Origin of the sequence: Bradyrhizobium sp. SBR1B, from assembly GCF_014198205.1 — a bacterium.
In the GTDB taxonomy this organism is placed as follows: Bacteria; Pseudomonadota; Alphaproteobacteria; order Rhizobiales; family Xanthobacteraceae; genus Bradyrhizobium.
On sequence record NZ_JACIHC010000006.1, the window covers coordinates 230,687 to 288,357 of the forward strand.

42 protein-coding genes (1 of these 42 cut by a window edge) are annotated in these 57,671 nt (G+C 65.4%); 20 read left to right on the forward strand and 22 right to left on the reverse strand.

Annotated features, from left to right (window positions below; genetic code table 11):
* Nucleotides 1-21: 21 nt before the first annotated feature.
* The 3 genes from GGD61_RS18320 to GGD61_RS18330 all read left to right on the forward strand — a co-directional run bounded on the left by GGD61_RS18320 (nucleotide 22) and on the right by GGD61_RS18330 (nucleotide 5,129).
* On the forward strand, nucleotides 22-993 hold the full coding sequence (locus GGD61_RS18320) for a zinc-binding dehydrogenase (RefSeq protein ID WP_092256456.1): 972 nt from the start codon (nucleotides 22-24) through the stop codon (nucleotides 991-993).
* 205 nt (nucleotides 994-1,198) lie between these two features.
* Entirely contained in the window at nucleotides 1,199-2,572 is a 1,374-nt protein-coding gene (locus tag GGD61_RS18325; RefSeq protein WP_092256459.1) for a cation-efflux pump, read from the forward strand.
* Nucleotides 2,573-2,798: 226 nt separating this feature from the next.
* The gene (locus tag GGD61_RS18330; protein WP_092256462.1) at nucleotides 2,799-5,129 is read left to right on the forward strand and encodes a PAS domain-containing sensor histidine kinase; all 2,331 of its coding nucleotides are present in this window, start codon (nucleotides 2,799-2,801) and stop codon (nucleotides 5,127-5,129) included.
* 3 nt (nucleotides 5,130-5,132) lie between these two features.
* On the opposite strand, the gene GGD61_RS18335 is transcribed toward GGD61_RS18330, so the two are convergent.
* Nucleotides 5,133-6,026: a LysR family transcriptional regulator gene (locus GGD61_RS18335; RefSeq protein WP_018315839.1), complete on the reverse strand. Its 894-nt coding sequence runs from the start codon at nucleotides 6,024-6,026 to the stop codon at nucleotides 5,133-5,135.
* A gap of 225 nt (nucleotides 6,027-6,251) precedes the next feature.
* On the opposite strand from GGD61_RS18335, the gene GGD61_RS18340 reads away from it, so the two are divergent.
* From GGD61_RS18340 to GGD61_RS18360, 5 genes are read left to right on the forward strand one after another with little or no spacing between them, the layout of a single operon-like run.
* Complete coding sequence (locus GGD61_RS18340) at nucleotides 6,252-6,728, forward strand: formate dehydrogenase subunit gamma (protein WP_183230978.1); 477 nt, start codon at nucleotides 6,252-6,254, stop codon at nucleotides 6,726-6,728.
* On the forward strand, nucleotides 6,725-8,281 hold the full coding sequence (locus tag GGD61_RS18345; RefSeq protein WP_092256465.1) for an NADH-quinone oxidoreductase subunit NuoF: 1,557 nt from the start codon (nucleotides 6,725-6,727) through the stop codon (nucleotides 8,279-8,281). Before GGD61_RS18340 ends, GGD61_RS18345 begins: the two co-directional genes overlap by 4 nt.
* Nucleotides 8,282-8,291: 10 nt before the next feature.
* Nucleotides 8,292-11,177, forward strand: coding sequence for a formate dehydrogenase subunit alpha (fdhF, locus tag GGD61_RS18350; protein ID WP_092256468.1), 2,886 nt, complete (start codon nucleotides 8,292-8,294; stop codon nucleotides 11,175-11,177).
* Between the two features lie 4 nt (nucleotides 11,178-11,181).
* Complete coding sequence (gene fdhD / locus GGD61_RS18355; RefSeq protein ID WP_018315835.1) at nucleotides 11,182-12,009, forward strand: formate dehydrogenase accessory sulfurtransferase FdhD; 828 nt, start codon at nucleotides 11,182-11,184, stop codon at nucleotides 12,007-12,009.
* Entirely contained in the window at nucleotides 11,999-12,229 is a 231-nt protein-coding gene (locus tag GGD61_RS18360; protein ID WP_018315834.1) for a formate dehydrogenase subunit delta, read from the forward strand. Before fdhD ends, GGD61_RS18360 begins: the two co-directional genes overlap by 11 nt.
* On the opposite strand, the gene GGD61_RS18365 is transcribed toward GGD61_RS18360, so the two are convergent.
* The 14 genes from GGD61_RS18365 to GGD61_RS18430 form a co-directional block, all read right to left on the reverse strand.
* Nucleotides 12,189-15,173 (reverse strand): bifunctional [glutamine synthetase] adenylyltransferase/[glutamine synthetase]-adenylyl-L-tyrosine phosphorylase, encoded by a 2,985-nt coding sequence (locus tag GGD61_RS18365; protein ID WP_183230979.1) that lies wholly within the window; start codon nucleotides 15,171-15,173, stop codon nucleotides 12,189-12,191. The two genes, GGD61_RS18360 and GGD61_RS18365, sit on opposite strands and share 41 nt — an antisense overlap.
* Nucleotides 15,170-16,630, reverse strand: coding sequence for an ATP-binding protein (locus GGD61_RS18370; protein WP_092256474.1), 1,461 nt, complete (start codon nucleotides 16,628-16,630; stop codon nucleotides 15,170-15,172). The genes GGD61_RS18365 and GGD61_RS18370 overlap by 4 nt, the downstream gene beginning before the upstream one ends.
* The gene (locus tag GGD61_RS18375; RefSeq protein WP_038947105.1) at nucleotides 16,614-17,294 is read right to left on the reverse strand and encodes a response regulator transcription factor; all 681 of its coding nucleotides are present in this window, start codon (nucleotides 17,292-17,294) and stop codon (nucleotides 16,614-16,616) included. The genes GGD61_RS18370 and GGD61_RS18375 overlap by 17 nt, the downstream gene beginning before the upstream one ends.
* Before the next feature lie 274 nt (nucleotides 17,295-17,568).
* Nucleotides 17,569-19,146, reverse strand: coding sequence for a Do family serine endopeptidase (locus GGD61_RS18380; RefSeq protein ID WP_092256476.1), 1,578 nt, complete (start codon nucleotides 19,144-19,146; stop codon nucleotides 17,569-17,571).
* A gap of 221 nt (nucleotides 19,147-19,367) precedes the next feature.
* Nucleotides 19,368-20,711 (reverse strand): methyl-accepting chemotaxis protein, encoded by a 1,344-nt coding sequence (locus tag GGD61_RS18385; RefSeq protein WP_183230980.1) that lies wholly within the window; start codon nucleotides 20,709-20,711, stop codon nucleotides 19,368-19,370.
* A 105-nt stretch (nucleotides 20,712-20,816) separates the two neighbouring features.
* Complete coding sequence (locus tag GGD61_RS18390) at nucleotides 20,817-21,299, reverse strand: cytochrome c-type biogenesis protein (RefSeq protein WP_092256481.1); 483 nt, start codon at nucleotides 21,297-21,299, stop codon at nucleotides 20,817-20,819.
* Between the two features lie 4 nt (nucleotides 21,300-21,303).
* Nucleotides 21,304-23,286, reverse strand: a complete 1,983-nt coding sequence (locus GGD61_RS18395) for a heme lyase CcmF/NrfE family subunit (protein ID WP_018315827.1) — start codon at nucleotides 23,284-23,286, stop codon at nucleotides 21,304-21,306.
* Nucleotides 23,283-23,810 (reverse strand): cytochrome c maturation protein CcmE, encoded by a 528-nt coding sequence (gene ccmE / locus GGD61_RS18400; RefSeq protein ID WP_028143008.1) that lies wholly within the window; start codon nucleotides 23,808-23,810, stop codon nucleotides 23,283-23,285. The genes GGD61_RS18395 and ccmE overlap by 4 nt, the downstream gene beginning before the upstream one ends.
* Before the next feature lie 37 nt (nucleotides 23,811-23,847).
* A complete protein-coding gene (gene ccmI / locus GGD61_RS18405; RefSeq protein ID WP_092256895.1) occupies nucleotides 23,848-24,957 on the reverse strand; it encodes a c-type cytochrome biogenesis protein CcmI in 1,110 nt (369 codons plus the stop codon).
* A 131-nt stretch (nucleotides 24,958-25,088) separates the two neighbouring features.
* Entirely contained in the window at nucleotides 25,089-25,358 is a 270-nt protein-coding gene (locus GGD61_RS18410) for a hypothetical protein (RefSeq protein WP_028143006.1), read from the reverse strand.
* Nucleotides 25,359-25,458: 100 nt separating this feature from the next.
* Nucleotides 25,459-26,859 (reverse strand): hypothetical protein, encoded by a 1,401-nt coding sequence (locus GGD61_RS18415; RefSeq protein ID WP_092256484.1) that lies wholly within the window; start codon nucleotides 26,857-26,859, stop codon nucleotides 25,459-25,461.
* A gap of 160 nt (nucleotides 26,860-27,019) precedes the next feature.
* Nucleotides 27,020-28,396: a sensor histidine kinase gene (locus tag GGD61_RS18420; protein ID WP_018315822.1), complete on the reverse strand. Its 1,377-nt coding sequence runs from the start codon at nucleotides 28,394-28,396 to the stop codon at nucleotides 27,020-27,022.
* Between the two features lie 94 nt (nucleotides 28,397-28,490).
* Complete coding sequence (locus GGD61_RS18425) at nucleotides 28,491-29,156, reverse strand: response regulator transcription factor (RefSeq protein ID WP_018315821.1); 666 nt, start codon at nucleotides 29,154-29,156, stop codon at nucleotides 28,491-28,493.
* 230 nt (nucleotides 29,157-29,386) lie between these two features.
* Nucleotides 29,387-29,542, reverse strand: coding sequence for a hypothetical protein (locus tag GGD61_RS18430; RefSeq protein WP_018315820.1), 156 nt, complete (start codon nucleotides 29,540-29,542; stop codon nucleotides 29,387-29,389).
* Between the two features lie 236 nt (nucleotides 29,543-29,778).
* Here GGD61_RS18430 and GGD61_RS18435 point away from each other — a divergent pair, with 236 nt between their 5' ends.
* The 6 genes from GGD61_RS18435 to GGD61_RS18460 all read left to right on the forward strand — a co-directional run bounded on the left by GGD61_RS18435 (nucleotide 29,779) and on the right by GGD61_RS18460 (nucleotide 38,898).
* Nucleotides 29,779-30,774, forward strand: a complete 996-nt coding sequence (locus GGD61_RS18435; protein ID WP_092256486.1) for a Ku protein — start codon at nucleotides 29,779-29,781, stop codon at nucleotides 30,772-30,774.
* Nucleotides 30,775-30,831: 57 nt separating this feature from the next.
* Complete coding sequence (locus tag GGD61_RS18440; RefSeq protein ID WP_018315818.1) at nucleotides 30,832-31,068, forward strand: hypothetical protein; 237 nt, start codon at nucleotides 30,832-30,834, stop codon at nucleotides 31,066-31,068.
* A 289-nt stretch (nucleotides 31,069-31,357) separates the two neighbouring features.
* Nucleotides 31,358-31,522 (forward strand): Flp family type IVb pilin, encoded by a 165-nt coding sequence (locus GGD61_RS18445; protein WP_018315817.1) that lies wholly within the window; start codon nucleotides 31,358-31,360, stop codon nucleotides 31,520-31,522.
* A gap of 215 nt (nucleotides 31,523-31,737) precedes the next feature.
* On the forward strand, nucleotides 31,738-33,297 hold the full coding sequence (locus tag GGD61_RS18450) for a thymidine phosphorylase family protein (protein WP_092256489.1): 1,560 nt from the start codon (nucleotides 31,738-31,740) through the stop codon (nucleotides 33,295-33,297).
* On the forward strand, nucleotides 33,294-34,889 hold the full coding sequence (locus GGD61_RS18455; RefSeq protein WP_092256492.1) for an MBL fold metallo-hydrolase: 1,596 nt from the start codon (nucleotides 33,294-33,296) through the stop codon (nucleotides 34,887-34,889). The genes GGD61_RS18450 and GGD61_RS18455 overlap by 4 nt, the downstream gene beginning before the upstream one ends.
* 1,255 nt (nucleotides 34,890-36,144) lie before the next feature.
* Nucleotides 36,145-38,898 carry a calcium-binding protein gene (locus GGD61_RS18460; RefSeq protein WP_092256496.1) on the forward strand — a complete coding sequence of 918 codons (2,754 nt, stop codon included), beginning with the start codon at nucleotides 36,145-36,147 and terminating at the stop codon, nucleotides 38,896-38,898.
* A 620-nt stretch (nucleotides 38,899-39,518) separates the two neighbouring features.
* On the opposite strand, the gene GGD61_RS18465 is transcribed toward GGD61_RS18460, so the two are convergent.
* On the reverse strand, nucleotides 39,519-40,190 hold the full coding sequence (locus tag GGD61_RS18465) for a type 1 glutamine amidotransferase domain-containing protein (RefSeq protein ID WP_092256502.1): 672 nt from the start codon (nucleotides 40,188-40,190) through the stop codon (nucleotides 39,519-39,521).
* 481 nt (nucleotides 40,191-40,671) lie between these two features.
* Between GGD61_RS18465 and GGD61_RS18470 the strand changes: the two genes are divergently transcribed.
* The 3 genes from GGD61_RS18470 to GGD61_RS18480 all read left to right on the forward strand — a co-directional run bounded on the left by GGD61_RS18470 (nucleotide 40,672) and on the right by GGD61_RS18480 (nucleotide 47,723).
* Nucleotides 40,672-42,348 (forward strand): thiamine pyrophosphate-requiring protein, encoded by a 1,677-nt coding sequence (locus tag GGD61_RS18470; protein WP_283806121.1) that lies wholly within the window; start codon nucleotides 40,672-40,674, stop codon nucleotides 42,346-42,348.
* Between the two features lie 86 nt (nucleotides 42,349-42,434).
* Nucleotides 42,435-45,995, forward strand: a complete 3,561-nt coding sequence (locus tag GGD61_RS18475; protein ID WP_092256508.1) for a GAF domain-containing protein — start codon at nucleotides 42,435-42,437, stop codon at nucleotides 45,993-45,995.
* A gap of 27 nt (nucleotides 45,996-46,022) precedes the next feature.
* Nucleotides 46,023-47,723, forward strand: coding sequence for an alpha/beta-hydrolase family protein (locus GGD61_RS18480; RefSeq protein ID WP_177237103.1), 1,701 nt, complete (start codon nucleotides 46,023-46,025; stop codon nucleotides 47,721-47,723).
* Nucleotides 47,724-47,828: 105 nt separating this feature from the next.
* Here GGD61_RS18480 and GGD61_RS18485 read toward each other — a convergent pair whose 3' ends face one another.
* Both GGD61_RS18485 and GGD61_RS18490 read right to left on the reverse strand, forming a co-directional pair.
* On the reverse strand, nucleotides 47,829-49,412 hold the full coding sequence (locus tag GGD61_RS18485; RefSeq protein WP_092256511.1) for an MDR family MFS transporter: 1,584 nt from the start codon (nucleotides 49,410-49,412) through the stop codon (nucleotides 47,829-47,831).
* A 163-nt stretch (nucleotides 49,413-49,575) separates the two neighbouring features.
* Entirely contained in the window at nucleotides 49,576-50,091 is a 516-nt protein-coding gene (locus tag GGD61_RS18490) for a YcgN family cysteine cluster protein (protein WP_018315810.1), read from the reverse strand.
* 294 nt (nucleotides 50,092-50,385) lie between these two features.
* Between GGD61_RS18490 and GGD61_RS18495 the strand changes: the two genes are divergently transcribed.
* From GGD61_RS18495 to GGD61_RS18505, 3 genes are read left to right on the forward strand one after another with little or no spacing between them, the layout of a single operon-like run.
* Nucleotides 50,386-52,674, forward strand: a complete 2,289-nt coding sequence (locus GGD61_RS18495; RefSeq protein WP_018315809.1) for a transglycosylase domain-containing protein — start codon at nucleotides 50,386-50,388, stop codon at nucleotides 52,672-52,674.
* 9 nt (nucleotides 52,675-52,683) lie between these two features.
* Nucleotides 52,684-53,262, forward strand: a complete 579-nt coding sequence (locus GGD61_RS18500) for a DUF1214 domain-containing protein (RefSeq protein WP_018315808.1) — start codon at nucleotides 52,684-52,686, stop codon at nucleotides 53,260-53,262.
* Nucleotides 53,259-53,843 carry a DUF1254 domain-containing protein gene (locus GGD61_RS18505; protein WP_018315807.1) on the forward strand — a complete coding sequence of 195 codons (585 nt, stop codon included), beginning with the start codon at nucleotides 53,259-53,261 and terminating at the stop codon, nucleotides 53,841-53,843. Before GGD61_RS18500 ends, GGD61_RS18505 begins: the two co-directional genes overlap by 4 nt.
* 217 nt (nucleotides 53,844-54,060) lie before the next feature.
* Here the strand turns inward: GGD61_RS18505 and GGD61_RS18510 are convergent, their stop codons facing one another.
* The 4 genes from GGD61_RS18510 to GGD61_RS18525 form a co-directional block, all read right to left on the reverse strand.
* Nucleotides 54,061-55,041, reverse strand: coding sequence for an ABC transporter substrate-binding protein (locus tag GGD61_RS18510; RefSeq protein ID WP_183230981.1), 981 nt, complete (start codon nucleotides 55,039-55,041; stop codon nucleotides 54,061-54,063).
* A gap of 245 nt (nucleotides 55,042-55,286) precedes the next feature.
* Nucleotides 55,287-56,243, reverse strand: a complete 957-nt coding sequence (locus GGD61_RS18515; protein ID WP_018315804.1) for an ABC transporter substrate-binding protein — start codon at nucleotides 56,241-56,243, stop codon at nucleotides 55,287-55,289.
* Nucleotides 56,244-56,494: 251 nt separating this feature from the next.
* Complete coding sequence (locus GGD61_RS18520) at nucleotides 56,495-57,454, reverse strand: alpha/beta fold hydrolase (RefSeq protein WP_183230982.1); 960 nt, start codon at nucleotides 57,452-57,454, stop codon at nucleotides 56,495-56,497.
* Nucleotides 57,455-57,613: 159 nt separating this feature from the next.
* Nucleotides 57,614-57,671, reverse strand: partial view of a phasin family protein gene (locus GGD61_RS18525; RefSeq protein ID WP_092256526.1) — the 3' portion only. Its footprint extends 455 nt past the window's final position; only the last 58 of its 513 coding nucleotides appear in the window; its start codon lies off the right edge, out of view; it ends in the stop codon at nucleotides 57,614-57,616.

A 57,671-nucleotide genomic window follows, 5' to 3' on the forward strand; every position in this document is an offset into this window, starting at 1 on the left:
CGCAAGAAGCGAGAGCAATCCATGAAGGCTTACGTCTACGGCCCTGAGGGCGCTAGGATTTCCGACGTCGCTCAACCAAAGCCGAAAGGCACGCAGGTGCTGGTGCGCGTCCGCGCCTGCGGGCTCAACCGCGCCGACACCGGCATGCGCAAGGGGCACGCCCACGGCGCGGCCGGCGGCGCCGGCACCGTGCTCGGCATGGAATGGGCCGGCGAGGTCGCCGAGCTCGGGCCGGATGCCAAGGGCGTCAAGATCGGCGACCGCATCATGGGCTCGGGCGGCGCGGCATTTGCCGAGTACACACTCGCCGATCACGGCCGGCTGTTCCGCGCGCCCTCGAACATGAACTTCGAGGAAGCCGCCACCCTGCCCGTCGCGCTCGCGACCATGCACAACGCCGTCGTCACCGTCGGTGGCGTGCAGGCGGGCCAGAGCGTGCTGATCCAGGGCGCCAGCTCCGGTGTCGGCCTGATGGCGATGCAGATTGCAAAACTCAAGGGCGCAAAGCTCGTGATCGGCTCGTCGACCGACGCCACGCGCCGCGGCCGGCTGAAGGAGTACGGCGCCGACCTCGCCGTCGACAGCTCCGATCCGAAATGGGTCGACGAGGTGCTGAAGGCGACGAACGGTGAAGGCGTCGACCTCATCGTCGACCAGGTCTCGGGCAAGGTCGCGAGCCAGAACCTTGCGGCGACCAAAGTGAAGGGCCGCATCGTCAATGTCGGCCGGCTCGGCGGCACCCATGCCGATTTCAACTTCGACCTGCACGCCGCGCGCCGCATCGACTATGTCGGCGTCACCTTCCGCACCCGCACCATCGAGGAGGTCCGCGAGATCTTCGAGGAGGTCAGGAAGGACATCTGGGGCGCGGTGGAGTCGCGAAAACTGCAGCTGCCGATCGACCGGGTGTTCGCATTCGACGACATCGACCAGGCGTTCGAGCACATGGAGGCGAACAAGCATTTGGGGAAGATCGTGGTGACGGTGCCGTAGAGCGCCGACAGCGGTCCCGTAGGGTGGGCAAAGCGAAGCGTGCCCACGATCTGTATCCATCACGGACGAATGGTGGGCACGGCGCCAACGCGCCTTTGCCCACCCTACGAGGCCGGAGCAAGACCGGATCGCTCCTGCAAATCACTAGCGACAACAGCTGTGGATCGCCGCTTGATGTTCACCCCCGGGCTGCTAAATCCCCGCCATGACCTCCCAGCACAACAAAACCTCGGTCGCCGCGATCTCGATCTTCGCCAGCGGCGGCATGGCGGCGGCCAAGTTCGCGGTCGGCATCGCGATCGGCTCCCTCGCGCTGATCTCCGAGGCGCTGCACTCCTCGATCGACCTGGTCGCGACCATCATCACCTGGGCGGTGGTGCGGGTGTCGGACAAGCCGGCCGATGAGGAGCACCATTACGGCCACGGCAAGCTGGAGAGCGTCTCTGCGCTCGGCGTTACTGCCCTGCTCTACGTGCTCGCCGGCGGCATCCTGGTCGAGGCCTACAGCCGGCTGCGCGAGGGAACACCGCCGCCGACCATTTCGGCCGTGCCCTTCGTCGTGCTGGTGATCGACATCGTCGTCAATCTCTGGCGCGCCCGCGCCCTGCATCGCGCCGCGCGCGAGACCAGGAGCCAGGCGCTCGCCGCCGACGCGCTGCATTTCGCCTCCGACGTGATGGGCTCCTTCGCCGTGATCATCGGCCTGATCCTCGCCGCCCTCGGCTTCTGGTGGGGCGATGCCGCGGCGGCCGCCGCGGTCGCCGTGATGATCGCAGCTCTCGGCCTGCGCATGGCCGGCTCGACCGTGCAGACGCTGGTCGACCGCGCCCCGGAGGGCGCGCAGGAGAAGGCTACGGCCGCGATCCGAAGCGTCCCGGGCGTGATCGACGTGGAGCGGCTGCGGGTGCGCATGGTCGGGGCGACCACGTTCATCGACACCATCGTCAAGGTGCCGCGGACCTATCCGATCGACCGCGTCGAGGACATCAAGCACAACGCGCAAGCCGCCGTCGCCAAGGCGTTCGGCGACACCGACCTCTCCTTCACCGCCGTTCCCGTCGCACGCGACAACGAGACCGTGCGCGACCGCATCATGGTCATCGCGCGCAATTCGGGCCTCGCCGTCCACCACGTCACGGTGCACGATCTCGGCGCCAAGCTGATCGTCAGCATCGACCTCGAGGTCGACGCCGGGATGCAGTTAGAGGCCGCCCACGAAGTCGCCAACACGCTGGAGCGCAACATCCAGGAGGAGTTCGGCGAGGACGTCGAGGTCGACGTCCACATCGAGCCGCTGGAACCGGAACTGCCGTTCGGGGTCGATGCCGCGCCGGAACGCGTCCAGGCCATCGCCGCCGCGCTGACCGAATATGCCGCCGGCGGCGAGATCCACGACATCCATAATGTGCGCGTCCGCAACACCGACGCCGGCGAGATCGTCAATTTCCACTGCCGCGCCGCGCCGTCGATGAGCGTGATCAAGGTGCACGAGCACGTCGACGCCATCGAGCGCGCGCTGCGGCGCGCGTTCCCGAGCGTGAAGCGCGTGATCAGCCACGCCGAACCGCCGCGTGCGTGACGGAGAGCGTGCGAGGAGTCACACGTTCTCGTTTCGGACTCCTCGCGCCCGTGCGTTTGCGGACGCGCGATGCGCAAACTGCGCGTGGGATAAGAATAATTTCGCGTTAACGATTCATTGACTCTCGACACCCCGCGAAAACTGGATTCAAATCGCTGTGATTCGGAAGCGATGTGGGGCTGCCTCCGAACTTCAGTTGCAAGCAGGTTTTTAGGGGGCCGAAGGCATGTCGCGTGCAGACGCCGCGAACGCGTGCGTCCAATCCGATTCGATCAAGGGATTGGCGCAATCGATCGCGAAACCTGCCTATCATCGGCTCTTGATTGCAGAGCCGGCGCTTCGTCGCGCCGTGCCGACGCTCATCATCGCGTTCCTGATCACGATCTGCCTCGGCGCGTTCGTGCAGGTCGTCGATCAGACGCGTCAGAAGCGGCTGGTGATCCGGCACGACATCTCGGCGCTGGCCGACCTGCTCGCCGAACGCATCGACCGCCTGACCTCCGCCCGTCAGGAGCGGCTCAAGAACATCGAGAGCCTGCCGGCGCTGTTGCCGGATATGATCCCGTCCTGGGGCACGGCCTCGGGCCGCCACGTCATCGTCACCTCGGCCGGCGTCGATCGCCGTCTCCTCGCCCGCGTTCCGGTCGACAGTGACCCTTCCGGCAACGACCGCCTGCTCGATGCCATCACGACCGCACAATTGCTCGCAGCGCCGACGCGCGACGGCAACGTCTCCGACATGACGCTGCCGAGCGGCAATGCCGCGATGGCGACCTCGCGGCAGATCAAGTCGCTGCCCGGCTTCGTCACCGTGATCCAGGAGCGCAACGAGCCGATCTGGGGCTCGGACGCCGCGCTCTCGGTGACGCTGTCGGCGACCACCGGATTCGTCGTCCTGATCCTGGGCTTCGCCTTCCACTGGCAGTCCACCCGCGCCCGCGAAGGCGACCTCATCAACGACGCCGTGCGCGGCCGGATCGACACCGCGCTCAACCGCGGCCGTTGCGGCCTGTGGGACTGGGACCTGTCGCGCGGCCGGATCTTCTGGTCGCAGTCGATGTTCTCGATGCTGGGCCTCGATGGCCGCAACGAGCTCCTCACCTTCGGCGAGGTCAACGCGCTGGTGAAGTCCGACGACATCGACCTGTTCGCGATCGCCGACCAGCTCATCTCCGAGAAGATCGACCACATCGACCAGACCTTCCGGATGCAGCATGTCGACGGCCACTGGATCTGGCTCCGCGTTCGCTGCGAGAAGACGCGCGGGGCGACCGATTCCAGCGTGCACCTGATCGGGATCGCCGTCGACATCACCGAACAGAAGAGCCTCGCCGAGAGGACCGTGGAAGCCGACCTCCGTCTGCGCGACGCGATCGAGACCATCCCGGAAGCCTTCGTGCTGTGGGACGCGAGCGACCGCCTCGTGCTCTGCAACTCGCACTTCCAGCGCCTGCACAAGCTGCCCGACACCGCCGTGATCCCCGGCACCTCCTACGAGACCGTGCTCGAGGTCGGCCGCATGCCGGAGGTGCGCACCCGCCACAACGAGACCGCTGCCCAAGGCCCCGGCGCGCGCACCTTCGAGGCGCAGCTCGACGATGGCAGCTGGCTGCACATCAGCGAGCGCCGCACCAAGGACGGCGGCTACGTCTCGGTCGGCACCGACATCACCCGCATCAAGGAGCACGAGCAGAAGCTGGTCGACAACGATCTGCGCCTGCGCGCCACCGTCATCGACCTGAAGCGCTCGCAGGCGGCCCTGGAGCGCCAGGCGGTCGAGCTTGCCGACCTCGCCGAGAAGTACCAACGCGAGAAGACCCGCGCCGAGGAAGCCAACCAGACCAAGTCGAAATTCCTCGCCAATATGAGCCACGAGCTGCGCACGCCGCTCAACGCCATCATCGGCTTCTCCGAGATCATGGGCTCGGGCATGTTCGGCGAGCTCGGCAGCGAAAAGTACCAGGAATACTGCCAGGACATTCTGACCAGCGGCCACTATCTGCTCGAGGTCATCAACGACATCCTCGACATGTCCAAGATCGAGGCGGGTCGCATGAAGCTCGACATGGAAGAGCTCGACCTGTCGCGGACGCTGGCGGAATCCTTACGGGTCGTCACCGGCCGGGCTCAGGACAAGCACATTACGCTCGATGCCGACATCGCAAAATCCATCTCCGTCGTTGCCGACCGCCGCGCCACCAAGCAGATCATCGTCAACCTGCTCTCCAACGCCGTGAAATTCACGCCGGACGGCGGACGCGTCGTGGTGCGCAGCCGGCAACTCGACGACCGGATCGTGCTGATGATCGCCGACACCGGCATCGGCATCGCGCCGCATTCGCTGGCGCGGCTTGGCCGCCCGTTCGAGCAGGTGGAGAGCCAGCTCACCAAGACCTATCACGGCTCGGGCCTCGGCCTTGCGATCGCCCGCTCGCTGGCGCAGCTCCACGGCGGCTCGATGCGGCTGCGCTCCAAGATCGAGGTCGGCACCGTCGTCCGCGTGACCCTGCCGCGCGACGCGATCAAGGCGGCGTCTGGGATTTCGGCGGCGGCGTGATCCCTACAGCTGCAGCGACGGCGCGACTTCCCGCGCGACATTGACCAGCGCTGCGATCAGCGGCGTCATCGGATCGCGCTGCGGGATCACCATGCCGATGCTGTAATTGACGTCGGGATCGGTGATCGGGATCGAGCGCACCGTGTCGGACAGGCCGAGCGTCTCGGCGAGCTTGGCCGGCATCACGCTCGCCCAGCGCCCCGTCTTCACATGCGTGAACAGCACCAGCAGCGAATTCGAGGTCAGCGTCGGCGTCGCCTCCGCGCCGACCGAACGCAGCGCGCGGTCGATGATGCGGCGGTTCTGCATGTCGGGCGTCAGCAAGCATAGCGGCACCTGCCCGACCTCCTTCCAGGTTACCGTCTCGCGATCGCCAAACATTCCGTCCGGCGACGTCAGCAAACGATAGCTCTCGTTGTAGAGCGGAATGGTCCGCACCTTGCCGATCGGCTCGTTCTCGATATAGGTCAGCCCCGCATCGACCTCGAGATTTTCGAGCAATCCCAGCACCTCCGATGAGGTCGTTGAGCGGATGCTGAAACGCACCTCGGGATGCCTTGCGCGAAATGGCGTCGTCAGCGCGGCGACCATGCCGAGCACGGTCGGGATCGCCGCGATGCGGATCTCGCCGGAGAGCTGATGCTTCAGCCCGTTGATCTCGTCACGCATCGCGCGGGCATCACCCACGATCCGCCGCGCCCAGTCGAGCGCCCGCTCGCCTTCCGGGGTGAACCCCTGGAAACGGGAGCCGCGCTGCACCAGCATCACGCCGAGAATCTCCTCGAGCTGCTTGAGCCCGGTCGACATCGTCGGTTGCGTCACGCCGCAGACCTCCGCCGCGCGTCCGAAATGCCGCTCCTTCGCCAGCGCCAGCAATAGTTCAAGTTTGTCGATCAACCGGCCGTCCCCTCGAATTCCATCGTGGCATGCAAGCTAGCACGCCGGGCCTGCGCCAACACGCAAAAACCGGCAGCCGATCCAACTTCCATTACCAATTCGTATCGGTCGATTGCGGTTGCAAATCGATCCGAATTCGCAATCGCAGCACGGGACAGCTTTATTGATCTTCGAATGATTCCAACTAGTTTGCGCCCAAGGAAACGCTCTGGTTGAGAACGAAGAATGACAGCGGTTTTTGAGCCTTGGAACGAGACGCGCGGCGCCGAAATCATCGCCGAGCACGCCAACCAGGAGGGCGCGACGCTCGTCATCTTGCACGCGCTGCAGGAGGCGTTCGGCTACGTGCCGGAGGCCGCCATTCCCATGGTCGCGCAGGCGCTCAACCTGTCGCGCGCCGAAGTCCACGGCGTATTCACGTTCTATCATGATTTCCGCCACAAGCCGGGCGGCCGCCACGTGCTGAAGCTCTGCCGCGCGGAGGCTTGCCAGGCCGCGGGCGGCGATGCCTTGGCGGCGCGCGCCGAAGCAAAACTCGGCGTGTCGCTCGGCAACACGACGGCCGACGATCGTGTCACGCTGGAGCCGATCTACTGCCTCGGCCTGTGCGCCACCGCCCCGTCCGCAATGCTCGACGGCCGCCTCATCGGCAGGCTCGATCAGAAGCGCCTTGATGCGTTGATTGTGGAGGCACAGCGATGAGCTTGCGTCTGTTCGTCTCACGCGACGCCGGCGCGATCGCCGTTGGTGCTGATCAGGTTGCGCTGGCGCTTGAGCAGGCAGCAGCCGGGCGCGGAATTGCAGTCGAGATCGTCAGGACCGGCTCGCGCGGCATGTACTGGCTGGAGCCGCTGGTCGAGGTGGCGACGCCACAGGGCCGGATCGCTTTCGGCCCGGTTACTGAAGCCGATGTGCCCTCCCTGCTCGACGCGCTCGCGAGCAACACGCCACATCTGCTGCGGTTGGGGGCGACCGACGAGATTCCTTGGTTGAAGCGCCAGACCCGCCTCACCTTCGCCCGTTGCGGCGTGATCGACCCGCGTTCGCTCGACGACTACCGCGCCCATGGCGGCTACAAGGGGCTGGAGCGCGCGCTGTCACTCGGCTCGGATGCGATCCTCAACGAAGTCACGGCCTCGGGCCTGCGCGGCCGCGGTGGCGCCGGCTTCCCGACCGGCATCAAATGGAAGACGGTCACGCAGGCCAAGGCCGACCGTAAGTTCATCGTCTGCAACGCCGACGAAGGCGACAGCGGCACTTTCGCCGACCGCATGATCATGGAAGGCGATCCCTTCCTGGTGATCGAGGGCATGACCATCGCCGGCATCACCGTCGGCGCGACCAAGGGCTACATCTACATCCGCAGCGAATATCCGCATGCGGTCGAAGCGATGAACGCTGCGATCCGGGCTGCCAAGCGCGGCGGTTATCTCGGCGACAAGATCGGCGGATCCACCCACAGCTTCGACCTCGAAGTCCGGGTCGGCGCCGGTGCTTACGTCTGCGGCGAGGAAACTTCGCTGCTGGAGAGCCTCGAAGGCCGCCGCGGCATCGTGCGGGCCAAGCCGCCGCTGCCGGCGCATCACGGCCTGTTCGGCAAGCCGACCGTCATCAACAACGTGCTGTCGTTCGCGGCCGTCCCCTTCATCCTCGCCGAGGGTGCCAATGCCTATGCGGATTTCGGCATGGGCCGCTCGCGCGGCACGATGCCGATCCAGCTCGCCGGCAACATCCGCTATGGCGGGCTGTATGAAACCGCTTTCGGCGTGACGCTCGGCGAGCTCGTCGACGACATCGGTGGCGGCACGTTCACGGGCCGGCCGGTCCGCGCCGTGCAGGTCGGCGGTCCGTTAGGGGCCTATTTCCCCCGTGCCCTGTTCGACACGCCGTTCGACTACGAGGCCTTCGCAGCGCGCGATGGCCTGATCGGCCATGGCGGCATCGTCGTGTTCGACGACAGCGTCGACATGCGCAGGCAGGCGCGCTTTGCCATGGAATTCTGCGCCGTCGAATCCTGCGGCAAGTGCACGCCGTGCCGGATCGGCTCGACCCGCGGCGTCGAGACCATCGAGAAGATCATCAACGGCGAGCGCGTCCATGAAAACATCGCGCTGGTCGAGGACCTCTGCAACACCATGAAATTCGGCTCGCTCTGCGCACTCGGCGGCTTCACGCCCTACCCCGTGCTCAGCGCATTGAAGCACTTCCGGGAGGATTTCATTCCGGCGCCGACCACGCTTCAGGCCGCGGAATAGGAGAACGACAATGTCTCTGATCGAAGAAATCGACTTCGGCACGCCGGCTTCCAAATCGGAAACGATGGTAACGCTGACCATCGACGGCAATGAGGTCACGGTGCCCGAGGGCACTTCGATCATGCGGGCCGCGATGGACGCGGGCCACCAGATCCCAAAACTCTGCGCCACCGACATGGTCGACGCGTTCGGCTCCTGCCGTCTCTGCCTCGTCGAGATCGAGGGCCGCGCCGGCACGCCGGCATCCTGCACCACGCCGGTGATGCCCGGCCTCGTCGTCCATACCCAGAGCGAGCGGCTGAAGAAGCTTCGCAAGGGCGTGATGGAGCTCTACATCTCCGACCATCCGCTCGATTGCCTCACCTGCGGTGCCAATGGCGATTGCGAGTTGCAGGACATGGCCGGCGCCGTGGGCCTACGCGACGTGCGCTACGGCTATGAGGGCGAAAACCACGTCTTCGCCAAGACACCTGGCAAAAGCCACGGCTGCGACAACGACCATTGGATGCCGAAGGACGAGTCCAATCCCTATTTCACCTATGATCCCTCCAAGTGCATCGTCTGCTCGCGCTGCGTCCGCGCTTGCGAGGAGGTGCAAGGCACCTTCGCGCTGACCATCTCCGGCCGTGGCTTCGACAGCCGCGTCTCGCCGGGCATGAGCGAAAGCTTCCTCGGCTCGGAATGCGTCTCCTGCGGCGCCTGCGTGCAGGCCTGCCCGACCGCAACGCTGACCGAAAAGTCGGTGATCGAAATCGGCCAGCCCGAGCACTCCGTCGTCACCACCTGCGCCTATTGCGGCGTCGGCTGCACCTTCAAGGCCGAGATGCGCGGCGAGGAAGTCGTGCGCATGGTGCCGTACAAGGACGGCAAGGCCAATCGCGGCCATTCCTGCGTCAAGGGCCGCTTCGCCTGGGGCTACACCAACCACGGCGAACGCATCCTCAATCCGATGATCCGTGAACGGATCGAGGATCCCTGGCGCGAAGTGTCCTGGGGCGAGGCGTTCTCGTTCGCGGCCGCCAAGATGCGCGGCATCCAGAAGACATACGGCCGCGATGCCATCGGCGGCATTACCTCATCCCGCTGCACCAATGAAGAGACCTATCTGGTGCAGAAGCTGATCCGCGCCGGCTTCGGCAACAACAATGTCGACACCTGCGCCCGCGTCTGCCACTCGCCGACCGGCTATGGCCTTGCCACCACCTTCGGCACTTCCGCAGGCACGCAGGATTTCGACTCGGTCGAGGACACCGACGTCGTCCTTGTGATCGGTGCCAATCCGGCCTCCGCTCATCCGGTGTTCGCGTCCCGCCTGAAGAAGCGGCTGCGCCAGGGTGCCAAGCTGATCGTGATCGATCCGCGCCGCACCGAGATGGTGGAATCGCCGCATGTGAAGGCGCTGCACCTGCCCCTGATGCCCGGCACCAACGTCGCAGTCATGACCGCGCTGGCGCATGTCATCGTCACCGAGGGCCTCGTCAACGAAGCCTTCGTGCGCGAGCGTTGCGACTGGAGCGAGTTCGAGGAATGGGCGGCCTTTGTCGCGCAGCCCAAGAACAGCCCGGAAGCCACCGCCATCCTCACCGGCGTCAATCCGAAGGATCTGCGCGAAGCCGCCCGCACCTACGCCACCGGCGGCAACGGCGCGATCTATTACGGCCTCGGCGTCACCGAGCACAGCCAGGGCTCGACCACGGTGATCGCGATCGCGAACCTTGCGATGGTCACGGGCAATATCGGCCGTCCCGGCGTCGGCGTGAACCCGCTACGCGGCCAGAACAACGTGCAGGGCTCCTGCGACATGGGCTCGTTCCCGCACGAGCTGCCCGGCTATCGCCACATCTCCGGCGACGCAGTGCGCGATCAGTTCGAGGCGCTGTGGAACGTCAAGCTCAACCCCGAGCCCGGCCTGCGCATTCCCAACATGTTCGATGCCGCGGTCGAGGGCACCTTCATGGGGATCTACGTGCAGGGCGAGGACATTCTGCAGTCCGATCCCAACACCAAGCACGTGGTGGCTGCACTGTCCGCGATGGAATGCGTCATCGTCCACGACCTCTTCCTCAACGAGACCGCGAACTACGCCCATGTCTTCCTGCCCGGCTCGAGCTTCCTCGAGAAGGACGGCACCTTCACCAATGCTGAGCGCCGCATCCAGCGCGTGCGCAAGGTGATGACCCCGAAGAACGGCATGGCCGACTGGGAGGTCACCATCGGCCTTGCCAAGGCGATGGGTTTCGAGATGAACTACAGCCATCCTTCCGAGATCATGGACGAGATCGCGGCGCTGACGCCGACCTTCTCCGGCGTCTCCTACGCCAAGCTCGACGAGCTCGGCTCGGTGCAGTGGCCCTGCAACGAGAAGGCGCCGGAGGGCACGCCGGTGATGCATATCGACGGCTTCGTCCGCGGCAAGGGCAAGTTCGTCGTCACCGAATATGTCGCGACCGACGAGCGCACCGGCCCGCGTTATCCGCTGCTGCTCACGACCGGCCGCATCCTCAGCCAGTACAATGTCGGCGCGCAGACGAGGCGCACCGAGAACGTGGTTTGGCATGCCGAGGACCGGTTGGAGATTCATCCGCACGATGCCGAACAGCGCGGCGTGCGCGACGGCGACTGGGTGCGGCTGAAGAGCCGCGCCGGCGAGACCACGCTGCGTGCGGAGATCACCGATCGCGTGGCGCCCGGCGTCGTCTACACCACCTTCCACCATCCGGACACGCAGGCCAACGTCATCACGACCGACTATTCGGACTGGGCGACCAACTGCCCCGAATACAAGGTGACGGCGGTCGAGGTCTCGCCCTCGAACGGCCCGTCCGACTGGCAGAAGGCCTATGACGCCCAGGCGCGCCAATCCCGCCGCATCGCGCCGGCCGAGGCCGCGGAGTAACCGCATGCATGTAGCTGTCCAGGCGATCGATCGCGGAATCTGGCGCAACGGCGTCGCGTCCGAAGGAACGCGGTTCATTCCGGAGGAGACGCCGCTGGCTCTGACCTATAATGGCGGCACTTACGCCGTCATGATGGGAACGCCGCAGAACCTGGAAGATTTTGCGGTCGGCTTCAGCCTGAGCGAAGGCATCGTTAAATCGGTCGACGACATCCGCTCGCTCGAAATTGTTCGCCTCGACGACGGCATTGAGCTGCGGATGTGGCTGGCGTCGGATGACGCGGCACTCATCAGCGAGCGCCGCCGCCACGTCGCCGGTCCCACCGGCTGCGGCATCTGCGGTATCGAGTCCATTGCCGAAGCCGTGCGACCCGCTGCGGTCGTGCCGCAGGGGCAGAGCTTCACGCCGGAAGAAATCATGACGGCGATGCAGGCGATCGCGCCGCTGCAATCGATCAATCTGCAGACCCGCGCGGTTCATGCCGCCGCGTTCTGGTCCCCTGCCGGCCACATCGTCGCGCTGCGTGAGGATGTCGGCCGCCACAACGCGCTGGACAAGCTCGCAGGCGCCCTCGCGCGCAGCCGCACCGACGCAGGCGCCGGCATGGTGCTGCTGACGAGCCGTGTTTCGGTCGAGATGGTGCAGAAGACTGCGGCGATCGGCGCGCCGGTGATGATCGCGGTGTCCGCGCCCACCGCGCTCGCGGTGCGTACCGCGGAAGCCGCAGGCATCACGCTGATCGCCATTGCCCGCCAGGATGGGTTCGAGGTGTTTTCGCATGGTGACCGGATCGTCGGTCGCCATGCCACGGAGGTTGCCGATGTCGCCTGACCGCCTGATCTACATGGCCAACCAGATCGGCAAGTTCTTCGAGAGCCAGGGCCACGGCAAGGCCGTGCCGGGAATTGCCGAGCACATCAAGAAGTTCTGGGATCCCAGGATGAAGCGCGCGATCTTCGCCCATCTCGATGCCGGCGGCGCGGGGCTCGAGCCTGACGTCCGCGAGGCGCTCAGCTCGTTGAAGGCAACGTCCCTTCCAGCAGCGCCCTGAACACGCGCCTCACCTCGCTCTGCGTCTCCTTCACGCGCGCCTCCAGCGACGAGAAATCCGGCGCGTCGCCGGCCCGCGCCATCACGCGTTGCAGATAGGTGCCCGCGGTTTCCGGCTTGAAGCGGTCGCTGACGCACAGCCGCAGGATCTGCGTGAGGTCGTGATAGAGCCGTGCGGCCGCACGCAATATCTCGGTCTCCGATTGCGGGAGGACGCCGAGCCTGCATGCATTGTCGAGCACCTGCAACGTGCTGACGTCGAGGATCTCCGGCTTATCGTGCGCGTGCACGAGCTGGAGATATTGCGCGATGAAATCGATGTCGACCATGCCGCCAGCGGCATGTTTGAGATCCCAGCAATCGGCCTCGCCCTTCTCCTGGGCGATCGCGCGTCGCATGTCGGCGACGTCGTTGGCGGTGATTGCGGAATCGCGGCGGCGGGTCAGGACGCCGCCGATGACGCGTTCGATCCGCATCCGGAATTCGGGCGAAGCCGACACCACGCGCGCGCGCGTCAGCGCCATGTGCTCCCAGGTCCAGGCCTCGTTGGCCTGGTAATCCGCGAATGAGACGAGGCTCGAGGCCACGGGGCCGGCGCGCCCTGAAGGACGCAGCCGCATGTCGATCTCGTAGAGCACGCCATAATTGGTGCGCGTCGTGAATGCGCTGATCAGGCGCTGGGTCAGCCGCGCAAAATAATGCGCGCCCTGCAGCGATTTCGGCCCATCGGAGTCCGGATTGTCGCTGTCGAAATCGTAGAGCAGGATCAGGTCGAGATCGGACGAGGCCGTCATCTCGCGGCTGCCGAGCCGGCCCATCGCGATGATCGCGGTCTCCTGCCCCTTGATCCGGCCATGCTGGGCCGCGAAGCGGTCGGCAACGAGGCCATGCACGGTGTGGACGATTCCTTCGGCGACGTCGGCAAAGGCCGTGCTCGCCTGCTGCGCCGAGACGGTGCCGGAGAGAATGCGCGTGCCGATCAGGAACAGGCTCTCCTGCCCGAACAGGCGCAGCCGATCGAGGAACTCTTCGTATGAGCCGGCGTCCTGCACGGTCGCAGCCAACCGTCCCGACAATTCCTGCCTGTCCGGCATGGCGCCGAAGAAGCGCGGATCGATCAGGCCATCCATCAGCTGCGGCTGCCGCGCCAGCATCTCGCCGAGCCGCGGCGCCGCACCGAGCACCAGCGCGACCAGCGCGACGAGCTCGCGGTTCTGGCCGAGCAGGGTGATCAGCCGGCCGCCGCGCTGGAGCGCCCCAAGGAATTGATCGAACGCCACGACGGCGCGATCCGGCTCCTCGGCATGGGCAAGGCCGTCGATCAGAGCCGGCACGAACTCGACGAAGGCGCTGCGCGTCGCCTCATTGCGGAACACACGATAGTCGCCGGTGATCCAGTCGCGTACCGTCTGCGCGACCGCGGCAGGCTTCTTGAATCCGAGCGTCGCGAGGTGCTGGAGCAGGCGCGGATCCTCGGGACCCACACGGTAGTCGAGCGTCGGCAGCTTTGCCGTGCCGGTCGGATCGTCGCCTTCGAACAGTTTTTCGTAGTGCCCCTGCACGATCTTGAGCTGTCGCAGCAGCTCGCCCGCGAAGGCCTCGCGATCCGCATAACCGAAGAAGCGCGCAAAGCGCTCGACCGCGTCCTTGTCCTCAGGCAATGCGTGGGTCTGCTCGTCGGCGATCATCTGGAGACGATGCTCGACCCGGCGCAGGAATTCGTACGCAATGGTCAGCTCGTCACGCGCCGCAACGGTGATCCAATTGCTGGAGGCGAGAATGTCGAGCGCCTTGAGTGTCGGCCGCACCCGCAATTCCGGATGGCGGCCGCCGGCGATCAATTGCTGGGTCTGCGCGAAGAACTCGATCTCGCGGATGCCACCGCGGCCGACCTTGACGTTGTGCCCTTCCACCGCGACCTCGCTCTGGCCGCGATAGGTCTGCATCTGCCGCTTCATGTCGTGGACGTCGGCGAGGGCGGCGAAATCGAGATGCTTGCGCCAGACGAAGGGCGCGATCTCGGCGAGCAATGCCTCGCCCGCCCTGGCATCACCGGCGCAGGCACGCGCCTTGATCATCGCGGCGCGCTCCCAGGTGCGCCCTTCCCGCTCGTAATAATTCAGCGCGGCGTCACGGGAGATCGCGACCTGGGTCGAGGATGGATCGGGACGCAGGCGCAGGTCGACGCGGAACACATAGCCGTCATAGGTGCGCTGCTGCAGGATGCGCGCCATCCCCTGCGTGACCCGGACAAAGAACGGCTGCGGCTCGATGTCCGCTGCCAGCGTTGTCTCGTCGGGATCGAAGAACACGATGAGATCTATATCGCTGGAATAGTTCAGCTCGCCTGCCCCCATCTTGCCCATCGCGAGCACGATCAGGCCGCAGCCCTCCTCGGGCGCCTCGGGATTGGGCGGCGAGATCTTGCCACGTGCGGCTTCCTGCCGCAGCAGGTATTGGAGCGCCGCCTGCACCGAGGACACCGCGACATCGGTCAGCGCCGCCGTCACTCGCATCACCGGCCAGACCCCGCCGATGTCGCACAAGGCGGTCAGGAGCGCGGCCTCAGCCTTCATGCGGCGGAGCAGTCGCATCACCTCGGCCTCGTCAGGGGCCGCGAGCACCGCCCCCCTCGCCTCCGCGATGAGCGCCGTCAGATGCGCATCCGGATCGCATTCGAGCAACCGGATCAGGCGCAAGGCATCGGCGCGCACCAGATCGAACAGATAGGGCGAGAATTCCGCGATGCCGGCCAGGATGTTCCGGGCGAAGGGATGTGTCAGCAGCGTTTCGAGACGCGCCGATTGGGTCGGCTCGAGCTCGGACAGCCAGCTTTCAAGACGTCGTTCGTCGGTTGTGGAAGCGGCAATATGGGGAGCCTCCGCGAAGCGCGCGGCCAGCCTCTCACCATGCTTGTCCGCGTTTCCCGGCGCGGAGTGGTTCATGCCACCTTCTGTGGCACATCCGGTATTGGCGGAGCAACCCTGTCGCCGGCCCCGGCGCGCGCGGGCAGCGCCAGCGTTGCAACGAGACCGGGTTGGGCGTCGCCCAGCCTCAACTCGCCGCCGTGCAATGTCGCAACCGCAGAAGCGAGGCTGAGACCGAGGCCGGAGCCCGGCAGCGTGCGGCTCGCTTCCAGGCGAACGAATCGTTCGACGGCATGTGCGCGGTCGGCTTCGGGGATGCCGGGACCGCGATCGGTGACGCTGAGCAGCACCTTGTCGCCGTCGCGTCGGGCCTCGATGGTGATCGGCCTCGCGTCCATACTGACCACGGTTCCGCCGGCCTGCCCGACCGGCTTGCCGTATTTGATCGCATTCTCGACCAGATTGGCGAGCGCCTGGCTGATCAACTCGCGATTGGCGTGAACCGGCGTCGGCTCGGCCTTGACCTTCAAGGTCATGCCGTCGTCTTCGGCGAGTGGCTCGTAGAGCTCGTGGATGCCGTTGGCGACCTCGGCGGCGTCGAAATCATCCATGTTGCCGCGCGCCTGCCCTGACTCCGCGCGCGCGATCATCAGCAGCGCGTTGAAGGTGCGGATCAATCCGTCGGATTCCTCGATGGTCCGCTCCAGCGCCGCGCGGTAATCGGCTTCGCAGCCCGATTTCGCCAGCGCCTCCTCGGCGCGGTTGCGCAAGCGCGTCAGCGGCGTCTTGAGGTCGTGGGCGATGTTGTCGGAGACTTCCTTCAAGCCGGCCATCAGCGCCTCGATCCGCTCCAGCATGGCATTGAGATTTTCCGCGAGGCGGTCGAGCTCGTCGCCGCTGCGTCCCACCGGGAGACGCCCGCTGAGATCGCCGGTCATGATGCGCTGCGCGGTCCCGGTCATCGCGTCGATGCGCCTCAGCACGCGGCGCGCGACGAAGATGCCGCCGCCGAGACCGAGCACGACGACGATCAGGATCGACCATTGCGCCGCCTTGGCGACGATGCCGAACAGGCGACGCCGTTCGGCGAGGTCGCGGCCGATCAGAAGCCGGAAGCCGTTTTCCAGTTCGGTGACGCGCACGAGCGCGCGATGGTCGCGGTCGTCGGCGTCCTCGATCCGCCGGTAGGCCGTCTCCGACCAGCCCCGCGTCGCCATCACGCCGGGCGCCAGCGAGCCGACATTGCCGGCGATCGCCTGCCCCGTCGGCGTCGTCACGAGATAGAGGTTGGCGCCCGGGCGCAGCGCGCGGTATTCGATCGTGCGCACCAGGCGAAACATGCCGCCGCGGCCGTAGATCTCGTTGATTTCCGAGGTCTCGGCATTGACCGTCTGCGTGATTTCCTCGGTGATCAGCCGCCGCGTATTCCAGGCGAAATAGGCCAGCAGCGAAGCCGCGAACATCGCGAACAGCAGCAGATAGACCAGCGTCAGCCGGAACGCCGTGGTGCGGACGAGTTTACCGAATGCCGTCACGGATCATGTACCCGGCGCCGCGGATCGTATGCAGCAGCGGCCGCTCGAAGCCCTTGTCGATCTTGGAGCGCAGCCGCGAAATGTGCACGTCGATCACGTTGGTCTGCGGATCGAAATGATAGTCCCAGACGTTCTCGAGCAGCATGGTGCGCGTCACCACCTGGCCGGCATGCTTCATCAGATATTCGAGCAGGCGGAATTCGCGCGGCTGCAGCGTCAGCTCGTCCTTGCCGCGGGCGACGCGGTGGGAGAGCCGGTCGAGCTCGAGATCGCCGACGCGGTAGAGCGTGTCCTCGGCAGGCCCCCCGCGGCGGCGCGACAGCACCTCGACGCGGGCCAGCAGCTCGGCGAAGGAATAGGGTTTTGGTAGATAGTCGTCGCCGCCGGCGCGCAGGCCCTTGATGCGGTCGTCGACCTGTCCGAGCGCGGAGAGAATCAGCACCGGCGTCGTGTTGTCCTGGTCGCGCAGCGCACCGATCAGCGACAGGCCGTCGCGCTTGGGCAGCATGCGGTCGACCACCAGCACGTCGTAATCGCCGTTCTCAGCCATGGCGAGGCCTTCCTCGCCGTCGGCGGCGTGGTCGGCAATGTGTCCGACTTCGCGAAACGCCTTCACGAGGTAGTCGGCGGATTCGCGGTCGTCTTCAATGATGAGGAGGCGCATCGTGCGTTCGGCGGCGGTCAAGGAGGTCAACCTTCTCTAAACATGGCGCGAGCGGCAATCGCATGCAAGCCGAGGGGGAGACTCTGGCATCGAGAAAAAGGCGGGCGGTGAAGCTGGGGGGACTTCACCGCCCTAGGCCTTCCGACGGAGGGGGGCGTAATTCCACCGGAAGGTAGACAGGGGAAGCGAACGTTGCGCTGCTTCCCAGAAGAGCGCCGTCGGCGGGGGCGACTGATGCCGGCGACACCCTTCATCTCGTAGGCCTCCTGAAGCCTCAGCCCTTGGCGAGGGGTACCGCGACGAAGCGCGACTGGCCGCCGCTCTTCACGCGCATCAGGACGCTGTTCTTGTTGTCGGTCCGCGCCATGTTGATGGCATCGCGAACTTCGCCGGCGGTGGCCACGCTCTTGCCGCCGACTTCGAGAATCACGTCGCCTTCCTTGAAGCCGCGCTCGGCCGCGGCGCTCTTCGGATCGACTTCGGTGACCACGACGCCTTCCTTGCCGGCGCCGGCCACCGAATTGGCGGGGGCAACGGTCATGCCGAGCTTGGGCACGTCGGTGCCCTTGCTCGCACCCTTGCCGCTGTCATTGTCGTTATCGGCCTTGGCCTCGACCGTGTTCGGCAATTGGCCGAGCGTCATGTTCACGACCTTGTCCTGGCCCTTGTGCAGCACGTTGAGCTTCACGGTCGCACCGGGTGCCATGCCGCCGATGGTGCGGGCAAGCTCGCGGGCGTCCTTGACCGACTCGCCATTGACCGCCGTGATCACGTCGCCGGACTCGATGCCGGCCTTCGCGGCCGGACCGTTCGCTTGAGGCTCCGCCACCAGCGCGCCTTCGGCCTTCTTCATGCCGAGGCTCTCGGCGATGTCGGAGGTGACAGGCTGAATCTGCACGCCGATCCAGCCGCGGCTGACTGAGCCCTTGTCCTTGAGCTGGGCGACCACGCTCTTCACCGTGCTCGCGGGAATCGAGAACGCGATGCCGACGCTGCCGCCCGAGGGCGAGTAGATGGCGGTGTTGACGCCCATCACTTCGCCGTTGGTGTCGAAAGCGGGACCGCCGGAATTGCCCTTGTTCACGGGCGCGTCGATCTGGATGAAATCGTCGTACGGACCGTTGCCGATGTCGCGGCCGCTCGCCGAGACGATGCCCGCGGTCACGGTGCCACCGAGGCCGAACGGATTGCCGACCGCGAGCACCCAGTCGCCGATCCGCGGCTTGGCGTCGGCGAGCTTGGCGAACGGGAAGTTCGAGCTGCCCTCGACCTTGATCAAAGCGAGGTCGGTGCGCTGGTCGGTGCCGATCACCTTGGCGGTGTAGGTCTTGCCGTCATCGGTGGTGACCTCGACCTTGTCGGCGCCGTCGACCACGTGGTTGTTGGTCACGGCAAAGCCGTCAGCCGAGATGAAGAAGCCCGAGCCCTGACCCTGCACGACGCGGCCACGGCCGCCCTTCAGGCCCGGGAAACCATCCGGACCGCCGAAGCGGCGGAAGAAGCGCTCCATCGGCGAGCCCGGCTGGAACGGCGAGGAGGAATCATCGCCGTCGTCGTTGCTCGCGGTCTTCTCCTTGATGTTGACCTTCACCGAGATCACCGACGGCTTCACACGCTCGACGATGTCGGCGAAACCGACCGGGCGTTCGACCTTGCGGACCTCGTTGTTGACCTGCGCATGCGCCGGGGTCGAGAACAGGTCGGCCGGCGAGGTCGAGGGGCTGAAGCCATAGACGGCCGCGCCGAGACCGGCGACGACCGAGGCCATCAGCGCGAACTTGCGCGCGGAAAACACCGACCGGCGCGGCTGCCGGTAGGACGGAAGGTTCGAGAGGTCGGGACGGTCGGTCATGCGGAGATCTCCAGGGCCTTGAAATCCATTTGGTGCCCGATGGCGGCACCTTACGGTCCTGAAGATGGGGGCTCCCGCCTTACCGTGCGCTGGCGGCGGGGTTAAACTTTTGTAATGAAGGGCCAGGTCCGATGCGGCAGTTCAGCGCAGACCGAAAATTGTGGCCTCACAGGAACTTAACCGAGTTCCCGTGATGGCGTCGCAAGCGCGTTTTGGCGCGCTCAGCTTGCCCTGACGCTGACGATGAACTCGTCGACCTCGCGCTTCAGGGTCGCGGCCTGCTGCGACAGGTCGACCGCGGAATCCCGCGCCTCGGCGGCCATGCGGCCGGTCTGTGCGGAGGTCGAGGTGATCTGGACGATATGGTTGGAGACGTCGAGGGTTCCGTGCGCGGCGTTCTGGGCGCTGCGCGTGATCTCCTGCGTGGCGTTGCGCTGCTGGGCGGTATCGACCTCGATGCCGGACATGATGGACGAGATCTCCGACAGCGTCTTGGAAATGCCGTCGATCGCGCCGCGCGTCTCCGCGGTGATGCCCTGAATGCTGGCGACATGAGAGGTGATCTCCTCCGTCGCCTTGCTGGTCTGGTGCGCCAGATTCTTCACCTCGGAGGCGACCACCGCAAACCCCTTGCCGGCCTCCCCTGCCCGCGCCGCCTCGATGGTGGCGTTCAGCGCCAGCAGATTGGTCTGCGATGCGATCGCCTGCACGAGCTGCACGACCTCGCCGATCTTGTCGGCGGCATCCGACAGCGTGTGGATGGTGTCGCGGCTCTTCTCCGCCTGGGACGCCGCGCCCTCGGCGCGCTGGGTCGCGTCGGTGACGCGGCGGCTGATCGTGCCGATCGAGTTCGTCATTTCCTCGGCAGAACCTGCGACCGTCTGCACGCTGGCGCTGGCCTGGCTCGCCGCGCTCGCGACTGCATTGGCCTTGGTGCTGGTGTCGTTGGCGGTCCGCGACAGCGTCTCGGCGTTGCTCTTCAGATGCACGGCCGATGAGGCCACGCTGTCGACGACGCTGGCGACGAGATCGTTGAAGCGCTTGATCCGGTCGTCCAGGAATTTCGATCGCTCGGCCTGGTGCTGGGCTTCGCGCAGCTGCTGCTCGGTGAGATGGCGCCGCTCGAGCCCGTTGGTCTTGAAGACCTCCAGCGCACCGGCGAGCAAGCCGATCTCGTTGGTGCGGCCAAGCCCCGGAACCGATGTCTGGAATTTCTGGTCGGCGACCTCGCGCATGGCGTGCACGATCGCGGCCAGCGGACTGAGGATGCCGTTGCGCACGGCGAACCAGGTGGTGAAGCAGATCGCGACGGCGACGACGGCGATCACGCCGCAGGCCATCAGGAAATAGGAGAACGCAGTCTGCGCCTGCTGGTAGATCTGCATGGCGTGGTCGCGCGCGGGGCCGCTCAGCGCGGCGAAGTCCGCCGACAGGCTGGTGATCTCGTTGTTGAGATAGAGCACCGCGATGAAGCCGGTGCCGCCGCCGATGCCCAGCAGAAACAATAATGCAGCGACGACGGCGCCGACCAGGAAGCGGATCGTCAGATTGCTGTTCGCGAACATCGGGGGACTCAAAGGCTGGAATCGAATCTTGCGACAAGCTTCCAGACAAAGGTCAACAGAGCATGAAACAAGCTGCGCCAAGCGGCCTAAGTATCATTACGTAGCCTAGGACGACTTCGCATCATCGGACATCAACGCGGCGAGCCGCGCCTGTTCGTCGGCAGTGAGCGGCGGAGCAGGTACGTCTGCACCACTGCGCGCACGACGCCGGATTTGCAGCCAAAGCGCCACGCCGCCGCCGATCAGCAGCAGCGGCCCGAGCAGCCACAGCAGCAGGGTCTGACGTTCGAAGCGTGGTTTCAGCAGCACGAACTCGCCATAGCGCGCGACCAGGAAGTCGAGCACCTGCGAGTTGCTGTCGCCGGCGCCGATGCGCTCGCGCACCAGGAGCCGCAGGTCGCGCGCCAGCGGCGCATCGGAATCATCGATCGACTGGTTCTGGCAGACCATGCAGCGCAGCTCGCGCGACAGCTCCCGCGCGCGGGCTTCCTTGGCGGGATCCGGCATGATCTCGTCGGGCTGCACGGCGTAGGCCGCCGGCAAGGCCAGCAGCATCAGCAGGACGAACGCGGCCATCATCCGGCGCATCGGATCACTCCGCCGGCTGGAGGCGCTGCTTGGCCCGCGCCGGCTTCGGCGCGCCGACCCGCAGCCGCCGGTCGGACAGCGACAGCACGCCACCGAACGCCATCAGCACCGGCCCCCACCAGATCAGCAGCACCAGCGGCTTGTGATAGATCCGCACGGCGATGGCGCCCTCGGCATTGGCCTCGCCGAGCGAAATGTAGAGCTGGCTCGCGCCGCGCGTCAGTAGCGCGGCCTCGGTGGTCGAGGAGCCGCGGGTGGTGAAGCTGCGCTTGGAGGGCGTCATGACGCTGAGCGGCTTGCCATCGAGGCCGACGTTGAACTCGGCGATCATCTCGCGGTAATTCGGGCCCTGACGCTGCAGCAATCCGTCGAGCTTCACGTCGAAGCCGGCGATGTGGGCGACGTCGTTCTGCTTCATGGTCGCGATATATTCGCTATTCCAGGTGGTTTCGCAGACGATCCCGATCAGCGCGACGCCGAGGCCGGCATGCGCGAACGCCGTGCCCCAGGCCGAGCGCGGCATGCCGCGCGCCCGGTGCAGCACCGTTGCGAACGGCAGCCGCACGAAGCCGGTCCGTTCGACGATGTCGGTGACCGCGCCGCCGATGACGAAGATGCCAAGCCCGATCGCGAGCGGCGCCAGCGTGCTGCCCCCGCTGGCCCAGCCCCAGGCGATGGCGACGGCGACGAGCCCGGCAACGCCCGCAGCTAGCAGGCGCTGCGTCACGCCGAGCAGATCGCCGCGCTTCCACGCCAGCATCGGCCCGAACGGCACGGCAAGCAGCAACAGGGTAAACAGCGGCGCGAAGGTGAGATTGTAGAAGGGCGCACCGACCGACATCTTGAAGTCGGCGAGCATTTCCATCGCGAGCGGATAGAGCGTGCCGAACAGCACGACCGCGCAGGCGACCGTGAGCAGCAAATTGTTCAGCACCAGCGCACCCTCGCGCGAGATCGGCGCGAACAGGCCGCCCTGCTTCAACGACGTGGCGCGGCCCGCGAACAGGGCCAGGCTGCCGCCGATGAACAGGCAGAGGATCAGCAGGATGAACACGCCACGGGTGGGATCGGTGGCGAAGGCGTGCACCGAGGTGATGACGCCCGAGCGCACCAGGAAGGTGCCGAGCAGTGACAGCGAGAAGGTCAGGATCGAGAGCAGGATGGTCCAGACCTTCAGCGCGTTGCGCTTCTCCATCACCAGGGCCGAATGCAGCAGCGCGGTACCGGAGAGCCACGGCATCAGCGAGGCGTTCTCGACCGGATCCCAGAACCACCAGCCGCCCCAGCCGAGCTCGTAATAGGCCCAGTACGAGCCCATGGCGATGCCGAGCGTCAGGAATATCCAGGCGACCAGCGTCCACGGACGCACCCAGCGCGCCCAGGCCGCATCGATCCGGCCCTCCATCAGCGCCGCGATTGCGAAGGAGAACGAGATCGAAAAGCCGACATAACCGAGATAGAGCATCGGCGGATGCACGGCGAGCCCGATGTCCTGGAGCACCGGATTGAGATCGCGGCCCTCGACCGGCGGGGTGGCGATGCGCAGGAACGGGTTCGATGTCACGAGGATGAAGAGGTAGAAGGCGCTGGCGACCCACGCCTGCACGGCGAGCACGTGCGCGCGCAGCGACAGCGGCAGATTGTTGCCGAACGCGGCGACCAGTCCGCCGAACAGCGCGAGGATCGACACCCACAACAGCATCGAGCCTTCATGGTTTCCCCACACGCCGGTGATCTTGTAGAGCAGCGGCTTCATCGAGTGGGAATTCTCGTAGACGTTGGCGACGGAGAAGTCCGAGTTCACGTGCAGCATCACGAGAGCGACGAACGAGGCACCGACGAACAGCAGCTGCGCCAGCGCCGTGGAGCGCGCCACATTCATCAGCGCGACATCGTTCAGGCGTGCGCCGATCAGCGGCACAATCGACTGGATCAATGCGAGCCCAAGCGCCAGCACTAGCGCGTAATGTCCGGATTCTGCGATCACCGCATTGCTCCCTGCGGGTTGCCCTGCGCGGTCGTCGCCGCGGGCTTGCCCGCGTCAGACGTCTTGCCGCTGTCAGACGGCTTGCCGCCGTAATCGTCCTTCCAGTGCCCCTGCTTCTTCAGGGCGTCGGCGACGTCCTTGGGCATGTAGGTCTCGTCGTGCTTGGCAAGCACCGTATCGGCCTTGAACACGCCATGGGCGTCGAGCGCGCCTTCAGCGACGACGCCCTGCCCCTCGCGGAACAGGTCGGGCAGGATGCCCTTGTAGGCGACCGGCAGCTTGGCATTGCCGTCGGCAACCTCGAAGGTCACCGCGAGATTGTCGCCGCGCTGGAGCGAGCCGGGCTGCACCAGTCCACCGAGGCGAAACCGCTTGCCTGGCTCGACGTGCTTCTCGGCGACCATGGTCGGCGTCGAGAAGAACACGATGGAGTCGCGAAGTGCGTTGAGCACCAGCGCGGCCGCGAGCGCGAGCACGGCGAGCGAGCCGCCGATGATGGTCATACGTCGCTGCTTGCGCGTCATGGCGTATCCGTTCTCCGCTTCGCTCGTCCCGACATCGTCATCCGCCGAGCCCGAGAGTCCTGAGGCCTTCGTTGAGCTGGCGCAGCCGCTCGGCGTCGCTGGCAACCGCCTGCCGGGCATCGGCCGATGCCCCCATGGCTTTGTCCCGCTCGCCCATCACGAGATAGGCACGCACCAGGCGCAACCATCCATCGACGTCGTCGCCGTTCTGCTTCAACCGGGTAGCCAGACGATCGACCATGCCGCGCACCATCGCGTTGCGATCGCCTTCGGCCATATCCTTGGAAGCGGCGATCGTCTCGTCCGACAGAGCCGGCATCGTCCCGCCACCGACCCGCGCCAGCGAGGATTGCACCAGGGCACGCCACGGCGCATCCGCGGGCGCTTTCACAAGCAGCGCGCGCCAGATCGTGGCTGCATCGCCCTTGCGACCATCCTGCTCGGCGGCAAGGCCCAGGAAGTAGTTCGCCTTGGGATCGTCCGCGTTCAGGGCCTGCGCACGCTCGAACTCCGCCTTGGCCTCGACGGTCACTACACCGCCGGCGGCAGCCGAGATCGCTTCGCCGAGATCGGACCGGCGCTCCGCGCTCTCGCCATTATAGGTGAGCGAGTTGCGATAGGCACGCACCGCATCGTCGAAACGGCCGAGCCGCTCCAGCACCGGCGCGAGCACATTCCAGCCGCGCCCGTCGGTCGGATTCTTCTCCAGATGCTGCTGGACCTGCACGACGAGATTCTCGAGCGACTGCGCAACGCCGGACCCGGATCCGCGCTCGCGCTGCGCCAGGGGAAAGTCCTGAAGCCGGGGCGAGCCGAGTGGCATATAAATGCCGATCGCAACGAGCGGCAGGCCCGCGAGCGCCAGCACGGCCGCCGCGCGGCGCCATTTGAGATTCGATTTCGGCGCCATGGCTGGCTCGCTGGCGGCCGCAGCGAGCAGCCTGCGGCTGATCTCGACGCGCGCAGCCTCGGCGTCCGGCGCGGGAATCAAGCCTGCGGCGAGATCACGCTCGATCTCGGCCAATTGGTCCTTGTAAACCGCGACCTCGCTGCCCTGGTCTTGCGCGCGTCCATTGCGGCCAAGCGGCCAGAGCACGGCGAAAATCGCCGCGACCGTCATCAGCGCGAACACGAACCATAGCGTCATCTGGCAAGCTTCCGGCAGCGCACGAACCGCGCCCATAGGTGGCTTTACACCACGGCCGGACGATGCGGCAATTGACAATTGTCAATTTGGCGCGACCGCGCGCGGTCTCGAAACGGTGAAAATCCAACGGCTTAGCCGATCTCGAAGTCCGTACTTTGCGCGGCGTCCTCACCGTGGCCGTTGAAGGCCCTCAGGAAGTATGTTCCCGGCTTGACTGCGTCCGGCAATCTGATGCGCAGCGCTCCGACCGGAACCGGGGATGCAACCCTCGTGATTGTCTCGGAGAGTTGCCGACCGCTTGCCTTCTCGACCAGCACCACTTTGGCACCGACCATCAGTCTCTGATACTTGGCAACAATGATGCGGTTCTCGATTTCGATGGAGCTGATAACGGGTTTCATGCGCCCACAAATAGAAGTTCCCCGGACTTGCACGGGGACCGTACGGCGCACCACCGGTACCGTCAACCACAAATTGTGATCACGAAAATATGCGCTTAGGTTAGCTCGCGCGCGACGATTTGCGCTCGCCGGTCGCTGCGTTCTCCGCGGCCCGGCTCATCAACGAGGCGTAATCATCGCCAAACAGCACCTGGCAGAAGCGAATCGCGGCCTGCACCTGCTGCTGCCGATAGGTGCGGACCTTGTGATCGGCGGCGCGCAGCGACTGCACCAGCTGCTCGGTCGAACGTTCGACATATTGCTGGAGGTCGGAATAGGTGCGCAGCGTCACCTCGTTGATCGCAAGCTCGCTCGCATAATTGCGGCAGGTCGCGACGAAATCGATCAGCGCCGCCGTTTCCTCCACCTCGGTGCTGTCGATCCGCGCACCCGGCGGAATGTCTTTCTCGGGGCGCTGGCGCAGGATGCGGCGAACGCGGCCGGGAACGCTGTCGATCTCGGATTGCAGCGCATTGGAGATGTCGGCCCGGATCGAGGTCAGTTGCTTGCCCCAGGCGGAATCGTTGCGCAGGTCGAGCTCGGTGCGCAGGCCGCGCACGCCGTCGTGCAACGCCTTGAGGTTGCCGGCAACATTGTCGAAATGGCTGCGCTTGATGTCCATGCGCAGGGTGGCGGCAACACAGGACAGGTCGTGCAGCGCAATCGTGACGGCAACGCCGTAAGGCGTCGCCGCGACGCGGATCTCGTCGTCGGACGCGGCAATCTTGATGGCGAGGCGGATGATCTGCCACGGGGCCGTCATCCGCTGCACCACGATCGACAGCGCGAAGGGCAGCATCTGCGGGGTCTGCAGTACCGGAATGTTGAGCGCCGACGTCACCGAGGCGATCTGGGGATCGCCGAAAGCGCGCAAGGTGCGCGGCAGCTTCTCGTTCAAGCCGGCGATGGCCTCCCGGACCTGAAGCACCGCTCCGATCGAATAGAGGTCCTCGATCACGTTGGGCGCGCCGACCCGGGCCAGCGCGCGCGACTTGTCGCCGCCGCCGGGACCGGTCAGCTCGAAAATGGCATCCGCAGCCACCCCCTGGAGCTTCTGCGCGAGGGCCTCGACCTGCCCCGCACTATCGGGGGGCATCCGCGCCAGCGCGGCCTCGAATTCGTTCACCTTGCCCGGTGCGCCGTCGCGGCCGAGCCATTGCCAGATCGGCTGGAGCGAGGTGCGGCGGATCTGGCCGACTCGCAGCGGGACGCCAGCCTCGATCAGGAACGGTTCCAACGCTTGGAACAGCAGCCGCGACAGATCGTCCGTGCGCGGCGGCGGGGCTTCATCGGCTTCGGACTTGCGGACGATCTTGCGCAACTGCTCGAGCACCAGGGTCGCGACAGCCGTGTCCTGGCCGCGCTCCAGCGCGCGCTCGAACTCCCGCATCAGCAGCGCCTGCGCCTGCGGCGGGAGCTGCGCGAGATATTCCCTCAGCCGCTCGATCGATGTCTGGCTCATGCGCCCGGGTAATGCACGGTAAAATGGCGGACATGGGATGGGTCCGGCGCGATCATAGGAGGCCCCCACTTAAGAAGCCGTTTAGGACGTCGGACCGAATCCCGCCAGTTTGCTGCGGCCGGGCATCGACGAGGACGAATAACCTCGTCGGAACAATGGATTACATGCCGGGAAGGACCAGTTCGGCGCGCAGGCCGCCGGTCGGCGCACCACCGAGCGAGAGGCTGCCGCCATAAAGTGCGGCGAGGTCGGTCACGATCGACAGTCCCAGACCCGAGCCCGGCTTGGATTCGTCGAGCCGCTGGCCGCGCCGGGAGACCTGCGCCCGCTCGGCTTCCGAGAGGCCACGGCCGTCGTCATCGACGATGATCCGCAGCCGCGGGCCCACCCCCGCCTGGTGCGGCGGCTCCACGAGGACCTCGATGAAGACGCGCAAGGCCGCCCATTTGCAGGCATTGTCGACGAGATTGCCGACCATCTCCTCCAGATCCTGCCTCTCGCCGCGAAATTTTGCCGACGGATCGGCCTTGGCTTCGACCACGATGCCGCGGTCACGATGGATTTTCTCCATGGTCCGCCGCAATGCCTCGATGGCCGGCGCCACTTCCGTCACGGTCGCGACCACCGAGACTCGCGCCGCGATACGCGCGCGCTCCAGGTGATGAGCGACCTGGTCGCGCATCACATCCGCCTGCTCCATCACCTTGGCCGCGAAGGGATCGGTGATGTGGGCGCCGGCCTCGTTGACGATGACCGAGAGCGGCGTCTTGATCGCGTGGGCGAGATTGCCGACATGGGTGCGCGCGCGCTCGACGATCTCCCGATTGGCATCGATCAGCGCGTTGGTCTCGCGCGCCAGCGGCGCGATCTCGACCGGAAATTCGCCCTCCAGCCGCTCCGCCCGCCCGGAACGGATGTCGGCGATCGATTCCGAGATGCGCTTGAGCGGTGCGAGGCCGAAGCGGACCTGGAACACGGTCGTCAGCAGCAGCACGATGCCGAGCGCGGTGAAGGTGCCGCCGAGATAATAGTCGAAGCTGCGCGTCTCGTCGAAGATCTCGGTGTCGTCGCCGGCGACGCTGACCAGAAACTTGCCGTCGGCGCCGAGATCGACCGGCCGTTCCACCATGCGCAGATTCTGGCCTTCGGGCCCGTCGACATAGGCCAGCCGGATGCCGGCGGCGGTGAGCTCGGCGCCCTGCTCTTCCAGCTTCGGCAGCTTCTTGTCCCAGAGCGAGCGCGAGGAGCGCACCTCCGGCTTTTCGGTGTCGGTCCGCGTGATCTGCCAGTACCAGCCGGACAGCGGCAGCTCGAACAGCGGCTCGCCCAGCGACTGGAACTGGCGGTCGGGCGGCTCGTCGGGAGTTGCGACCTCGGCGATGAGGGTGCGGAGATAGAGATTGAGCCGCCTGTCGAAGGCGCGCTCGGTGGCGTTCTTGTAGACCGACGACAGCACCACGCCGGTGATGGCCAGGATCACCACGAGCCAGGCGGTCGCCGACAGGAACAGGCGGGTCGCAAGCGAACTAGCGGCCATCGGAATGATCCCGGGAGGCGCAGGATGGCGGGGCGTCAGAGCTCATGACCGGACCAAGGCCCCTGCCGGGCTGCCCGTCAAGCCCCGGAACGCGTCAGGCGGCCGGCGGGGTCAGGAGATAGCCGAGGCCGCGGACGGTCTGGATGATGTCGACGTCGAGCTTCTTGCGGATGCGGCCGACGAACACCTCGATCGTATTGGAGTCGCGGTCGAAATCCTGATCGTAGAGGTGCTCGACCAGCTCGGTGCGCGAGACCACGCGCCCGGAATGGTGCATCAGGTAGGCCAGAAGCCGATATTCGTGCGAGGTCATCTTGACCGGATTGCCGGAGACGCTGACGCGGCCGGTCCTGGTGTCTAGCGTGACGGGACCGCAGCTCAGCTCGCTCTGGGCATGGCCGGTCGAGCGGCGCAGCAGCGCGCGGATGCGCGCCAGCACCTCCTCCAGATGGAACGGCTTTGCGACATAGTCGTCGGCGCCGGCATCGAAGCCCTGCACCTTGTCGCTCCAGCGGTCGCGTGCGGTGAGGATCAGGACCGGCATGGTGCGGCCGTTGCGGCGCCAGGCCTCCAGCACCGAGATGCCGTCCTTCTTCGGCAGGCCGATGTCGAGCACGACGGCGTCATACGGCTCGTTGTCGCCGAGATAGTGCCCCTCCTCTCCGTCGAAGGCGCGATCGACGACATAGCCGGCGTCGGTCAACGCCTTGGTGAGCTGGCGATTGAGATCGGGGTCGTCCTCAACAACGAGCAGGCGCACGCTTCTCTCCAGACATAGGCCGCATCAACACCACACCAGATGAGCAATTCCGGCGTGAACTGAATATGAACGCGGGGAACCGGGCGCGTTACTTTTTGGTCATATACGATAGGTCAGCAGCCGATGCGACTGCGCCCGCCATGCGACCGGACGAGCCGGCAACATGGCGGGCGCAACGTGCCGCGTGCCGCGGCAGGTCGGAAGGTCCGCCCTTCCCGTGTTTTCGGCCGTCAGGTCCGGAAGAACACGAACCAGATGACGGCGAGGATCAGGATCGCAAGCCCGGTCGAGATGGCGAGCAATGCGGCAACTGACGGCCCAGGTTCGCCCTGACGCGCCTCGGTTGGTGTTTCGACGATCTGACGCTGCTCTCGCGTGGTTGCCATGATGCCCTCAATCTCTGCGTGTCGCCTCCGATGACCGCGACCTCCTCGCAGCCGTGCATGCGGAGCCAACGCCCGATCCGATGTGATGTTCCGGCTTCTGCCACCCGATCGGGACAGCAACCCCACGCCCTATGGCCGGTTAACGCAGTTGCAAGATCAACGCCCGCCCTTGCTATGATTCGCTGTTGCCCGATGGTATCCTCGTAAGTCTGTCCTTGTTGCGTTTGGAGTAGCCCATGGCCCCCCGCGCCAATTGGAAGGGTTTTCTGCGTTTGTCGCTCGTGACCTGCCCGGTCGCGCTCTATCCGGCCACTTCGGATACCGAGAAGGTCTCCTTCAACCAGATCAACCGCAAGACCGGCCACCGGATCAAGTACCTCAAGGTCGACGCCGAGACCGGCGACGAGGTGACCTCTGAGGACATCGTCAAGGGCTACAAGGTCGACACCGACACCTATATCGAGGTCACCAAGGACGAGCTCGACGACATCGCGCTCGACTCGACCCACACGATCGATATCGACGAGTTCGTGCCGAAGGCCGACATCGACAACCGCTATCTGATCCGCCCCTATTATCTCGTGCCCGACGGCAAGGTCGGCCATGACGCCTATGCAGTGATCCGCGAGACCATCCGCAGCATGGACAAGGTCGCGATCGGCCGCGTGGTGCTGACCAACCGCGAGCATATCATCGCACTCGAGCCGCTCGAGAGCGGGCTGATGGGCACGCTGCTGCGCTATCCCTACGAGGTCCGCAGCGAGACCGAATATTTCGACGACATCCAAGACGTGAAGCTGACCAGGGACATGCTCGACCTCGCCAAGCACATCGTCGAGAAGAAATCCGGCGCGTTCGAGCCTGAGCTGTTCGAGGACCATTACGAGACCGCGCTGATCGATCTCATCAACAAGAAGCGCAGCGGCGCCCCGATCACCGCCAAGGCCGCGCCGAAGAGCGGCGGCAACGTCATCAACCTGATGGACGCGCTGAAGAAGAGCATCGCGAACGAGAAGGACGCCGCGCCTGCGGCGAAGGTCGCCAAGGAAGCAGCCAAATCCAAGAAGCCGAAGAAGCGCGTCGCAGGCCAGCGCGAGATGCTGCTGCCGATCGCCGGCAAAGGCGGCAAGGACGCTGCTGCGAAGACGGCGACCAGGGAAGCGACCAGGGAAACTTCGAAGAAGGCCGACAAGCCGGTGCGCGCGCCTGCTCGGGCGAAGAAGGCCGGCTAGCCGCATCCCCCCGCGATTGCGCCGTGATGCCACCCCTCGCCGATCAGGCGGCCTGACATGCCCTGGTCGACGGCGTTCGACGACCCCGTTCGCGTGAGCAACAAGCGCCAGCTGCTGACGCTTCAGGAGGCGGCCGACTACATCATGCGGCTGCCCGAGGACGTCCAGCACGAGCCGCGCTGGCAGACCGCCATCGAGACCTTGATCAATGCGGCCGAGACGGGCGGCGGCTGGGTGATGTTCGCCCGCATCGCCATGTTGCGGGCGTTGAATGCGGACGACCGGCGCGGATGAGCGCCATGGTGTCCTTGCCGGCCCGTTGACGAACAGGCTCAACAATCGGTTAAGCGGCCGCACGATCGCGGCCTGACGGGCGCTGCGCCCGCGCAGCCCGGCGGAGCCCTGCCGGTATGAATCCATTTGGACGGATCGATAGAACCTTAATTTAATGAATGCCGTCGTATGAGCAGGAACGCGTTCGCCGGGGCTTAATTCTTTTGGCGCGCATGAATACTTATTCGATCCTTTTGCAAGTCCGATAACGACGCGACCATACGTTGGATCGGATGAACGGGAGTTGGCAATGCGTTTGCTTAGGTCCTTCCTTGCCGATGAGAATGGTGCAACCGCGATCGAGTACGGCCTCATTGCCGCAGGCATCGCGCTGGCGATCATAACGGCCGTGAACACCATGGGCGGCGCCCTCCTCAACAACAAGTTTGTCGCGATCAGCACCGGGATAAAGTAGCCCGATCCACGATTTGGCCGGCCAACATCGGCGATATCGCCACGGCATTCGGCTTCCCCTGTCATTTCCAGACCGACGCGCCTGCAGCAGCGCGCCTGCGTGACGGCCCGCAACAGCCCACCCATGTCCCTCGCGCGAGCCATGATCTGGGTCAACAGCATCAGAACGGCGATGTCTAAGCATGGAGGCCGTGTTTCCTCCCTGCCGGCCTGTTCATGCATCCAGACCTTCCGCACTCCCAACTGAAGATCCGCCGCGTCCGGCTCGATACCGGCCGCGAGAACGTGGTCGTCGTCTCCAGGCAGTCGAAGGCGCTGCGCGCCGAGATCTTCCGCGGCTTCAGCCGCGTCGAGCTGCGTCAGGGCAGCAAGGTCTTGCTCGCGACGTTGCTGATCACGGACGACGATACGCTGGTGGCCCCGGACGAGATCGGACTCTCTGAACCCGCGTTGCGGCGCTTCGCGCAAGGCGCCGGCACGCTGGTCACGGTCAGGCCCGCCGCGCCGCCGGAGAGCCTGGAAGCGGTGCGCGCGAAGATCCGCGGGCGAACCCTGAGCCAGGCCGAAATCGGCGCGATCATCAACGACCTCGCGCATTATCGCTACTCGGACATGGAGATCGCCGCCTTCCTGATCGGTTCGGCAAGCTTCATCACCAGCGACGAGCTGCTCGCCCTCACCGGGGCGATGGCCCAGGCCGGCACGCAGTTGGTTTGGCCGACGCCTGTCGTCGTCGACAAGCATTGCATCGGCGGCATTCCCGGCAATCGCACCTCGATGGTCGTGGTGCCGATCGTCGCCGCCCATGGCCTGCCGATCCCGAAGACTTCGTCGCGCGCCATCACTTCGCCTGCCGGCACCGCCGACACCATGGAGGTCCTGGCGCGGGTGAATGTCGGCGTCGAGGAGATGAAGGCGATCGTCTCGGCCTGCAACGGCTGCCTGATCTGGGGCGGGCACGTGAACCTGTCGCCGGCCGACGACGTCCTGATCTCGGTCGAGCGTCCGCTGTGCCTCGATACCCGCGAGCAGATGGTCGCCTCCATCATGTCCAAGAAGATCGCGGCAGGCTCGACGCATCTGTTGATCGACATTCCGGTCGGCCCGACCGCGAAGGTCACCAATGGCGTCGAGGCGATGAGGCTGCGCAAGCTGTTCGAATTCGTCGGCGACCGTTTCGGCCGCACGGTCGAGGTGATCACGACCGACGGAAGCCAGCCGATCGGCAACGGCATCGGGCCGGTGCTCGAGGCCAATGACGTCATGGCCGTGCTCGGCAACGACAAAGACGCGCCGCGCGACCTGCGCGAGAAATCGCTCCGGCTCGCCGCCCATCTGCTGGAATACGATCCGAAGCTGCGCGGCGGCGCCGGCTATGCGAGGGCGCGCGAACTGCTCGACAGCGGCGCGGCGCTGAAGCAGATGCAGAAGATCATCGACGCCCAGGGTCCGTCGACATGCAGCAGCGAGCTCGGATCGCTCAGCTTCGACGTCAAGGCGGCGCATGACGGCACCGTGTCCGCGATCGACTGCCTGCGTCTGAACCGCCTCGCCCGCACCGCCGGCGCGCCGCTCGACAAGGGCGCCGGCATCCGCCTGTTCAAGAAGATCGGCGATCGCGTCGAGCAGGGCGAGCCACTCTATCGCGTCTACACGTTCGACCGCCCTGAGCACGATCTGGCCGCCGATGCCGCCACTGAGGAGACCGGGTTCGTCGTCAATGGTCATGAGACCCCGCAAGGCAAGTTGGCGCATTCGCCGGAGACGACGCCATGAGCATCACCGTTCGATTTTGCGGCGCCGCCCGCACCGTGACCGGTTCGAGCTATCTGTTCCAGACCGCGACCGGCCGCTTCCTGGTCGATTGCGGCCTGTTCCAGGGCCAGAAGACGCTGAAGGAGCTCAACTACGGCGCCTTTCCGTTCCGCCCCGCCGATATCGATGCCGTGCTGCTCACGCACGCCCATATCGACCATAGCGGCCTGTTGCCGAAGCTCGTGCGCGCAGGATTCGACGGACCGATCCTGGCAACGCGCGGCACGATCGACCTCTGCTCCTACATGTTGCCAGACGCCGGCAGCATCCAGGAATCGGAAGTCACGCAGCTCAACCGTCGCAATGCCTCGCGCGGGCGCAAGGAGGTTCAGCCGATCTACACGCAGGCCGACGCCATCGCATCGCTGCAATCGTTTCGCGCCGTCGACTATGAACGCTGGACCGACGTGATCCCTGGCGTCCGTGCGCGCTACTGGAACGCCGGCCATCTGCTCGGCTCGGCCTCGATCGAGCTCGAAATCGCCGAACGGGGCGCGCCACGTCCGCTGCGCGTGCTGCTGTCCGGCGATGTCGGGCCGGAGGCCAAGCTGCTGCAGCCCGATCCCGAAGCGCCGGCCGATTTCGACTACGTCATCTCGGAAGCAACCTACGGCGACCGGCTGCGCGAGGCCACCACACCTGATCTCCGCCGCAAGCACCTCGCGGCCGAGGTGCGCGATGCCGCGACGGCCGGCGGCGCGCTGTTGGTGCCTGCCTTCGCGGTCGAGCGCACCCAGGAGTTGATCGTCGACCTCGTCGACCTGATGGAGCACGGCGAGATTCCGACCGCACCGATCTTCCTCGACTCTCCGCTTGCGATCCGCGCCACCGAAGTGTTCCGCCGCCATGCCGAGAGCCTCGACCCATCCGTCGACGCTGCGCGCCTGCTCAACTCGCCGCATCTCAAATTCACCGAGACCGCGGACGAGAGCAAGGCGATCATGCGCCTGTCCGGATTCCATATCATCATCGCCGCGAGCGGCATGTGCGACGCCGGCCGCATTCGCCATCATCTGAAGCGCTGGCTGTGGAACGAGCGCGCGACCGTGCTGCTCGCCGGCTTCCAGGCCAACGGCACGCTCGGCCGCTTTCTCCAGAACGGAGCCAAGGCCGTGCGGATCCAGGGCGAGGAGATCAAGGTCGCGGCCCGCATCCGCATGATCGACGAATATTCGGGCCATGCCGACGGCGCCGGCATCGCCAGCTGGATCGCGGCGCGCCGGCCCATCGCCCGCGGGCTGTTCCTGGTCCATGGCGAGGAAGACGCGATCGCGGGCCTCGCCGAACGCGTCGCCGAGCGCATCGTTCCGGCGGCCAGGGTCTACCAGCCGATGCTCGACGATATCTACGAGCTCGCCGCTGCCGAACCGCGCGTGCTCGACGTCGATCACCGCCGACGGCTCGCACCGGAGGCCGTGACCCGTCTCGACTGGCACAACGAGATGTCGGAGCTCATGCTCGACATCAACGACAGGGTTGGGGCAGCCGCCGACGACCGCGCCCGCGGCGTCATCATCCGAAGGCTGCGCCGCGCGCTGGAGGAGAAGGCGTAGCGGGAGGCTGAATGACGTTTGACCGCAAAGCGTCGCAGACTCGTCGTTGCGGAGTGCGGAAGCGAGCGTGCGGCCATAGTGCGTCTGTCTCGTGTCCCGGACGCGCTGCAGCGTTCTTTGATGCATGGGCCCCGGCTATGCAGCGCACCACGCCGCGAAGACGCGGCGCGTTGCGCTGCGTCCGGGGCACGAGACCGATTTTTTTGCGATAGACGATAGACATGGCTGCTCATCCTCGCGGCTGGTTTCGCCCGAGCTTTGCTGTCTTCTTCCGCCCTCGTCAAAAGCAAGGGCGCAGGGAAGGCCGGGCGCCGGCTGGCACCCGAAGTCCCGCGTGTGCTCAAGAAGCGCGCACGGGGTGGACGACAGGTGTGCCGGTCGCCCGGCCTTCCCTGCGCGATGGTTTTCACGGTGTCCTTCGTGCTCTCCTCGGGGAGCGATGCACTATTGCCCCCGTCGCCTTGCGGGAATGATCGATGCGCGCCGGTTGGCGCGACATCACCGCAGGACTTGACGCACAGCCCCCGGGCGTCAGGACCACACGACTTCTCCGTCCGCGCACATCCCCATCCGCATTCCCGATTGCTGGCGTGCGCTCGCCATCGAGACTGGACAGAGACGCTGTCAGCGCCGTGTCGTATCGCGCCTGTCGCCGCTCACGGGTTTCCCCGCCCTGCAACCAACATGACGCGCCGACGCCGTCGCGGCCACCGCATCCCGGCCCGCGTCCCGTGACGATCGCGAAACGCCCCTTGTGGCGGGCGGGATGTTTCGGCTTATACGGGAAAACGGAATTTCTGTAAATACGAATATTTTGGCGCGCGGGGGTGGACCCACCGCTGGTGTGCTTTGCCCGTCGGGCAACACAACGGATGGTGGTTGGGGTGGATGAACTCTTCCGAGACCCGATCCATTCGTGTCCGGCCTTGGACAAGGTCTTATCTGCGGCCATCCTTCGAGACGCCCGCTTTAGGCGGGCTCCTCAGGATGAGGACTGAGTCTGCGGACGCAGTCTCAATGGCACCGGCGCCGGTTAGCCTCATCCTGAGGAGACCGCGAAGCGGTCGTCTCGAAGGACGAGGCGCGCGCTCAGGCCGTCCCCCCGAAAATCAAGCTGTTCTCAAGAAAAACAGGAGGCCCTCGGAAGAGCTTCGTCAAGCCGGAACCGGCATCCCGGCCTACAGATGAGATCGTCTGCCGTTCGCCCCGGCAATACCGCCGCACGGCCCATTTCGATCACGCAAAGCGAGTGCATATGGCTGTCACAGCAAATTTTTCTGCCGGAATCCTCAGCGTCTTTGGCAACGGCCACAACAACACGGTCTTGTTGGGCCGCAACCCAGCCGGGACGATCGTCGTCAACCATGGCGCGGTCGCAATCAAGGGTGGCCCCGCGACGGTCGCCAACACCAAATTGATCCAGGCCTTCGGCCTCGACGGCAACGACATCATCACGATAGACGAGAGCAACGGCGCGATGCCTGCGGCGAACCTGTTCGGCGGCGCGGGCAACGATACGCTGACCGGCGGATCCGCTGGCGACATGCTGTTCGGCCAGTCCGGTCACGACACGCTGTTCGGCAAGGGCGGCAACGATTTGCTGTTCGGCGGCTCCGGCAATGACGTGCTGATCGGCGGCGACGGTAACGACCAGATGTTCGGCGAAGCGGGCAACGACCGCATGATCTGGAACCCCGGCGACGACAGCGACCTGATGGAAGGCGGCGAAGGCATCGACACCGCCGAGGTGAACGGCGGCAACGGCGGCGAGACCTTCGCCATCATGGCCAACGGGACGCGCGTGCGCTTCGACCGGGTCGATGTGGCCCCGTTCTCGCTGGACATCGGCACCACCGAGAACCTCGTGCTCAAGGCCGGCGGCGGCGACGACGTCGTCACCGCAACTGGCAATCTCGCCGCACTGATCAATCTGACGATCGACGGCGGGGCCGGCAACGACACGATCCTCGGCGGCAACGGCGCGGACCGCCTGCTGGGCGGCGATGGCAACGACTTCATCGACGGCAATCAAGGCAACGACACCGCCCTGCTCGGCGCCGGCAACGATACCTTCCAGTGGGATCCCGGCGACGGCAGCGACAAGGTCGAAGGACAGGCCGGCACCGACACCCTGTTGTTCAACGGCTCGAACATCGGTGAGGAGATCACCCTGTCCGCTGCCCATGACGGACGCACGCTGCTGACCCGCAATGTCGGCAACATCACGATGGACCTCGACGGCATCGAAACCGTCACCATCAACGCGCAGGGCGGCAGCGACAACATCGTCGTCAGCGACCTGACGAGAACCGACGTCAGGCAGGTCAATATCGATCTCGGATCAGGCGGCACCGGAGACGGGGCGGCCGATACCGTGACGCTCGAAGGCGCCCGCAGCGCCGATACCATCGAGGTGTCCGGCTCCGGCAATTCGGTTGCGATCACGGGATTGCCGGCCGCTGTCGCCATCACCAGTGCGGAAGGCGCGAACGATGCGCTTCTCATCCAAGGCCTCGGCGGCAACGACACGATCTCGGCGGCGGCATTGGTCGCAGGGATCGTGCACCTGACGATCGATGGCGGCGCCGGCAACGATACGATCCTCGGCAGCGCCGGCAACGACACGCTGATCGGCGGCGACGGCAATGATTTCATCGACGGCAACCAGGGTAACGACGTCGCCCTGCTGGGCGCCGGCAACGATATCGTCCAATGGAATCCGGGCGACGGCAGCGACACCGTCGAGGGCGGCACCGGCGTCGACGCGCTGCGGTTCTTCGGCGCCAACATTGCCGAGAACATCGCCATTGCCGCCAACGGCGATCGCGCGCTGCTGACGCGCGATGTCGCAAACATCACGATGGACCTGCACGGGGTCGAGCAGGTCGATATCCACGCGCTGGGCGGGAGCGATCATGTCACGGTCGGTGATCTGACCGGCACCGACGTGACGCGGGTGAACATCGACCTCGGCGGTTCGGCCGGAACGCCCGACGGCGCCGTCGATACCGTCGCGGTCGATGCGACCCAGGGGGCCGATACGTTCGGCGTCAGCGGCAATGCCGCCGGCGTCACGGTGTTCGGCCTGCACGCGGCCAGCCACCTGACCGCAATGGACGCAACCGATCAGCTGACGCTCAATGGCCTTGCCGGCGACGACACCATCGACGCCAGCGGGCTCGCCGCCGGCGTGCTGCAGCTGACGATCAACGGCGGCATCGGTAACGACACCATCATTGGCAGCCAGGGCGACGACCTGATCAACGGCGGCGACGGCAACGATGTCGCGCTGATGGGCGCGGGCAATGACACCTTCGTCTGGAATCCGGGCGACGACAACGACACGATCGAGGGCCAGGCCGGCAGCGACACCCTGCTGTTCAACGGCGCCAACATCGCGGAAACCATCAACATCTTCGCGAGCGGCTCCCGCGCCGAGCTGACGCGCGACGTCGGCTCAATCACGATGGACACGGGCGGCGTCGAGACGATCGCGTTCAATGCCCGCGGCGGCGCCGACAAGATCATTGTCGGCGACATGAGCGGCACCGACGTGACGCAGGTGAAGATCGACCTTGGCGGCGTCCCCGGCACTCCCGGCGGCGACGAAGCGGCCGACAACATCGTGATCAACGGCACCACCGGCGACGACGTCATCACGCTGTCGCTCAACAGCAACGGCGCGCTGGTGATCGACGGCCTGGCAAGCCAAATGGTGATCGAGAATTTCGACTTCAACGACACCATCACCATCAACGGCCTCAGCGGGGACGACGTGATCGAGGCGTCGGGCGCCGGCCCCGGCGGGCCGCATCTGGTCTTCGACGGCGGTGGCGGCGACGACGTGCTCATCGGCAGCGCCGGCAACGACACGCTGCTCGGCGGGGTCGGCGACGATGTGCTGATCGGCGGCGGCGGCCTCGACGTGCTGGATGGCGGTCCCGGCGACAATGTCGTGATTCAATCGCTGCTCGCCCAAGCAAGCTTCCATGCGGGCACGCTGATCTGAGCCGACGAGGCGCGCTTCGCCCGGCGCCGGCAGGTCTTGCCTGTCGGGCCATGCAGCCGAATACCGCCCGGATGGCGCAGCGCGCTGTCCGGGCCATGACGCTTTGACGGCAAGGCTGGTCCTGATACTCTGTCCGCGTCGTGGTTCGGCGGGCCATGCCATCGATCGTTGAACCTGAGCTGCCGAAAGGATGCGGATGAGACGCGTGACGCTCCTGGCTCTCGGCCTCATGTTTGTCGTCGCATGGCCGCACCAGAACGCGAGAAGCCAGACTTCGGTCGCCCCGCCGGTTTCGCTTGCTGCGCCCGATGCGTCGCCGCGTCCGGGTGCCACCAAGCCGGCACGCGTGACGACAAACAGGGCTCCGCCGGCGGCGTCCGGCAGAGAGACTTCGACACCCACGATAGGCCGGCCTCAAGCGATACCGAATCCGGCCGCCGACTACGACGGCTTCAGCATCGGCACCGTCGATGACAATGACGCCCCGCACCAGGCGACGCCGCCAATGAAGTCACGCGCCGCAAAGAACACCGGGTCCCACGCGGATGCGGATGGCCCCGATCAGGAAGATGGGGCGTTAAAGCGAAAGCTGATGATCTGCCAGGGCTGCAGATAGGACGTCACCGATCCTTAAGGGCGGACAGCAACTCTTTTCCCAACGGTCCGGCCGAAGCGGGGTTCTGCCCCGTGATGAGCCGGCCATCGACGACGACGTGAGGTTGCCAATTGGCGGCCGACGAGTAGTCGGCGCCCTCGGCCCTCAACGCGTCCTCGAGCTCGTAAGGCACATCATCGCGGGCGTAGTCGTATTCTTCCTTCCTCGAGAAGGACGTGAGCTTCTTGCCGCGCACGAACGGGGTGCCATCACCGAGGTTGACGCCGAGCAGCGCGCACGGCCCGTGACAAACAGCGGCGACGAGCTTGCCGGTGGTCCAGGCGCGCACGACGGCACTCTGGACCGTTGCATTGCGCTGGATGTCCACCATGGGCCCAAGACCGCCGGGCACCAGGATGGCGTCGTAGTCGGCAGCGTCCACCTCGGACAGTCTGCGACTGTGATTCAGGCGACGAAAGGCCTTGCTCGCGAGAAAATCTCTCTGGGCGGGATCTTTCTCGTCATACGCATCGTAGGGCGTCCATCCCCCGGCCGGGGATGCGAACTCGACCGCGACCCCGGCCTTGTCAAGCACTTCGAAAGGATGGGCGATCTCGGCGAAAAAGAATCCGGTCTTGCGGCTATGCGGACCGATCACGGCTGCGTTGGTGACGATGAAGAGGACATGCTGGGTCACGTTTCCTTCCTTTCGATGACGCCGTGTGGGGTCGCGCTGGTGCGACGCGGGGAACGCATCAGTTCGGACAAGGCTGCCCGGCTATCTCGGGAACAACGTCGACGCTGCGGTTGATCCCGTTCACCCTGAGCTCGATCATGTCGATATGCCCCCCTTCGCAATGTCGACGCAGCGTGCTTCGAGCATCCGTGACTGTCAAACCGAATCCCCTTTGCATCGGTGCGCGGTTTCAAATTCGCACGGCAACGATTACAGATGCCAATTCGGAAGCAAGCCGGATGCGGTGAGTTCCCTATTGCGACAGCAGCGCAGCGCATGAGTACGTCTCGTCGCGACATTCTGATCAATGGTGAGACGGCGCGGCGAATCTCAACGTCACGATGGCGCCCCGTCCTGCGCGCGCGTTCTGCATGGCTGACCTACCCGCCGGTGTGATCCACCGTGCTTTACGCCTCCTGAATTTCCTGATCCTCTCCCCGTAATCGCCGGATCAACCGGTCAAGCCTCAAGGGAGAGAGACGCCATGAAGCTCGGCACCGCCATTGCGGAAATCATGAGGCGCGAGGGAATCGAGATCCTCTGCGGCTATCCGGTCAACCATCTGATCGAGCATGCGGCCAAGGCCGAGATCCGCCCGGTGATGGTGCGGCAGGAGCGCGTCGGCATCCACATGGCGGATGCGATCTCGCGCGTGACCTCGGGGCACAGCATCGGCGCGTTCTGCATGCAGCATGGACCCGGCGCGGAGAATGCGATGGGCGGCGTCGCGCAGTGCTTTGGCGAATCCGTGCCCGTGCTGGTGCTGCCGATGGGTTATCAGCGCAGGCTTGCGCATGTCGAGCCGAACTTCAATTCCAGCGAGGCGATGAAGCCGTTTTCGAAATCGTCGGAGCCGATCATTCTGGCCGCCGAGGTCGCCAACATCTTCCGCCGCGCCTTCACCAAGCTGAAGAACGGCCGCGGCGGTCCCGTGATCGTCGAAATCCCCTCGGACATGTGGAACGAGGAGGTGCCGGAGCCGCTCGACTACAGGCCGGTGCTGCGCACCCGCTACGGCGCCGACCCCGTGCATGTGAAGGAGGCGGCAGCCCTGCTCGTCAACGCCAAGCGTGCGGTGATCTATGCCGGCCAGGGCGTGCATTACGCGCGGGCCTGGCCGCAGTTGAAGCGGCTCGCGGAGCGGCTGGCGATCCCCGTCACCACCAGCCTAGGCGGAAAATCGTCGTTCCCGGAAACGCATCCGCTCTCGCTCGGCTCCGGCGGACTTGCGGTGCCGCGCGCAGTGCCAAAATTCCTCGCCGAGGCCGACATCATCTTCGGCATCGGCTGCTCCTTCACGGAAACGAACTTCGGCATCGCGATGCCGAAGGGCAAGACCATCATCCATTCCACGCTCGATCCCAACCATCTCAACAAGGATGTAGAGGCGAAGATCGGCCTGGTCGGCGACGCCGGCCTCGTGCTCGACGCGCTGCTGGAGGAGATCGGCAAGACCGTCACTGCTGATCGCGATGCGTCAGCGGTCGCGGCCGAGATCGCGGCCTCGCACAAGGAGTGGCTGGCGAAATGGATGCCGAAGCTCACCAGCAATGACGCGCCGCTCAGCCCGTATCGCGTGCTGTGGGATCTCCAGCACACCGTCGACATCGAGAACACTGTCATCACGCATGATGCCGGCAGTCCGCGCGACCAGCTCTCGCCGTTCTGGAAATCGGTAAAACCCCTCACCTATCTCGGCTGGGGAAAGACGACGCAGCTCGGCTACGGCCTCGGCCTGGCGATGGGGGCGAAACTGGCAAAGCCCGACAAGCTCTGCATCAACGTCTGGGGCGATGCGGCGATCGGCTTCACCGGCATGGATTTCGAGACCGCGGTGCGCGAGCGCATCCCGATCATGTCGATCCTGCTCAACAATTTCTCCATGGCGATCGAATTGAAGGTGATGCCGGTCTCGACCGAAAAATATCGCTCGACCGACATTTCCGGCGACTACGCCGCAATGGCGCGCGCCTTCGGCGGCTATGGCGAGCGGGTGACGAGGCCGGAGGACATCATCCCCGCGATCAAGCGCGGCATCGAGAAGACGAAGGAAGGCATCCCGGTGCTGCTGGAGTTCATCACCAGCAAGGAGACGGAGGTGTCGCGGCCGGGCACGTGAGGCAAGCCAGACGCTGGCTCCGGCCGCAGGGAATGTGATAATCCGCCTCGGTGCCGCGCCTGTCGCGGCATCAAGCCGGATTGCAAATGACCAACCTTTCCCATGACATCGCCGATGAGCTCGCAGCCGAGAATGCGCAACTGCGCAACGCGCTGGCAACTGCGCGGGATCGCCAAAGCGCCAGCGCGGAGATCCTGCGGACCATCGCGGCCTCGCCCTCCGATGCCCGGCCGGTGTTCGAGGCGATCGCGTCGAGTTCCAAGCGTTTGCTGGACGGTTTCTCCGCCACCGTGCTCCAGTTCATCGGCGACGAGCTGCACCTCGTGGCCTACACGCCGACCAGCCCGGAGGCCGACGAAGGGCTCAAGTCGTCGTTCCCGCGCAAGATCACGGAGTTTCCGACCTTTGCGCTGGTACGCGGCGGCGAGACGATCCAGTTTCCCGACAGCGAAGCCGCCGACGTGCCGCAGCTGAACCGCGATCTGGCGCGGCTGCGCGGCTTCCGCAGCGTGCTGTTCATGCCGCTGATGAACCGGGGCACGCCGGTCGGCATGATCAGCGTCACCCGCGCCGAGCCTGGCGCGTTCGCACCCGACCTCGTGCAGCTGCTCCAGACCCTTGCCGACCAGGCCGTGATTGCGATCGAGAATGCACGGCTGTTCAACACGACGCGCGAGGCACTGGAGCGCCAGACCGCCACGGCGGACATTTTGAAGGTGATGGCGGCCTCGCCGTCGGACGAGCAGCCGGTGTTCGAGGCCATTGCGGCCAACGCCAACCGGCTGATCGGCGGCTTCTCCACGGCCGTGCTGCGCTATGTCGACGGCGCTGCGCACCTTGCCGCGTTCACGCCGACCGATCCGGCCGGCGATCACGTGCTGCAGGCCTCGTTCCCGGTGCCGTTCGCGCAGTTCCCGCCCTACCAGCTCGTGGCCAAGGGTGCAGCGGCGCAACTGCCCGACACCGAGCTCGAGCCGGCCGCGCGCGACATCGCCCGCGCCCGCGGCTATCGCAGCATGCTGTTCGCGCCGCTGATGAGCGAGGGCGAAGCGATCGGCGTCATCATCGCGACGCGCCGTGCGACCGGCGCCTTCACTGAACATCATGTGCGGCTGCTGCAGACCTTCGCCGACCAGGCGGTGATCGCCATCAAGAATGTCAGCCTGTTCAATGCGACGCGGGAGGCGCTGGAGCGTCAGACCGCGACCGCCGACATCCTCAAGGTGATCGCGGCTTCGCCTGCCGACGTCACGCCGGTGTTCCAGGCCATCTCCGACAGCGCCAAGACGCTGATCGGCGGACATTCGTCCACCGTCACCCGCGTGGTCGACGGCAAGCTGCATCTGGCCGCCTTCACCACGGATAATGCAGCCGGCAATGCCGATCTGCTCAGCTCGTTCCCCGCACCGCTGTCGTCGCCGGGCATTCACAGCCGGGTGGCTCGAAGCGGAGAATATGCCTTCCGCAGCGACATGCAGAACGAGCCTGATCTCACCGAGGCCATGAAGGAGCTGGCGCGGACGCGGGGCTATCGCAGCATCCTCGCGGTGCCGATGCTGCGCGACGGCGTCGCAATCGGCACCATCGCCGTGACGCGGCCGCAAGCCGGCCAATTCCCGGACAAGGCCATCAACCTGCTCAAGACCTTTGCCGACCAGGCCGTGATCGCGATCGAGAACACGCGCCTGTTCAACGAGGTGCAGGCGCGGACGCACGAACTCGCAGAGTCACTGGAGCAGCAGACTGCAACATCGGAGGTGCTCAGCGTCATCAGCAGATCGGCCGGGGATCTCGCGCCGGTATTCGAGGCGATGCTCAGCAAGGCAATGCAGCTCTGCGGCGCCAGTTTCGGCGTGCTCAACACCTACGACGGCACGCAGTTCCGCACAGCCGCCACTTACGGACTGCCCCCTGCTTACGATGAATACAGGCGCAAGGCGCCCCTCAACTATGGTTCGGCCACCGCGCCCGCGCGGCTTTTGAAGGGCGAACCGTTCGTCGAAATTGTCGACCTGCTGGAGTCAGACGTCTATCGCAGCGGCGAGCCGAATGGTCGGGCGCTGGTCGATCTCGGCGGCGCCCGCTGCCTGCTCGCGGTGCCGTTGCTTCAGGATGAGCGCGTGGTCGGCAACGTCATGATCTTCAGGCAGGAGAGCCGACGGTTCTCGGAGAAGCAGATCACCCTGCTGAACCAGTTCGCGGCGCAAGCCGTGATCGCCATCGAGAACGCGCGGCTACTCAGTGAATTGCGTCAGCGCACCGAGAATTTGACCGAGTCGCTGCAACAACAAACGGCGACTGCCGACGTGCTCAAGGTTATCAGCCGCTCGGCGTTCGACTTGCAGGCCGTGCTCGATACGCTGGTCGAATCGGCGGCGCGACTATGCGAAGCCGATATGGCGGCGATTACCCGCAAATCCGGCAGCTCCTATTTCCGGGCGGGCTCCTACGGCTTTCCAGCCAAATTCGTCGAATATGTAAGAGACCTTCCGGTCCGGCCGGATAGGCGCACCATCACGGGCAGGACCCTGCTCGGCGACAAGGTTGTTCATGTCACCGATGTGCTCGAGGATCCCGATTACTCCTTTGAAGGCCAGGAATTGAGCGGCAATCCGCGTAGCTTCCTGGGTGTGCCCCTACTGCGCGAAGGCAGCACCGTTGGCGCTATTGTTCTCGCACGTCGCGCGATCCGGCCGTTTAGCGAAAAGCAAATCGAACTCGTTACCAGTTTCGCCGACCAAGCCGTCATCGCGATCGAGAATGTGCGCCTCTTCGACGAAGTGCAGGACCGCACCCGGGAGCTTGCGAAGTCGCTCGACGATTTGCGCGCGGCGCAGGATCGCCTGATCCAGACCGAGAAGCTGGCTTCCCTCGGCCAGCTCACCGCCGGCATCGCGCACGAGATCAAGAACCCGCTCAACTTCGTCAACAATTTTGCCTCGCTGTCCGCCGAATTGACCGACGAGCTGAACGAGGTGCTCGCGCCCGTGACGCTCGCGGACGATATCCGCGGCGAAGTCGACGAGCTCACCGGGCTTCTCAAGGACAATCTCGGGAAAATCGTCCAGCACGGACGGCGCGCCGACTCCATCGTCAAGAACATGCTGCTGCATTCGCGCGAGGGCGGCGGCGAACATCGGTTGAGCGACGTCAACGCCGTGGTCGAGGAGAGCCTCAACCTCGCCTATCACGGCGCACGGGCCGAGAAGCCGCAGTTCGACGTGACGCTCAAACGCGAGCTCGATCCGGCGGCAGGCTCGGCCGACGTGTTCCCGCAGGAGATCACGAGGGTGCTGCTGAACCTGATCGGAAACGGATTCCATGCGGTCGCCAAGCGCAAGGCGGAGACCGAGGCGGCCGGTTACGAGCCGGTCGTGACCGCCGCCACCCGTGACCGCGGCGAGCACGTCGAGATCCGCATCCGCGACAACGGCACCGGCATCCCGGACGAGGTGAAGGAGAAGATGTTCAATCCGTTCTTCACCACCAAGCCGGCCGGTGAAGGCACCGGCCTCGGGCTGTCGATGAGCCACGACATCGTGGTGAAGCAGCATGGCGGCACGATCGACGTCGCGACCGCGCCCGGCGAGTTCACCGAATTCACGATCGTGCTGCCGCGCAAGAGCAGCTTTTCAGACAAGCCCTGAGGACAAGTTCGCCCGGGAGGCGTTTTGATGAATCTGGCGCGGTTCATTCGGCGGCAACTCCTCTCGCTATCCGGCGTCGGCCTCATGCTTGGCGCGCTGTCCTTCGCGGCTGCACTGACGCCGACGCTGATCCCCAGGAGCTATCTCACCCAAGGCGTCCTCGCCGGCGGCTGCTTTGCGATCGGCTATTTCGCCGGCGTGCTGTGGCGGCGGCTGTGGCACTATCTCGAGCTGCCTGAGCCGTCGGCGCGCGCCAGATCGATTGCGAATGCGCTGGCGGCAGCCGCCTGCCTGCTCGTCGTCATCGTCTTTCTGTGGCGAGCAGCCGAATGGCAGAACTCGATCCGCGCCGTGATGAAGATGGCGCCGGTCGAGACCGCGCATCCGCTCAAGGTCTGCATCATCGCCCTGATAACCTTCGTCGTGCTGCTGGTGCTGGGGCGGCTGTTCACGCTCCTCGCCCGCTTCCTCGCCGAGCATACGAGGCGCGTCATTCCGCGGAAGCTCGCCAACGTCATCGGCGTGCTCGCCGCGGGCCTGCTGTTCTGGTCGATCGCCAGCAATGTCCTGATCAACGCGGCGTTTCGCGCACTCGACTCCTCCTTCCGCGAACTCGACGTCCTGCTCGAGCCCGAGCGGCCGCAGCCGACTGATCCCGGTCGGACCGGAAGCCTGGCATCACTGGTGAAGTGGCAAGAGCTCGGGCGCATGGGGCGCCGCTTCATTGCCTCGGGTCCGAACGCAACCGAGATCAGCGCCGTCAGCGGAAGGCCGGCGCAGGACCCGATCCGGGTCTATGTGGGCCTCGCCGGCGGCGCCACCGCGCAGGCGCGTGCCAGGCTTGCACTCGAGGAGCTCAAGCGCCAGCACGGTTTTGATCGCAAGATCCTGATCGTCGTCACGCCGACCGGCACCGGCTGGATCGACCCTGCTGCGATGGACACCGTCGAATATCTCCACCATGGCGACGTCGCCAGCGTCGCAATGCAGTACTCCTATCTCAACAGCCCGATGTCGCTGTTGTTTCAGCCCGAATACGGCGCGGAGGCGGCGCGCGCGCTGTTCGCGGAGATCTACGGCTACTGGACGACGCTGCCGAAGGACAGGCGGCCGAAACTGTATCTGCACGGGCTCAGCCTTGGGGCCATGAATTCGGAGAAATCCGCGGAGCTGTTCGAGATGATCGGCGATCCCATCGCCGGCGCGCTATGGAGCGGGGCGCCGTTCGAGAGCCGCTTCTGGCGCTCGATCACTGCGAACCGCAATCCGGGATCGCCGGCGTGGCTGCCGGAATTCCGCGACAACCGCTTCGTGCGCTTCATGAACCAGAACGGACCGACGGTCCCCGCAGACGCGCCGTGGGGTCCGATGCGCGTCGTCTACCTGCAATATGCCAGCGACGCGATCACGTTCTTCGCTTATCGCGATGCCTACCAGGCCCCGGCCTGGATGAGCGCGCCGCGCGGGCCGGACGTGTCACCGGAGCTGCGTTGGTATCCGATCGTGACGATGCTCCAGCTCGCCCTAGACATGGCGGTTGCGACCAACACGCCGATGGGCTTTGGCCATGTCTACGCGCCCGAGCATTATGTCGATGCCTGGATCGCAGTGACCGATGTCCATGACTGGTCCGCCGGCGCGCTGGCGCAGCTCAAAGAGCAGCTTGCGGCGAAAGCGCGGAAGACGGGCGCGGGCAATGCCGACGACGATCCCGATCGCGGCGGCTAGAGCATGATCCGGAAAAGTGCGCAGCGGTTTTCCGAAGAGATCATGCTTAAACAACAACCTAAAGCGCGATGACGATTCATCCTCATCGCATCGCGCTTTAGGCGCCTACTCCGCCATCTCCACCGGCTGCGCCGTGGCGGGACCGGCCAGCGGCCGCTCCTCCATCGCGATCAGGCACAGCGCGGCGATGGTCATCAACGCCGTGGCGGCGCCGAACACGTAGCGGAAGGCGTGGCGCATGTCGTCAGCGGGGATAGCGACGGCGCCTGCGGCGTGGTGCTCGCCGGCGAGCGGCACGTCGATGCCGAGCGCGATCAGCAGGATCGCGGCGAACGCGGCGACCGTGAACGAGGACATCAGCGAGCGGAAGAAGTTCATCGCGCCGGTGATGGTGCCGACCTGCGGGCGCGCCACCGAGTTCTGCAGCGAGACGACGCACACCGGGAAGGTGGTGCCGAGCCCGAGCGCGAATGCCGCCATCAGTGTCAGCAAGCCCCACAGCGGCAGGGTGGTGAGCGTGAGGCCGAGGCCGCACAGCGCGGCCCAGGAGGTGCCGATGATCGCGACGCGCTTGTAGTGCTTGGCACGGGCCATGGTGCGGCCGGCGACGGCCGCGCCGACGGTCGAGACCGCCGCGAGCGGGATCAGCGCGAGGCCGGCCTCGCTTGCGCTCAAATGGTAGACCGACTCGTAATACAGCGGCAGCTGCACGGTGAGGCCGGTGATCGCCCCGAGCCCGCAGCCGCCGGCGGTCAGCGCGAACGGCGCCACCGATCCAGTCAGCAGCTTCAATGGCAGGAACGGCTCGTCGGCCCGCCGGGCGTGCCAGACGAAGCTGACCGCGAGCGCGACGGCGCCGCCCACCATCGCCAGCACGGTCGGCGACAGCCAGGGGTAGCGCGAACCGCCCCAGGTCAGCACCAGCATGAAGACGACGGCGGAGGCCATCAACAGCACGCCGCCAAGCCAGTCGACCTTGCGCTTGCGGTGGAACACCGGGATCTTCTTCATCTTCGGCAGCAGCATCACGATCGCCGCAGCCGCGAGCGGCAGGTTGATCCAGAAGATCATCGACCAGTGCAGATGCTCGGCGAACACGCCGCCGATGACCGGGCCCAAAATGCCGCCAACCATCCAGACGCTGGAGAAATAGGCCTGGTACTGGCCGCGCTCGCGCGGGGAGACGACGTCCGAGATCACGGTCTGCACGACCGGCATGATGCCGCCGCCGCCGAGCCCCTGAAGGCCGCGCGCCAGGATCAGCATCGGCATGTTCGGTGCGATCGCGCACAGCACCGAGCCCGCCACGAACAGGCTGAGCGAGATGATGATCATGACGCGGCGGCCGTAGATGTCGCTGAGCGTGCCGAACACCGGCGCCACCGCCGTTGAAGCGAGCAGATACGCGGTGATGACCCAGGAGAGATTGGAGACGTCCTGGAACTGGCGCCCGATGGTCGGCAGCGCGGTCGCCACGATGGTCTGGTCGAGCGCCGCCAGGAACATCGTCAGCATCAAGCTGATGACGATGGTGCGGACCTCGTCCTGCGACAGCGGCACCGGCGGCGCGATGGAGGGCGCGTCATCGACGCTGATGACTTCGCTCGGAAGCCGGGACAGCTCCTCGGCGATATCGTCAGGCAAAGTCTGGATGTCGGCAGAACTGCTCTGCCGGTCGAACTTGTTCATCTCGCTCGGACGTCGTGGGGCGGCGCAACGCCGCAAAGGATTCGTTCTATGCAGCCCAATGTAGACAGCAAAGTTTGTCCCAGGCAGACGCCGCGGCGCATGGGTGCATCCCGCCCCCGGGCCATCCCGAAGACGTGATCACCGCGCAAGACCTGACGACGGTTCAGTCCTTCGGACGTCGCTTCAGGCGGGCCCGTTTCGGCAGCAGGGCCGGCCATTGCACGATGTGGTCCTCGAGCTCCTCGTCCGGGATCTCGTCCTCGCTGCCTTCGACCCGGCCGCGCACGGAGACGCCGGCGTCATGCACGGTGTTGGGATCACCGGAGACCAGCGGATGCCACCAATAGAGATCGCGCCCCTCGGCGACGAGCTTGTAGCCGCAGCTCGGCGGCAGCCAGTTCAGGGTGCGGACATTGGCCGGGGTTAGGCGGACGCAGTCAGGAACCTTGTCGGAGCGATTCGGATAGTCCTTGCAGGCACAGCTCATCCCATCGAGCAGCTTGCAGCCGATATGGGTGAAATAGATCTGCCCGGTGTCCTCGTCCTCGAGCTTGTTCAGGCAGCAGCGCCCGCAGCCGTCGCACAGGCTTTCCCATTCGCCCGCCGACATCTCTTCCAACGTCTTGGTTTTCCAGAAGAATCCTTCCTGGCCTGAAGGTCGTTTGGGAACTGCGGTCATGCGCCTCAACAAAGGTTCGAAAGAGCTACGGCTTAAGCCATCTAGGGCGTGCGGCCGGGGTGGTGCAAGCAAGGCGCCTTTGAGGCCCGTAATGACCCGGGGTCAATTAGGCCTGTTGTTCAAAATCGCGAGCCTGACCATTGGTTTATGGGCCCCGCTCGGCTAGAAGGAACAGCAAGTCCCTCGGATGCTGGCCGGGCGCCTTGGGTTTGCCGCAACATTCCCTCAAGACGTCTCGATGCCGCCCCCGGCCGGGTGCTTGAACGCTTTCGAACCAAGCCTCAAGGGTTCTAGGTGCGCCAGATCATACCACCGCATTGGAAGCAGAAGGTCCGGAATTTCTTCCTGGACCTCGATGCGCGCATCGACTCCTCGCTGTTCTCCTCGGCCAAGGGCATCCGCGAGCTCTACGAGCGCTACTCGACCTTCATGGACCGGTTCTATGTCGGACGCTGGAAGCGCTGGGTGTTCATCGAGCCGCTGTCGGAGGCCGCCACCCTCGGCCTCGGCGGCCTGGTTGTGATGCTCACCCTCGCCATCCCCGCCTTCCGCGAGACCGCGGACGAGGACTGGCTGAAGAAATCCGATCTCGCGGTGAGCTTCCTCGACCGCTACGGCAACCCGATCGGCAGCCGCGGCATCAAGCACAACGACTCGATCCCGCTGGAAGACTTTCCGGACGTGCTGATCAAGGCGACGCTGGCGACCGAGGACCGCCGCTTCTACGAGCATTTCGGCATCGACATCGCCGGCACCGCGCGCGCGCTCGTGACCAACGCCCAAGCCGGCGGCGTCCGCCAGGGCGGCTCCTCGATCACCCAGCAGCTCGCCAAGAACCTGTTCCTGAGCAACGAGCGCACCATCGAGCGCAAGGTCAACGAAGCCTTCCTCGCGGTCTGGCTGGAATGGCGCCTGACCAAGAACGAGATCCTCAAGTTGTATCTGGACCGCGCCTATATGGGCGGCGGCACTTTCGGCGTCGACGGCGCGGCGCATTTCTACTTCAACAAATCCGCGCGCGACGTGACCTTGGCGGAAGCCGCGATGCTCGCCGGCCTGTTCAAGGCCCCGACGAAATACGCACCGCACATCAACCTGCCCGCCGCCCGCGCCCGCGCCAACGTCGTGCTCGACAACCTCGTCGATGCCGGCTTCATGACCGAGGGCCAGGTGTTCGGCGCCCGTCGCAACCCGGCCTTCGCGGTCGACCGCCGCGACGAGGCTTCGCCGAACTACTATCTCGACTACGCCTTCGACGAGATGCGCAAGCTGGTCGACACTTTCCCGAAGTCCTACACCGAGCGCGTCTTCGTGGTGCGCCTCGCCATCGACACCAACGTGCAGAAGGCCGCCGAAGACGCGGTCGAGAACCAGCTGCGCCAGTTCGGCCGCGACTATCACGCAACGCAGGCCGCGACCGTGGTGTCCGATCTCGACGGCGGCATCCGTGCCATGGTCGGTGGCCGCGACTACGGCGCCAGCCAGTTCAACCGCGCCACCGACGCCTATCGCCAGCCGGGCTCCTCGTTCAAGCCTTACGTCTACACCACCGCGCTACTGAACGGTTTTACGCCGAACTCGATCGTGGTCGACGGCCCGGTCTGCATCGGCAATTGGTGCCCGCAGAACTATGGCCATTCCTATTCCGGCTCGGTGACCCTGACGCAGGCGATCACGCGCTCGATCAACGTCGTGCCGGTGAAGCTGTCGATCGCGATCGGCCAGAAGGAGCAGCCGAAGGCGCCGAACCCGGCCAAGATCGGCCGCGCCAAGATCGTCGAGGTCGCGCGCCGCTTCGGCCTCAAGGCGCCGCTGCCCGACACGCCGTCGCTGCCGATCGGCTCGGACGAAGTCACCGTGCTCGAGCACGCGGTCGCCTACGCGACCTTCCCCAACCGCGGCAAGGCGGTGACGCCGCATTCGGTGCTCGAAGTGCGCACCGGCGCCGGCGACCTCGTCTGGCGCTGGGACCGCGACGGCCCGAAGCCGCGGCAGGCGATCCCCGCCTCCGTTGCCGCCGACATGGCCGGCATGATGAGCCACGTCGTCAGCGAAGGCACCGCGCGCCGCGCCGCGCTCGACGGCATTCCGACCGCGGGCAAGACCGGCACGACCAATGCGTATCGCGACGCCTGGTTCGTCGGCTACACTGGTAATTTCACCTGCGCGGTCTGGTACGGCAACGACGACTACTCGCCGACCAACCGCATGACCGGCGGCTCGCTGCCGGCGCAGACCTGGCACGACATCATGCTCGCGGCGCATCAGGGCGTCGAGGTCCGGGAAATCCCCGGCATCGGCATGGGCCAGAAGCTGCCGCCGCAGCACGTGAGCAACGCGCAGGCCAATGCGGCGCCGAAGGTGCTGGAGACCAAGCCGGGTCCTCCGCCGGTGCTGACCAAGCGCGGCGCCGACATTTTGGTGCGGGTCGAGAAGCTGCTGGATGACGCCGCCAAGACGGCAAAGAAATCGGCGGATGCCGACACCAAGGCGGCCAGGCCGCCCTCGGCGACGAGCGCGCTCGCCTTCCCGCAGAACTATGCGGAAGAGAATGCCAACGCCTCCGCCCCGCGCAAGAACTGATCGAAACAAGTGCGGCTGATCCTGATCACATTGACGGCCCTTCTGCTCGCGACGGTGGTGGGCCTCGGCGCAACCTGGATGACGACGACGCGCGGCACCGAGATCGGCGCGCTGACCATCGGCGCTTGGACCGCGCGGCCGCGCACCGGCACCGCCGACGTCGATCCCTATTCGCGTGCCACCATCGTGCGCAACGGCGAGCTGCCGATCGGCACCGGCGACGGCGTCGCCTTCACCGCGACCACCGACGACAAGAAGAAGGCGCTCGACGGCCGCTGCGACGTAATCGTCTCCGGCGTGACGCCGCCGGCGCGGTTCTGGACGCTGACGCTGTACGACCGCAAAGGCCACCTCGTCGCCAACTCGCTGGCCCGCTACGGCTTCACCAGCCAGGAGATCGTGCGCCAGTCCGACGGCTCGTTCGAGATCCGCATCGCTTCGCGCTCGCGCGCCGGCAACTGGCTGCCGACCGGCGGCATCGAGCGCTACGCGCTGATGCTGCGCCTCTACGACACCCCGGTCGGCGTTGCGACGCGCACCCAGCGCGATGCGCCGATGCCGACGATTTCGACGGTGGGCTGCTCATGATCCGCCTCTTGTTCACCGTCGTTGCCGGCGTGGTGCTGGGCCTCGTGGTCCACCTCGTCAGCGTGCTGGCGCTGCCGCGGATCGCGACGCAGGATGCCTATTCGCGGCTGACGCCGATGACGAAGCTCAACGGCGTCAGCCAGCTTCCCCTCGCCGATCCCAACACTTCACCGATGCCGTTCATGGACCCGGCCTTCGCGCTGGCGATCTGCCGCTACGACCTCACAAGCGGGCCGATCAAGCTGACGGTGCCGGTGAGCCAGGCCTACACCTCGGTGTCGTTCTACACCCGCAACGAGATCGCCTATTACGCCATCAACGACCGCTCGGCCGGCCGCAAGGTGATCGAGCTCGACCTGATGACGGAAGCGCAGCACAACGAGCTGCCCGAGGACGAAGAGGTCACTGCGGCCGACCGCCTGATCATCGACTCCCCCAGCACCACCGGCCTGATCGTGATGAAAGCGCTCGCCCCCGAGCCCGGCCTAATGCAGCAGGCGCAGGCAACGCTTGCAGCCGCGAGCTGCGGCCCGCAGACCGAACAGCCCGCCAAGGCCGAGGCCCCGCGCGGCCGGCGCTGAGCGCGGCTGGTTAGGTGGCCCTCAAAACAAAAAAGCTGAAAAACAACCCCATGCACAGTAGTGGGGACGTTGAGATCATTGGGCTTGTGCGTGGACTCCTAAGCACGCCCGGCGCCCCCATGTCGGCTCAGTGTCCAACAGCGGCGCGAAAGTGGCCGCGACTGAACTTCGCTTTTGGGGCCAACAAGAAACTCGTGCATCGCAGCAAATAGGATCTCTATTCGATCACCTCATCAGCGCGAAGCAGTAATGAGGTCGGCACGCTGAGGCCGAGTGCTCTGGCAGTCTTCATGTTGATCACGAACTCGAATTTAGTCGGCTGCTCTACCGGCAGATCGGACGGTTTGGCGCCTTTAAGTATCCTATCGACGTAGCCGCCTGCACGGCGGAACAGATCGGCGATATCGGGCCCGTAGACGATCAATCCCCCATTGGCGAATTGTCGGGAGAAATGAACAGCAGGCAGATGATGTTTCGCCGCGAGCGCGACGACTCGGGGGACCTCGACAACGGTCAGAGTATCGCCAAAAACAATGATAGCATCAGCGCGCTGGGCGGCAGCCGAGGCAAAGGCCACATCAAGCTCCTCGGCCGTGATCGCCTGAACTATCGGCAGAGCCACACCCAGGTTGCGGGCCGTACTGGGTACCTCGTCGGCTAACAACAGCCTATGCATCGGGTTGCCTGGATTGGCCAGGATTGCAAACCGCGAGGCACCAGGCACCAGTTCCCGCAGGATTTCTATTCGTTTTGCGACAAAATCCCCCGGCACGTAAGTCGCAAGTCCCGTTATGTTGCCGCCGGGACGCGCTAGGCTTTGCACAAGGCCAAGTCCCACAGGGTCAGCCACAGCTACGAATACGATGGGAATGGTAGCAGTTGCCGATTTCAGGGCCTTGGTTGCCTGCGGTGCCGCGACGATGAGCACATCGGGACTGAGGGCAATCAGATCGGCAACTGAAGCGGGCAGTCGATCCGGAGGTTGGGAAAAACGATAATCGATAATCAGATTTCTTCCGTCTATCCAACCGTGGTTTCGCAGCCCATCAAACAACGCCAGTTCGGTTTGATTGAGCGTCCGCGCGCTTCCGTCACCTACAGCGAGAAAGCCAAGTCGATAGCGTCTGCTCTGCGCCCGCAAACCCCGTGACGAAACGAGTAACGCCGCAGCGGCCGCTATGAACTCCCGCCGCTTCATTCGACCCTCATCACAACTTGAGGACGACGCGGTGCAGTATATCAGTTCTCGACAGAGGTGGCACTTGGTGAGTGCAATATTGCATCGCAAAGCGGCGCGAAGATATGCCCGCAATGGGTCAAAGGCTGCCTTCGGCAGCCAGAAGACCTTGGTCGGGTCACCTCTATGAAGCGGACATCGACGCAGCTCTGGGCTGAGATCAGCAACGGCCACAAGCTGACTCGTGCACCGCAGCAACAACTCCCCTAATCGATCACCTCGTCGGCGCGGGCGAGCAGCATCGGCGGGACAGTGATGCCCAGCGCCTTCGCGGCCTTGAGATTGATGACCAATTCGAATTTGGTCGGCTGCATAACCGGCAAGTCAGCGGCCTTGGCGCCCTGAAGAATTTTGCCGGTATAAAGTCCAATCTGCCGGTACGCGTCGGCCAGGCTGATCCCGTAGCTCATCAGGCCGCCGGCCACCACAAACTCCCGGAACTCGTAGATTGCGGGAACGGCGTAGCGCGCTGCCATTGTGACGATCTGCTGGCGGTGAGCGTTGAAGAACGGATCGGCCGCGACGAGGAGAGCGTCGGTATGGTGCTCGGCCAGGATCGCGAAGGCCCTGTCGAGCTCCGGCTCGTTGTGTGCCCTTAGAACGTGAATCTCCCGCGCGAGGGTTTGCGCAGCCGTCTTTGCTTCCGTCAACTGGCTGTCGGCGCCGGGAGTGCCCGGATTGACCAGCATGGCGATGGTCGCGGCGTTTGGCACCAGTTCGTGCAGCAGGCCCAGCCGCTTGGCTTCCAAAGAGTTGGTCATCACATAAACGCCGGTGGCGTTTCCGCCGGGTCGGTTTAGGCTGACAACGAGGCCCAGCTCGACAGGATCAGTGGCTGAGGAAAACACGGTCGGAATTGTGGTGGTCGCAGCCTTCGCGGCTAGCGCCGAGGCGCCACCGCCGGTCGCAACAACCACCGCAACCTGGCGCCGGACCAGATCGGCAGCCAGCGCGGGCAAACGATCATTGTGATTCTCGGCCCAGCGATATTCGATCACGAGGTTGTGGCCTTCGATAAAGCCGGCTTCCTTCAGGCCCTCGCGGAACGCGGCTACGGGGCGGGCGATCGCACCAGGCGACAAGTTGTTGAGGAATCCAATGACCGGTGTGGCCGGCTGTTGCGCGCGTGTCGAGAGCGGCGCGACGACGATGGCCGCTCCCATTAAAGCTATAAAACACCGGCGCCCACTCATGATCGCTCTGATGGTGCATTTCCAATTTCGGCAGCGCGCGCGCTTGCCATCATAGCCGTTGAAATGGTGGATTGAAACGTTGGTGATGTCTGGTGTGGGTCACCAGTTCGAAGTGGGCATGGCCCCGCGTCCGGTCTGCCGCGGATAGCCGACACCACAATGGCCTCAGCCTTGTGCGGTTGAGGGCCACTTCCGGGACGCCCGCATTGCAACAGGATACGCTATGCGGTCCTCAGCGGCGCGGTGAGCGCCAGCGTCGCCACGGCATCCGCTATTCCCGGCGAATCTGCATAGGTAACCATGTGACCGGCATCCTCCACCAAGTGTAGCATGGAGCGGGGCAACGCCTCGTGCAGGCGGCACGACTGGTCGGCCTCGATGAGCCGGTCACTCTTCCCATGCACGATCCTGACGGGACACCGGATACCCTGATACTGAAGCTGCAATTGCGCAGCAGCGGGAATAAGGAACGCGCTCTCCTCGGCTGCCGCCCTCAACTGCTTGGGCCGGAGAGCCAACGAGATCGGAAATTCATTCTTGAATTCCGGCGGAATGGCACGCGGCGCGAACAGCGTGCGCATCAGCTTCGGCGCGATAGCCCACGATATGATCGGCGAGATCGTGTAGCGCATAAGATCGCCCAGCAGCGGCAGTGCCGGACCTGACATGAGCCAAAAGTCCATCCGAGAGGTTGGAAAATAGTAGCCGGACACAAGCACCAGCCCGCTCACGGCATAACCGCTTCGCAGCGCCAGCGCGATTGCCACCAGCGTTCCCCAGGAGTGGCCGAGCACCACGGGATTGCGCACTCCGAGCTGATCAAGGGCCTTCGCGAACAAGGAAGCTTGCGTTGTGGGCGTCCAGATGCGCGTGCGCGGACGGTCGCTGTAGCCAAACCCTGGCCGGTCGAAGCAAACAACGCGATAGTTGCGGGCCAGGCGGTCGACCAACCCGCTGAGGACGAGATCCTGAACCATGGTGCCATTTCCGTGGAGCAGGACCACGCAAGGCGCGGCGGCATCGCCCCGTTCGATATAGTGAAGGCGCACTCCGTCGCACACGGTGAAGACGCCGATAGGCGGATTCCTTCGCTCCGCTGTCACCTGAAACGTGATGTTGCAGAGGATCAGAACGACAAGTCCTGCCAAAACGATCAGCAGAACGGTTTCAGTTGTCGACATGATGTCAACCTCCATTCCCGATCGCGGATCCCTCGGATTGGCGGCATCGCGCCCTCCAAGGGCTGCTGATTCCGCTCCCTTCTAGCCAAAAGAACCGTGATCGCCCCGTGCGTGATCCGCGTTGCGTCCATCCTTTGCCGCAGCGGGCACGGTTTGCAGTTATCGTCCCGGCAGAGCCGTGAGCTCTCGGAGCGGCTCGATGCGCCAGAACGGATAT

Excerpts from the sequence above, each read along its gene's own strand:
- GGD61_RS18320 (WP_092256456.1), top strand. The coding sequence starts at position 22 with ATGAAGGCTTACGTCTACGGCCCTGAGGGCGCTAGGATTTCCGACGTC.
- GGD61_RS18325 (WP_092256459.1), top strand. The coding sequence starts at position 1,199 with ATGACCTCCCAGCACAACAAAACCTCGGTCGCCGCGATCTCGATCTTC.
- GGD61_RS18330 (WP_092256462.1), top strand. The coding sequence starts at position 2,799 with ATGTCGCGTGCAGACGCCGCGAACGCGTGCGTCCAATCCGATTCGATC.
- GGD61_RS18340 (WP_183230978.1), top strand. The coding sequence starts at position 6,252 with ATGACAGCGGTTTTTGAGCCTTGGAACGAGACGCGCGGCGCCGAAATC.
- GGD61_RS18345 (WP_092256465.1), top strand. The coding sequence starts at position 6,725 with ATGAGCTTGCGTCTGTTCGTCTCACGCGACGCCGGCGCGATCGCCGTT.
- fdhF (WP_092256468.1), top strand. The coding sequence starts at position 8,292 with ATGTCTCTGATCGAAGAAATCGACTTCGGCACGCCGGCTTCCAAATCG.
- fdhD (WP_018315835.1), top strand. The coding sequence starts at position 11,182 with ATGCATGTAGCTGTCCAGGCGATCGATCGCGGAATCTGGCGCAACGGC.
- GGD61_RS18360 (WP_018315834.1), top strand. The coding sequence starts at position 11,999 with ATGTCGCCTGACCGCCTGATCTACATGGCCAACCAGATCGGCAAGTTC.
- GGD61_RS18365 (WP_183230979.1), bottom strand. The coding sequence starts at position 15,173 with ATGAACCACTCCGCGCCGGGAAACGCGGACAAGCATGGTGAGAGGCTG.
- GGD61_RS18375 (WP_038947105.1), bottom strand. The coding sequence starts at position 17,294 with ATGCGCCTCCTCATCATTGAAGACGACCGCGAATCCGCCGACTACCTC.
- GGD61_RS18380 (WP_092256476.1), bottom strand. The coding sequence starts at position 19,146 with ATGACCGACCGTCCCGACCTCTCGAACCTTCCGTCCTACCGGCAGCCG.
- GGD61_RS18385 (WP_183230980.1), bottom strand. The coding sequence starts at position 20,711 with ATGTTCGCGAACAGCAATCTGACGATCCGCTTCCTGGTCGGCGCCGTC.
- GGD61_RS18390 (WP_092256481.1), bottom strand. The coding sequence starts at position 21,299 with ATGCGCCGGATGATGGCCGCGTTCGTCCTGCTGATGCTGCTGGCCTTG.
- ccmE (WP_028143008.1), bottom strand. The coding sequence starts at position 23,810 with ATGACGCGCAAGCAGCGACGTATGACCATCATCGGCGGCTCGCTCGCC.
- ccmI (WP_092256895.1), bottom strand. The coding sequence starts at position 24,957 with ATGACGCTATGGTTCGTGTTCGCGCTGATGACGGTCGCGGCGATTTTC.
- GGD61_RS18410 (WP_028143006.1), bottom strand. The coding sequence starts at position 25,358 with ATGAAACCCGTTATCAGCTCCATCGAAATCGAGAACCGCATCATTGTT.
- GGD61_RS18415 (WP_092256484.1), bottom strand. The coding sequence starts at position 26,859 with ATGAGCCAGACATCGATCGAGCGGCTGAGGGAATATCTCGCGCAGCTC.
- GGD61_RS18420 (WP_018315822.1), bottom strand. The coding sequence starts at position 28,396 with ATGGCCGCTAGTTCGCTTGCGACCCGCCTGTTCCTGTCGGCGACCGCC.
- GGD61_RS18430 (WP_018315820.1), bottom strand. The coding sequence starts at position 29,542 with ATGGCAACCACGCGAGAGCAGCGTCAGATCGTCGAAACACCAACCGAG.
- GGD61_RS18435 (WP_092256486.1), top strand. The coding sequence starts at position 29,779 with ATGGCCCCCCGCGCCAATTGGAAGGGTTTTCTGCGTTTGTCGCTCGTG.
- GGD61_RS18440 (WP_018315818.1), top strand. The coding sequence starts at position 30,832 with ATGCCCTGGTCGACGGCGTTCGACGACCCCGTTCGCGTGAGCAACAAG.
- GGD61_RS18445 (WP_018315817.1), top strand. The coding sequence starts at position 31,358 with ATGCGTTTGCTTAGGTCCTTCCTTGCCGATGAGAATGGTGCAACCGCG.
- GGD61_RS18450 (WP_092256489.1), top strand. The coding sequence starts at position 31,738 with ATGCATCCAGACCTTCCGCACTCCCAACTGAAGATCCGCCGCGTCCGG.
- GGD61_RS18455 (WP_092256492.1), top strand. The coding sequence starts at position 33,294 with ATGAGCATCACCGTTCGATTTTGCGGCGCCGCCCGCACCGTGACCGGT.
- GGD61_RS18460 (WP_092256496.1), top strand. The coding sequence starts at position 36,145 with ATGGCTGTCACAGCAAATTTTTCTGCCGGAATCCTCAGCGTCTTTGGC.
- GGD61_RS18475 (WP_092256508.1), top strand. The coding sequence starts at position 42,435 with ATGACCAACCTTTCCCATGACATCGCCGATGAGCTCGCAGCCGAGAAT.
- GGD61_RS18480 (WP_177237103.1), top strand. The coding sequence starts at position 46,023 with ATGAATCTGGCGCGGTTCATTCGGCGGCAACTCCTCTCGCTATCCGGC.
- GGD61_RS18485 (WP_092256511.1), bottom strand. The coding sequence starts at position 49,412 with ATGAACAAGTTCGACCGGCAGAGCAGTTCTGCCGACATCCAGACTTTG.
- GGD61_RS18490 (WP_018315810.1), bottom strand. The coding sequence starts at position 50,091 with ATGACCGCAGTTCCCAAACGACCTTCAGGCCAGGAAGGATTCTTCTGG.
- GGD61_RS18505 (WP_018315807.1), top strand. The coding sequence starts at position 53,259 with ATGATCCGCCTCTTGTTCACCGTCGTTGCCGGCGTGGTGCTGGGCCTC.
- GGD61_RS18510 (WP_183230981.1), bottom strand. The coding sequence starts at position 55,041 with ATGAAGCGGCGGGAGTTCATAGCGGCCGCTGCGGCGTTACTCGTTTCG.
- GGD61_RS18515 (WP_018315804.1), bottom strand. The coding sequence starts at position 56,243 with ATGGGAGCGGCCATCGTCGTCGCGCCGCTCTCGACACGCGCGCAACAG.
- GGD61_RS18520 (WP_183230982.1), bottom strand. The coding sequence starts at position 57,454 with ATGTCGACAACTGAAACCGTTCTGCTGATCGTTTTGGCAGGACTTGTC.